Below are 49,749 nucleotides of genomic sequence, written 5' to 3' on the forward strand. Positions count from 1 at the left end.
CGCGGACCCGGGCCTGACCGTCACCCTGCGGTTTCCGCGGTAGGGATTCTCAAAAGGCGCGCGCTGGAGCGCGCACAGGATTTGCGCCGTCCTGCGCTTGCGCGCAGGCCGACGCGGCGGGGGGAGGCGCTGCCTCCCCCGGCGCGCGAGGCGCGCGCCGCCCCCTCCGAGGTATTTTGGGACCGAAGAAGAGGGAGACGTTACTCCGCCGGGGCGTGGACGTCGTCGGGGGCCTTGGGCGTGAAGCGCGAGGCGAAGCGGCCCAGGCTGTCGGTATAGGTGAGGATCACCGGGACCACGACGAGGGTGAGTAGCGAGGACGAGATCAGCCCGCCGATCACCGCATGGGCCATCGACGCGTTTTGCCCCGTGCCGCCGTGGAGGTTGAGCGCGAGCGGCAGCATCCCGAAGATCATCGCGAGCGTCGTCATCACGATGGGCCGGAAGCGGGTCCGCCCGGCGATCACCAGCGCGTCGAAGAGGTTGAGCCCCTCGTCGCGCACATGCTGGTTGGCGTTGTCCACGAGCAGGATCGCGTTCTTCGTCACGAGGCCCATCAGCATGATGAAGCCGATGATCGACATGACGTTGAGCGTCGAGTTGAACAGGAGCAGCCCGCCCAGCACGCCGATGAGCGCGAGCGGCAGGGACGACATGATCGCGAAGGGTTGCAGGAACGAGCCGAACTGCGAGGCGAGCACGAGGTAGATGAAGATGATCGCCAGTGCGAGGGCGGCCGCGGCGGCGAGGCCCAGGTCCTGCATGTCCTCCACTTCGCCGCCGGTGCCCTGATTGTAGCCCAGCGGATAGTCGAGCGCGGCGGCGGCCTCCTGCACCTGGCCCGAGACGTCGCCGGGGCGCACGCCGCTTTCCAGGTTGGCGGTGACGCGCACGGAGCGTTCGCGGTCCTCGCGGTTGATCTCGCCCGGTCCTTCGGACTGGGTGATCGTGGCCACCTGGTCGAGCCGGATGACATCGTTCGACCCGGTGGCGCCGGACTGCGCGATGGGGAGCGCGCCGAGATAGGCGGGGTCGTTGCGGGCCGTTTCGGGCAGGCGCACGACCACGTCGAGGCTTTCGCCGCGCGGCGAGGTCCATTCCGAGACGGTCTGGCCCTCCAGCATGGACGACAGGGTGTCGCCCACCGAGGCGAGCGAGACGCCGAGGTCGAAGGCCGCGTCGCGGTCGACCTCGATGCCCAGCGTCGGCTGCGGATCGTCGAGCGTCGTGCGGATGTCCACCAGCCCCTCGATCCCGCCGAGGTCTTCGGACAGCTCACGCGCGAGCCGTTCCAGAACACGCAGGTCCGGTCCGAAGATCTTGATTTCGATCGGGGGGGCCACGGGGCCCATGCCGCCCGACGCACCGACCGAGAATTCGGCCCCCGGAATGGCGATCAGCGCCTCGCGAACCGGGCTGGTCAGCTCCTGCGGTGTGCGCTCGCGTTCGGCGGAGGGCACGAGGACGCCGATGATCGTGGCGTTGTTGTCGCCCGAGGCCGTGCCGGAGTTCACCGTCGCATAGGTGCGCGCGATTTCGGGGAACTGCTCACGCAGGAGCGCATCGACCTGCGAGATCTTCTGCGCGGTCCGGTCGAGCGACGTGCCCACCGGCGCCTTCAGATCCACCTGGATTTCGCCGGTGTCTGAGGCCGGGATGAACTCGCCCCCGATCAGCGGGAACAGTGCGAAGGCGCCTGCGAAGGCCGCGAAGGCCACCGAGAGTGTCGTCTTGCGGAACTTCAGCGCCTTCTTCAGAAGCTTGCCGTATTGTTCGCCGATCCATTCGAACAGCCGGTCGAACTGTCCCACGGCGCGCCCGATGATCCCGCGCTTGCGGGTGGTGTCGGCGGCCGGGTCGTACCAGACCGACGACATCATCGGGTCGAGCGTGAAGGACACGAAGAGCGAGATCAGGACGGCCACCGACACGGTGATCCCGAACTGGAAGAAGAACCGCCCGATGATGCCCTCCATGAAGGCCACCGGCAAAAAGACCGACACGATGGAGAGCGTGGTGGCCAGCACCGCGAGCCCGATCTCGTTCGTTCCGTCCAGAGCGGCCTGAACGTGGGATTTGCCCATATGCAGGTGTCGCACGATATTCTCGCGCACCACGATGGCATCGTCGATCAGGATACCGACCGACAGCGACAGCGCCATGAGCGTCATCATGTTGAGGGTGAAACCCATCGCATAGATCGCCGTCATCGTCGCGATGATCGAGATCGGCAGGGTCAGGCCCGTGATGACCGTCGAACGCCAGGAATTGAGGAACAGGAACACGATGATGGTGGCGAGGATGGCCCCCTCGATGATCATCGACTGGACCGAGTGGAAGCTTTCGATCACCGGCTCGGAGTTGTCCCGGAGAACCTCGATCTTGATGCCTTCGAACTGCGGGTCCTCGTTCATCTTGTGGACTTCTTCGATGACCCGTTCGGCCACGTCCACGGTGTTCGCCCCTTGTGTCTTGAGCACGTCGATTGACAGTGCGTCCTGCCCGTCGAGCATGGCGAGGCTGTCGCGTTCGGCGAGCCCGGTGGTCACGTCGGCCACGTCGCCCAGCCGGATCGGCTGGCCGCCCCGGCGTGCGACGATGATGTCCTCGAAGGCGCGCAGCGTTTCGATCCGGCCTTCGACCTGCACCGACTGGCTTTGCCCGCCTGAAGTCACCGCCCCTGCGGGCACGTCCTGATTCTCCTGCGCGATGGCGTTGGAGACCTCGGCGATGCCGACGTTCAGCGCGGTCTGGCGGTCGGGGTCGATCTGGATCGCGACCTCGCGCGCACGCCCGCCCACGACGTCGGCATTGCCCACGCCGCGAAGGTTCGAAAACCGCTTGGAAATGTAGTCTTCGGTGATCTGGGTGAGGGTGCCGATGTCGTATTCGTCCGAACTGACCCCGATCGACAGGATCGGCAGGTCGGACGGATCGAAGCGCAGGATCTGCGGGTCGCCCGCGTTGTCGGGCAACAGCGGCGCGATCTGGCTCACCCGGTCGCGCACGTCCTGCACGGCCACGCCGCTGTCGACCTCGAGGTCGAACTGGATGATGACGAGCGACGAGCCGGTGAGCGCCGTCGCCTGGATGTTATCGATGCCCGCCAGCGTGGACACGCTGTCCTCGATCGGCTCGATGATGTCACTTTCCACGGCTTCCGGCGTGGCGCCGGGGTAGGAAGTGACGACCGCCACGACCGGGAAATCCACGTCGGGAAACTGCTCAACAGGCAAGCGGGTGTAGGAGAAGATGCCCACGACCATGAGCGCGACCATCACCATCGTGGCAAAGACCGGCTGGCTGACGCTGATGCGGGTCAGGAACATGTCAGGTTACTCCGAATACGCGAATTTCTGACCGGGGCGAAGCTCCGGCAGGGCGGCGGCCACGACGGTGTCGCCGGTCTCGAGGCCCGAGGCGATCTCGACCTTGGCTCCGTTGTCCCACTCCCGGGCAACTTCGACGCCGCGCCGCACAAGCTCGCCGTCACGGGCGACCAGGACATGGGTGCCCTGCGCGTCCTCGCGGATCGCCTCGACGGGAACCCAGATCGCGCCGGATTTCTCTTCCAGCGTGATCCGGCCCGTGGCGAACATGCCGCCGCGCAATTCGCCGCTGGTGTTCTCCAGCGTGATATAGATCGGCAGCATCCGGGAGCCGGAAATGGCCATCGGGTTCAGCCGCTCGACTTCGCCGGTGAACGCTTCATCCCCGAAGCCTTCGACGCGCAGGTCCACGACCTGTCCGGCGTCGATCTTGTTGGAGATCGACACGGGCGCGGTCGCCTCGACTTCGAGCGAGGTGAGATCGACGATGGTGAAGAGGGGCGAGCCGGTGGCGACGAACGCGCCCGCATCGACCTGACGTTCCGCGATCACACCGTCGAACGGGGCGGTCACGCGGGCCTTCTCGACCGCGGTCTGCGCGTTCTCGACCGCGGTTTCCTGCGAGGCCAGTTGCGCGCGGAGTTGTTCCAGTCCGGAGCGCGCGTTTTCCAGTGCGGTCGGGGCCGCAAGCTCGCGCTCGACAAGGGTCTGGGTGCGTTCGAAATCGCTCTGGGCCTTGTTGAACTGCACTCGCGTCGCCTCGGCGCTGGACTGGGCCTGCGCCAATTGGTTTTCCAGTGAATTCACGTCGAACCGGGCCAGAAGCGCCCCTTCCTTGACCGAGTCGCCTTCACGCACCGTGACCTCCAGCAGCCGCGCCGACACTTCAGCGGACAGATGCACCTGTCGCGACGGCGTGAGAGAGCCGGTGACGCGCAGGGTTTCCGTCAGGGTGCCGGGGGCGATGGTGGTGACTTCGAACGGGGCGAGGCGCACGACCAGCTCGGCGGGCGCTTCGGGCGCCGCTTCGGCCGCCGGTTCCGGCGGGGTGGGCAGAAGCCCGTTTTGCTGGGCGTAATAGCCGCCGCCAGCCGCGCCCGCGACCAGCACCAGCAGAACGACCCACGGCCATTTCCGTCGTTTCGGCGTCTCGCCCGCCGCGATGGCCTCGGCGCGGGCTTTTTCGCGCTTGTTCATCGCCCAGTCGGGCTTGGGGTTGTGCATATTCACGTCTCTCACTCCGAGTCTGCCATCTGGCGTTGGGCGCGTTCGGTCCATTCCTCGAGGAAATCGGCGGATGTCCGAAAGAATCTCGCGAATGCCGTGACCCGCGCACGCGCCTCGGCGTGGCTGTCGGGAAACCCGGTTGCGGCGTCTTCGATGGCCCGCGCGCGGGCGCGATACCGGGCGGCCATGCCGGCAAGCATGTCTTCGGCCGGGTTGGTCACGGCCATATAGCTGTCGGCCCGCGACCCGCGCGTGTTGGCGCGGGTCAGGATGCCCTTGTCGGCAAGCTGCCGGCAATTGGTCGAGGCCGAGGCTTTCGAAACCGAAAGCGCCTCGGAAATCTCGGCGAGCGTGCGCGGCTCGCCTTCGATCAGAAGGTAGCCCAACACCTGTCCCGCGATGCGCGGCAGGCCGTCGTCCTGGGTCATAAAGCCCATCTGTTCGATGAATTGTTCAATCGGGTCACGGTTCATGGGTGGCCATATAGGTCTGTGCGGTTCATCGTTCAATTCAAATTGAACGTATTGAACGTAATAATTCCGCACTGCGGCGAGAATAGGGCGTGATCGGCCGAAAACCGGGGCGTATGCACAAACGTATGTACAGCGTGTGCACAGGATGTGTACGCGCGGTGCATCGTCGCTCACGCGCCTTTGTCATTGCTACTGCGCCGTCTTGGAAGTAGACACGCCCCGTCCCGCGCGAAGGAGAAAGACATGGCATTTTACCGTTCCCGCCGCTCCACCCACGGTCGCAACATGGCCGGCGCCCGCGGCCTTTGGCGCGCCACCGGCATGACCGACGACGATTTCGGCAAGCCCATTATCGCCGTTGTGAACAGCTTCACCCAGTTCGTGCCGGGCCACGTTCACCTCAAGGATCTGGGCCAGCTCGTCGCCGGCGAGATCGAGAAGGCAGGCGGTGTCGCCAAGGAATTCAACACCATCGCCGTCGATGATGGCATCGCGATGGGCCACGACGGGATGCTCTATTCGCTCCCCTCGCGTGAGATCATCGCGGACAGCGTGGAATACATGGTCAACGCCCACTGCGCCGACGCGATGGTGTGCATCTCCAACTGCGACAAGATCACGCCGGGGATGCTGATGGCCGCTATGCGCTTGAATATCCCCGTGATTTTCGTCTCCGGCGGCCCGATGGAGGCCGGCAAGGTCACCGTGGACGACCTTGAAAAGGCCGTGGACCTCGTGGATGCGATGGTCGCCGCCGCCGACGATAAATACACCGATGAACAGGTGCAGGCCTTCGAGGAAAACGCCTGTCCGACCTGTGGGTCGTGCTCGGGCATGTTCACCGCGAACTCGATGAACTGCCTTGCCGAGGCGCTGGGCCTCGCGCTGCCCGGCAACGGCTCCATGCTCGCCACCCACGCCGACCGTGAGCGGCTGTTCCGCGAGGCGGGGCGCCGGATCGTCGAGATCACCAAGCTGCATTACGAGGTCGAAGACCCGGGCTACCTCCCGCGCGAGATCGCGACCTTCGAGGCCTTCGAGAACGCCATGTCGCTCGACATCGCGATGGGCGGCTCGACCAACACGGTGCTGCACCTGTTGGCCATGGCCCACGAGGGCGAGGTGAACTTCACCATGGACGACATCGACCGCCTGAGCCGGAAGGTGCCGGTCCTGTGCAAGGTCGCGCCCGCCAAGGACGACGTTCACATGGAAGACGTCCACCGCGCCGGCGGCATCATGGGCATCCTTGGTGAGATGCTGCGTGGCGACCTGATCCACGGCGATGCGCGGACCGTTCACACCGCGACCATGGCGGAGGCCATCGCCAAGTGGGACGTGATGGTGTCCAACGATCCCGATACCGAAACCTTTTACAAGGCCGCGCCGGGTGGCGTGCGCACCACGCAGGCGTTCTCGACCGAGAACCGTTACAAGGACCTCGACCGCGACCGCGAAAACGGGGTGATCCGCACCGTCGAGAAGCCGTTCTCGAAGGATGGCGGGCTCGCCGTGCTCTTCGGCAACATCGCCGAGAACGGCTGCATCGTGAAGACGGCGGGCGTGGACGACTCGATTCTCAAGTTCACCGGGACCGCGCGAGTCTATGAAAGCCAGGACGCCGCCGTGAACGGTGTGCTCACCGGACAGGTCACCGAAGGCGAGGTGGTCGTCATCCGCTATGAAGGACCGCAGGGCGGACCGGGAATGCAGGAAATGCTGTATCCCACGAGCTACCTCAAATCGAAGGGGCTGGGCAAAGCCTGCGCGCTGCTGACCGATGGGCGGTTCTCCGGTGGCACGAGCGGGCTGTCGATCGGCCATGTCAGCCCCGAGGCCGCCGAGGGCGGGATGATCGGGCTGGTGGAAACCGGCGACACGATCGAGATCGACATCCCGAACCGGACGATCAACCTGGCCGTTGAGGACAACGTGCTCGCCGCGCGTCGCGAGGCGATGGGGCCGTTGCCCTGGACCCCTGCGGAACCGCGAAAGCGGGCCGTGTCCACGGCGCTCAAGGCCTATGCCCTGCTGGCTTCGTCGGCCAACAGGGGCGGCGTTCGTATCCTGCCGGGCGAAGGCTGACGCGACCGAATTGTGCGGGCGTGCGCCCGCGCAGTTCGAGCCCTGAAAACCGGTCCCCGGTTTTCAAGGCGATTGGGGGCCAGCCCCCGTCGCGCGGGGCGCGCGACTCCCCCGAAGTATTTCGGGAACGGTGAAAAGACGGGGCACGGAACGGACGACGCATGGCCGACTTGAAGGAAGAACGCGAGAAGTCACGCCGGATCGGCGCGCTTCGGGGATTGTGGAATTTTCTCAGCCCTTACAAGGCTTTGTTGGTGGCGGCGCTTCTGGCGCTGGTCTTCACCGCCGGTATCTCGCTCATCATGCCGCTGGCAGTGCGCCGGGTAATCGACGGGTTTTCCTCCTCTGCAGATGCGCTGCTCGACCAATATTTCCTGGCCGCGATGGGGATCGCCATCCTTCTCGCGCTGGGCACGGGGCTGCGCTACTACCTCGTCACCCGGCTGGGCGAGCGGGTTGTGGCCGATATCCGTGTCGCGGTGTTCGACCGCGTGATCGGGATGAGTCCGGCCTTCTACGAGAAGATCATGACCGGCGAAGTTCTGAGCCGGATCACCACCGACACGACGCTGATCCTGTCGGTCATCGGTTCCTCCGTTTCCGTCGCGCTGCGCAATGTCCTGATCCTTCTGGGCGGCACCGTCATGTTGCTGTTCACCTCCGCCAAGCTCACCGGCCTCGTGCTGCTCGTGGTGCCCGTCGTGATGATTCCGATCATCGTGCTGGGCCGGCGGATGCGGGTCCTGAGCCGTGAGAACCAGGACTGGATCGCGAAATCCTCCGGAAAGGCGTCGGAGGCGCTTCTGAGCGTTCAGACCGTGCAGGCCTTTACCCATGAAGGGCCGTCGAAGGCCGTGTTCCACGACGTGACGGAGGAGAGTTTCCGCTCGGCGCAGAAACGGATCACGACGCGCTCGGCCATGACGATCATCGTTATCACGCTGATCTTCTCGGGTGTCGTCGGCGTTCTCTGGATCGGCGCGCGGGATGTGCGGGCGGACGAGATGTCCATCGGGGCGCTGGTGCAATTCGTGATCTACGCGATCATGGTGGCGGGCTCCGTCGGCGCACTCAGCGAGATCTGGTCCGAGCTGCAACGCGCAGCCGGGGCGACCGAACGTCTGGCCGAGCTTCTGAACGCCGAGGATGAGGTCAATGACGCCGAAACGCCCCGCGCGCTGCCCACTCCGGTGACGGGCGCAATCCGGTTCGACAACGTGACCTTCCGCTACCCGGCCCGGCCCGAGCATGTCGCCCTCGACAGCGTGTCGCTCGAGGTGAAGCCGGGCGAGACGGTGGCGCTGGTCGGCCCGTCGGGGGCGGGCAAGTCAACGATCATCCAGCTGCTGCAACGATTCTACGACCCGGCCGAGGGCGCGGTGGAGATCGACGGGATCGACCTGCGCGAGCTGGAGCGCCGCGCGTTCCGCCGGCATGTGGCGCTCGTACCGCAGGACGCGGTGATTTTCGCCGATACGGCGCGTGAGAACATCCGGTTCGGCCGCCCCGGTGCCAGCGACGACGAGGTGGAGGCCGCGGCCAGAGCGGCGGCAGCGCATGGGTTCCTGACCAAATTGCCGGACGGTTACGACAGTTATGTCGGCGAGCGTGGTGTGATGCTGTCGGGTGGCCAGAAACAGCGCATCGCCATCGCCCGCGCGATCCTGCGTGACGCGCCGATCCTCCTTTTGGACGAGGCGACGAGCGCGCTGGACGCCGAGAGCGAGCGGCTGGTGCAGCAGGCGGTCGAGGAGATGGCCAAGGGCCGCACGACGCTCATCATCGCGCACCGGCTCGCCACCGTGAAAAAGGCCGACCGGATCGTCGTGTTCGAGGAGGGCCGGATCGTGGCCCAGGGCACGCATGACGAACTGGTGGCCGAAGGCGGGCTTTACGCGCGCCTCGCACGGCTTCAGTTTACCGATGGAATAGCCGCCGAGTAACGTCGGGTTACGCGCAGGTCACGCAGCGACGTAAGCCTTGCGACTTTGGCGCTTTACGCCCATTTTCCTTGGAACGACCGCCGATAACCGGCGACCAGGGGAGGTGTCATGGGACGTTATGAATTCAGCTCGATTGCCGCGCGCGACGAGATCGAGGCGGAAAAGCCGTGGAGCGGGCGCAATGTGCCGGTCACGCTCTACGACCTGATGTCCCAGACGGTGGGCAAGTTCGCCGAGCGCGACGCCATCTCGTTCCAGATCGAATCCGGACCGACCGACAAGAAGGAAACGCTGAGCTGGCAGGAGCTTCACGACAAGTCCGTGCAGGCCGCCAACCTGTTTCGCTCGCTCGGGGTGGGGCAGAAGGACGTCGTGGCCTATGTTCTGCCGAACTCCAACGAGACGGTGATGACGCTACTCGGCGGGGCCTTCGCCGGGATCGTGGCGCCGATCAACCCGCTTCTGGAGCCGGAACAGATCGCCTCGATCCTGCGCGAAACCGGGGCCAAGGTCGTCGTGACGCTCCAGGGGTTTCCCAAGACGGACGTGGCCGAGAAGGTGCATGAGGCGCTTGAGAACGCGCCGGACGTGAAGCATGTGCTCGAGATCGACCTCAACCGTTATCTCACGCCGCCCAAGAGCTGGATCGTGCCGCTGATCCGGCCCAAGGTGAAGCCGAAGCATTCGGCCAAGGTGCAGAACTTCAACAAGGCCATCGCAGGTCAGCCCAAGACGCTGAGCTTCGAGGATGAAAAGGTGGACCGGGTCGCGGCCTATTTCCACACTGGCGGCACGACCGGGATGCCCAAGGTCGCGCAGCACAAATTCTCCGGCATCATCTATAACGGCTGGCTGGGCGCGAACCTGTTGTTCGACGAGACCGATGTGCTGATCTGTCCGCTGCCGCTGTTCCACGTCTTCGCCGTGCATGTGGTGTTCATGGCCGTCATGTCTTCGGGCGCGCATGTGGTTTTCCCGACGCCTGCCGGCTACCGGGGCGACGGCGTGTTCGACAATTTCTGGAAGTTGATCGAGCGCTATGGCGTGACCTTCGTCATCACCGTGCCGACCGCGATTTCTGCGCTGATGCAGCGCAAGGTGGATGCGGATGTTTCGACGCTGAAGGTGGCGTTCTCGGGGTCCTCGCCGCTGCCGCGCGAACTGTTCAACCGGTTCGAAAAGGCGACGGACGTCAAGATCGTCGAGGGCTACGGGCTGACCGAGGCGACCTGCCTTGTCTCGTGCAACCCGACCGACGGGGTGAAAAAGGTGGGATCGGTCGGCATTCCGTTCCCTTACACCGAGGTGAAGATCTACCAGTGCGACGCGGACGGGACGGTCACCAAGGAATGCGGTGTGGACGAAGTGGGGGAGATCTGCGTCTCCAACCCCGGCGTCTATGTCGGCAAGACCTATACGGAAGAGGCCAAGAACAAGGGCCTCGTCGCCGGGAACAAGTACCTGCGCACCGGTGACCTGGGCCGGATCGACGAGGACGGCTATCTCTGGATCACGGGACGGGCGAAAGACATCATCATCCGCGGCGGGCACAACATCGATCCGGCAGAGATCGAGGAGGTTCTGGCGGGCCACGATGCCGTCGGTTTCGTTGGCGCGATCGGTCAACCGGACGCGGTGGCGGGCGAACTGCCCTGCGTCTTTGTCGAACTGGTCGAGGGCGCGTCGATCACCGAGGAAGAGCTTCTGGCCTATGCCAAGGAGCACATCACGGAACGCGCAGCGGTGCCGAAATACATCGAGATCGTGGACGAGCTGCCGAAAACGGCGGTCGGCAAGGTGTTCAAGCCCGACTTGCGCAAGAAGTCCATCATCCGCGTCTACAACGCAGCACTGGCGGAGGCCGGACACGACGCCGAGGTGGTCGAGGTGGTCGAAGACAAGAAGCGCGGGCTGGTCGCCAAGATCGAAGCCAAAGGCGACACGGATCGCGCGGCGGTCGAGAAAACGCTGGGCGAATTCACGCGGCCGTTCGACTGGGTCTGACGATGTGAGGAATGGGGTCCGCACGGTGCGGAATTGATCGGCTTGTGGTCCCCGCTCCCCGTGACGCAGTCGTCACGACACCCCCCAGTGTTGGCGGGACCGAAGGCCGGTCAGTGCAGCTTGTCTGTCAGGTCAATGGACACGACCTGATTGTCGATTCCGTCGATATGCATGACCCGGCCTGCGGCCTCGGCCGTCAGCCCGCATCGGCGCGCCCAACGGGGCCAGTTCGCAGGAATGAGACCCAGCACACGGCTGGCCCCGAGGTCGCGGGCGGCTTTGCTCATCTCGGTGATGAGGTGGGCATGGACCGTTCGGCGGATGCGCTGTGGCGTGTCATGGGCGACGAAGACCCGTGAGCTTTCCCATGTCTGCGGGTCTACCGGCGCCGCCTCGAACAGCAGGTCGTGCGGGATCGAGTCGAGCAGGCCAAGTTGCGCGTCGCGGATCATGTAGGAATAGATGCCGCAGCGCGCCGTGGTGGGTGTGAGCCGGATACCGGCAAGGACCTGGCCAAGCTGGTGGACGGCGACCCAACGGCTCGCAGGCGTGTCGTACTGGTCGTATTCCATCCCCATCGCCTCGGGCAGATTCCACTTGTTCTGCTCGATGAACGACTTTCGCCTAGCGCGAAAAACGTTTGCCATTAACTCGCCATGGTTGTGCATGTTGGCGAAAGAAAGTGTGGTGGTCTGCATAGGTCAGCCTCCTTGTCAGATGATAGATTGCAGCCATTCGCCAGCCCGCAGACCGGCCCTTGCAGACATCCCCGGAAGGCCCGATCAGATCAGGCGGTAATCCTTGGCGCGTTGGAGGGCTTCGGCTGTGGTTCTGGCGAATAGCTTGCCGCGCGCCGCCGCGAGGCGCGCCTTGAGCGCGCTCTCGGAGATGCCGAGCCGTGCGGCTCCGGCGGCGTAGCGGTCCCCTGAGGCGATGACGTGCAGCGCTTCTTTTTCGGCGGGGGTCAATTGGTCGGGAGGCTGGGTCTCGTGGTGCAGACGGAGCACCGTCCCGGTGATCTCGGACATTTCCTCGTCATCGAACTCGCGGTCCCCCCGTGCCACCCCCGCGACGGTGCGCGAGGTCATGGGGCCGCAGGAGATACAGATGCCGTAGACCAGCCCGAAGGTCGACGCCTCGTCCATGATCGCGAAGGGGTCGGGCAGGTCGATGTCGCTCCATCGGGTCGCGCCCGTCGTGGCAATGCCCCAGGCCACCATCGGGTCGCGCAGAGCATAGGCGTTTCGCGAGTAGTGGTCTGTCCAGGCCGGGTTGTAGGTCTGGAACATCATCAGGGGCGCAGCGAAGCGAATGTGGAGGGCGAGGAAATACCCGGCCGGAGCCTGCTCCCCCAATTCGATCAGAAGATCGTCGATGATCTGATTTCGCCCCATGGCCTTTAGTTAGGTGTCGTGGCCGGGGATTCACAACCCATAATTGTTCTGGCTGCCCTGAATCGCCGAACTGATGCGGATTTACTCTCGCTTAGCGCGAAATTTGAACGGTGAATCGCGGAATGCGAACCGGGGGTTTCGGTGTCCGGGCGGACAGTGAACTTCGACTCACCGCGAATCGGGAATCGCGGTTATGCTTGACCCAACGGAAGGACGGACTGGTGGGATAATACGGCGGAATTTCGGGTTCGGCGGGGCGTGCGCCCGCAGTGCAGCGGCGCGGGTCTTCGTTGTACTTTGCCTCCTGATCGCCGTTTCCATCGCCGGGCCTGTCCGGGCGCAGGACGACCGGGGCCTTCCGGGTGGGCCGGTTCTGGGCGACGGGTTTCGCGAGCTGGAGAAGCGGCAGACGATCTGCCCCTCCTGCAAGGACGCTGAAGCGGCTTATCACGCTGAGGTCGACCGCTACCGCAACGAGCGCGCGCAATATGACCGGCTGGCGGGCGAGGTTCGCAGCGCGGCGGACGCGTTCGTGGCGCTGCGCGACCGGATCGACACCCTGCAGGAGACCGCCGCGCAGCTTGACGCCTTTGCCGACGAAATGCGGGCCGAAGACGCCTATACCCGGGACGATTATGTGCCGCGGGTCGAGGCGAGCCGGAACGCCTCGGATGCCTACAGCCAGTACTACGATGCGCGCGAGGATCTGCCCGAGGTGCGCGCCGCGCTGGACGCTGCGCTCGACCGGCTCGAGGTGCAGCGCGGTCGGACGGTGGCGGCGATGCAGGCGGCGATCAGCCTCGAACTCGCGATGTATCGCTGCGAGTTCGCCTGCGAGACCGACGAACTGGACCTCGACGTCCGGGTGGGTCAGCCGGAGCCGCCCGCAAGCCCCACGCTGATCGACCCGTCGCAATTGCCGGAAATCGAGAACTTCGTCGGCGTCGTCGCGGCCTGCGCCGAATGCCTTCCACTGTCGGAAAAGGTAAACCAATTGCGGTCCCACAGGCGCAGCTTCGCCTCCGACGCGCATTCCTATTACGAGAGCATGACCCGCAATCAGCAGTTGCTCGACCGGCTGGCGAAGGAGGCCACGGCGCTTGAGGCAGCGGAACGCCAGCTCTATCAACGGCTCGCGCGGGGCTTTCAGGGCAGCGAGCCGCCTGACGGGGCCGAGCGGATCGACTGGATCATCGACAAGCTGGACCAGAGCGATGCGGCCAATGAGTTGCGCGCCATCGCCGCGCGCCGGGCGCAGGTCGCGCGGGACATGGCCGGGACCGCACAGGTGGTGCAGGATCAGTTCCAGGCTGTGCTGGAAAACATCGCCAACTACCACGCCCATACGGTCCTGCTGGCTGATGCTGAACGGGCGCTGGCGGAGTGTGAAGAGAACTGCCCGCCGCCGCCGCGTGACCCGGCGGACGATCCCTACACCGATCCGAATTACCCGATGCAGGACAACATCGACCCGCTGGTGGCGAAATGCTGGGAGTGTCAGCCTCTGGCCGAGGCGCTCATCAAGTCTCTGGTGGACCGGCGTCGCGTGGCAGGCGACATCCAGACGGTCGTCTGGCTCATCAAGGGGCGGCGCGGAGAGATCGAGCGCAAGTCGTCGCGCTACGACGCGCTCGACGCCGAGGCCCGCGAGATGGGGCAGCTCCTGCGCATCGGGGCGGAGGGCGGCGCGAACGTGAATTACGCCCTCGCGCGGCTGTTCGAGATCGAGACGGAGCAGACCCAGCTCACGCAGGACATCCTCGCGGCGGAAGGGGAAATCCCGCGGCTGGAGTCCGACCTTGAGGAGCTGATGGCGCGGCACACGGCGCTGTCGCGGCTGATCGAGGAACAGCGCGCGGCGCTCGACATCTGCGAATTCAACAAGTGCAAGGGCGAGGACGGTCAGCCGCTTGTCAGCCTGACACCGCCGCTGATCGACCCGGCTTACCCGGTGCCCGAACCCTACACTTATGCTGCGACCGACTGCTTGTCGTGTCAGCCGCTCGTCGATCAGATCAACGGGCTTATGCTGGAGCGATACACTCTCGCGGGCCGGATACAATCCACGGTTGGCCAAATCGCCTCGGACCGCGCGGCCCTTGAGGACCTGAACGGGCAGTTGGCAGAGCTTGCCGACCGGATCGACGAAACGGGGTGGCCCTATCAGAACGCCGAAACACCGGCGGAGAAAGCGCACGCGGCCGTGCCGCTCGACGCGGCCATCGACGCGGAGCGCAGGGTGCAGGCGCAGGCCGACGCGCTGAAACTGGCCATCGCGGCGAAAGAGGCCGAAGTCGAGGCTATGGTGGCGCGCCATGAGGCCATCGCGGGCGAGCTGCGCGACCTCAACCGCAGGCTGGCGGAATGCGAGCGCGCCTGTGCCGATCCCGAGGAGGAGGACATCTTCCTGGCCGGTGAAGACCCGTTCGTGGCGACGGACTGTCCGCCCTGCGTGCAACTGGCCTCGCAGGTCAATGACGCGGTGGGGAGCCTGATCACCGCGCGGCGCGCGTTGGCTGAGGCGAACAAGGCGTTTTCCGATCTCGCCGGTGCCGCGACGGCGCGACGCGATCGGCTGGCCGAGATCGATGCGGCGTTTTCTGAACTCATTCCGCTCTGGACGGCTGCCTATGTCGCCGAGGAGCGACCGCCGGAGTTCCAGGAACTGGACGACCGTTACGAGGCGCTGGACCGCGAACAGCAAAAGCTGGAGGAGGAACGGGCCGGGGAGAGCGAGGCGCGGCGCGCGGCTCTGGCCGACGTGGACGCGGCACAGAAAAGGGTGGACGACCTGCACACGCTGATCGCGAAGCTCAAGGTCGATCTTCTGGATTGCGAGAAACAGTGCCAGCCGCCGGAGGAGGGCACCGAGACCGCGCTGCCGGAGACGCCTTTTGTCGCCACCGATTGCCAGCCATGCCAGGTGCTGGCCAGCCGGGTGAACGACGTCGTGGGCAGTCTCATCTCATTGCGCCGCCAATTGGCCGAGGCCGGGGCGGAGCTTGAGGGCCTGCGCACGAAGACGGGGGAGCTCGAGGCCGCGCGGACCGAGGCGGAAGCAGCCTATGACCGGCTTCAGGACGACTTCCTCAAGCCCGAGAACCGCGACCGGGACGACCTGAGCGACGCGCTTTACGAAGCGGATGACGCGCAACTCGACGCCGAGGACGCGGTGCAGAAGAACGAGCGCGACATCGAAAAGGCGGTGGACGGGATAAAGGCGCTTCAGGCGCAGATCGCGCAGTACGAGGCGGCCGAAGCCGACCTGCGCGCGCAGCTCGCCGAGTGTGAAAAGCAATGTCAGCCACCCGAGGAAGGCACCGAGACCGCGTTGCCCGAGACGCCCTTCGTGACCACCGATTGCGCCGCCTGCGTCACGCTGGCCTCAATGGTGAACGACGTGGTCGGGTCACGCATCGGGGCCGAGCGCAGGCTAGGAGAAGCGCGTGAGGCGCGTGCGGCACTGGACGCGGATGCCGAGGCGCGCGAGGACCGGATCGGGGAGCTTCGCGACCAGTTGCGGGAAAACGAGCGGGCGCGCGAGGGCATCACGGACATAGACGAATACACCCCGTTCTTCGACGAGGCGGAGCGGTTGGGGAGTGAGCTTGTCAGGCTCGAATTCGAGAAAGAGGACGCGCCGGACAAGGTCGCGAAGGCCGACAAGGCGATGGCCGACCTTGAAGCCGAGATTGCGCGGCTCACGCGGCAGGAAGCCGACCTCAAGAAGCAGCTCGCGGAGTGTGAGGACCGCTGCAACCAGCCCGACGAAACGGCACTGGCACCGGACCCGGACCCCAGCCCGTTCGTCACCACTGACTGCCCGCCGTGCGCGCGGCTGGCCTCGATGGTCAACGACGCTGTCGGGTCCCACATCGGGGCGGAGCGGGTAGCGGAAACACTGCGGAGCAAGGTGGGTGACATCCGCGACGAGATCGCCGGGATGCAGGCCGAGGTCGCCGCCGAGGCGGATGACGTCGACCGGTTGTTCCTTGAAGACGACCTCAATCTGCTCGAAGTGGATCTGGAGTTTGCCGAGGACGATCTGGCCAAAGCCGAGGCGAAGGTGGCTGACCTTGCGCGGCAGGTCGCGGCGCTGAAGGCGCAACTGGCCGAATGCGAAAAAGAATGTGCGCCAAGCGGAGAGGGGCCGGATGAAACAGCCGTGGCCCCGGAGCCGGAGCCCGATCCGCGCTTTGCCCGGACCGATTGCGAGCCCTGCGAACAGATCGTGGCGGCGCTGAACGATGTGATCGGTAGCCGGATCGGGACCGAGGACAGGCTGGCGACGGCACGGGCAGAGCATGAGCGGCGCGCGGCGGAATTGGCCGCCGTGGACGCGGAGACTGAGGCCGCGCAGGATGCGTTCGCGGCCGCCGCAGTCGAGAAGGCCCGACTGGAAGCGGCGGGCGAGGATGCGTCCGCCCAGAAAGCCGCATTCGACGAAAACCTCGACCGCGCGGCGGACCTGTCGTTCCGGTCGGACGAGCTGTTTCCGGGGGTGCAGGAGGCGATAGAGCGGGTGCGTGAGATCGAGGCGGAGCTTGCTTCGCTCGAAGCAGAAGAAGCCCGCCTGCGCGCGGCTCTGGAAGAGTGCGAAGAGCAGTGCGGCGGGGCCTCGGCGGCGATGCTGCCGGACATGCTGCTCGAAAAACTGCAACCGGACGATTGCCGCGCGGGCGGGGCCTGTAGCTTCCAGCTGACGGCGGTCAATGCGTCCGGGTCGGCCTATGAGGGTCCGCTCTTCCTGAGCGAGACCGGCCGCGTCGACGCGGGGGGCAACGGCGCTTTGTTCGATGGCTGGCATTGCTCGCCCGCGGCCGGGGCGAACTCCATCTGTCTTCACGAGGGCGAGGTCGCGGCGGGGGAGAGCGTTGGGCTTTCAATCCCGATCCGCCTGCCGGGCTATGTCGCGGCGGGGTCCGAAAACTGCGTTCGGCTCGAATTCGCGACCGATCCGCGCAAGCTGTTGCAACTGATACAAGTCGGGCTGGCTGCGCGTGGGCTGAACCCGGGGGCGGCCGATGGGCTCATGGGCCCGCGCACACGCGCCGCGATCCGGGCCTTCGGCGAGGCGACGGGGCAGGAGATCGACCCGGCAGACCTGTCGGCGGTGTACCGCGCCATGTTCGGGAGCGATCCTGCCGAGGCGCCTGCTGACGCGGCGCAGGCCTGTATCGAGATGGAGGTCGAGAACCCGCCGCGCGCCGCGCCCCTGCCCACGAACCGGACGACGACAAACCGCACGACCACCACCACCACGACCCAGCCGACGCCGGCGCCGCAGTCGGGCCTGCGCATACCGGGGTTCCAGATCACCATTCCGTTCGGCGAGAGCGGCGGGGGCGAGCGCGAGGGTGGGCATTCCAGCCCCGGCGGCTTCGGCCTCCAGCTCAACTTCGGTGAGTAAAGCGGGGCTGCCGGCCCCCGGACTTCGATGGTGACCCTGCCGTTGGGAGTGGAGTGACAGCCGCGTGTCGCTCAGGCGGGGATCCTTGATGCGCAGCGGTTCGTGACGGCAGTCTGAGTCCATTCGTCGACCCATTCACCGTGCCAATGGGTCAGATTTGTCGTTGCAATTTTTCCAATACATCGCCCCGTGCTACCACACCCGCCAAGTCGAGCGCGCAGGGAGGCAGGCTCTTGGATCAATCCACCACGTTCGTAACCTTGGGCACCGGCGGCGGGCCGATGCAGCAGGAGACCCGCGCCCAGCCCGCGCATTTGTTGCAGGTTGGCGGCATGTCGATCCTGATCGACTGTGGCGAGGGGGCGGCGACGCAGATGAAGAAGGCGGGTGTCGACTTCCGGAATCTCGACCACATCGTCCTGACACATCACCACTTCGACCACATCGGCAGCCTGTTCGCGATCCTCGGTCTCAGCATGATGACCCAGCGACGCGATCCCCTGACCATCTACGGGCCGAAAGGCACCGCGCAGATCGTCGAGGGGCTGGCGGCGGCCTGCGATGTGCCCAACGACATCGGGTTCGGGGTGCCGGGCCAGACGCTGCCCCATCCACGCGACTTCGTAACGGTGCAGGAGCTGTCGCCGGGTGATGTCGCCACGATCGGGGAGGTGACGCTCACCTGCTGCGAGAACACGCATTACCGGGGCGAGGCGGATTTCGGCACGCCGGGCCACATCTCTCTCTCGGTGCGGTTCGACACGTCGGACCGGTCGATCCTGTTCACCGGCGACACCGGTCCCTGTACGGCGGTCGAGACGCTGGCGCAGGGGGTGGACTTGCTGGTGGGCGAGATGATGGACGTGGACCTGACCATGTCGCGGGTGAAAGCCAACTACCCCGACATGCCCGCCGAACGCGAGGCCATGATCCGCACGCATCTGTCCGATCATCACCTCACGGCCGAGCAATTGGGTGAGTTGGCATCGCGGGCGTCGGCCAAAAAGGTTGTCGCCGTCCATTTCGCACCGGCCACCGTCACGCCGGACACCGCCGGAACCTACGCCGCGCGCATCGCATCCGTCTTCGAGGGTGAGATCCATATGGGTGAGGATCTGGGCCGATACTGAAACGCAAAGCGGGCTGAACTATCTGTCGGGTCAATGGATTGCATTGACCTTATCAAATTTTCAAATCCATCAGGTGCTGCCTACACTGGCGCGAGCCCGCGAAAGCACCGGGTTTGAAAGACCAACGGGAGGACCACATGGGAAAGACCATTCTGGCTGGCGCACTCGCTGCCGCCACCGCACTTACGCCGCTTGCCGCTTCGGCCGAAACGCTGATCTTCGGCACCGGCAACGTACCGATGAATCCGATCAACCAACGGATCATGGAGCCCTGGGCCGAGGCAGTGAACGCCGACGCCGGCGATGCGCTCGAAATCTCCGTGCGCCATGGCCCGGCACTTGTGAGCCCGCAGAACTACGTCGACCGGGTCACGGACGATGTCGTGCAAATGGCCTGGGGCATGCTCGCGTTCGATCCTGGCCGGTTCCCCCGTGCGCTGGTCTCGACGATGCCGTTCATTGAAGGCTCGGCTGAGGCCGGTGCGATGGCGTTCTGCAAGCTCTACGAAGAGGGCGCGTTCGGCGATGACCTTGCGGACTACAAACCGCTGTTCTTCGTGCCGTTCCCGCAGACCCGCATGCACCTGAAGGATGCGGAGCTGACGTCCTTCTCCGATCTCGAAGGCAAGAAGATCGCGGTCGGCAGCCCGGTGGCCGCTGCCATCGTGTCGGCCAATGGCGGCACCCCCCTGTCGACGATCCTGCCCGACATGTACCAGGCGCTTCAGCGTGGAACGGCGGACGGCATTTTCATGAACTACACGGCCTTTCCGGGGTTCAAGCTGAACGAAGTGACGACCGATCACCTCGACGCGGCGCTCGGCGGGGCGACCGGCATGGTCTTCATGCTGCAGTCCCGTTACGACGCGTTGTCGGATGAGGCGAAAGCGGTGCTCGACGCACATTCCGGCTGCGATGTGAGCCGTGAGATGGGCGCCAAGGTGGACCAGTGGGAAGCCGACTCCAAGGGCTTCGTGATGTCGCAGGACGGGCATACCTTCAACGAGGTCGATCCTGAGGAAGCACAGGCGATGAAAGAGAAGCTCTTCGACGGTGTTGTCGCGGGCTATGCCGAGCGTGTGCCGGGTGGTGCCGAGCTTGCCCAGAAGTGGGAAGCGGCGATGGCCGAGGCACAGGCCGAGATCGACAGCGGCTCCTGATCCTCGGACAGACGAAACGGAAAACCCCGGCCAGTGCGGACTGGCCGGGGTTTTTCTTTGTCCGGTGGGTCTGGCCGACCCGGTCAGTTCATCGTCGACGGTAGCCAGAGCGACAGGGCCGGAAAGGCGATGATCAGGATGATCTTGAACAGGTCCGCGACGATGAAGGGCAGCACACCGCGCATCACGGTGGTCAGGCTGATCTTCGGGTCGATGTTCTTGATGATGAACAGGTTCATGCCGAAGGGTGGCGTGATCATCCCGATCTCTACCACGACGAGCATCAGCACGCCCCAGAACAGCATGTCGTAGCCAAGGTCGAGGATGATCGGTGTGACGACGGGCAGGGTGATGATCATCACGCCGAAACTGTCCATCACGGAGCCGAGCAGAAGATAGACCACCACGAGCAGCGCGAGGATCAGGATCGGGCGCGCGTCGATGCCCGAGATCCAGGCGGCGACGAGGCCCGGCGCGCCGCTGAGGTTCACGAAGAAGGCGAACATCAGCCCGCCGAAGATGAGGGCATAGATCATGGCGACCGTGGTCGTCGTCTCGGAGAACACGCGCAGGAGCGTGGCGCGGTTCAGGCGTCCGCGCAGGACGGCGAGCGCGAAGGCGCTGATCGCGCCGACGGCCGCGCTTTCGGTGACGGTGAAGATACCACTGTAGAGGCCACCGATCACGACGACGAACATGGCGACTACAGGACCCGCGCTGATGAACGCATCGCGGATTTCGGCCAGCGTGGCGCGCTGGGCCTGTGGGGCGGCTTCCTTCGAGAAGGTCACGACCGCGAAGACCGCGCCGAAGTAGAGGAAGATGGCCAGAACGGCGGGCAGCATCGCGGCGACGAACAGCGCGCCGATGGATTCTTCCGTCAGCAGGGCGAAGAGGATGATGACGCCGGAGGGCGGCACGAGTGCACCCAGTGTGCCGCCTGCGGCGACGGTGGCGGTGGAGAGGGTGGGTGCGTAGCCCAGCTTTTTCATCTCCGGAAGCGCCATGCGCCCGAAGGTGGCCGAGGTCACGATGGAATTGCCCGATACAGCGCCGAAGCCTGCACAGGCCGCAATGGTGGCATAGGCCAGACCGCCCCGAAACGATCCCAGCATGACGTGGCCCAGCCGGAAGAGGTCATGCGACACCCCAGCGGCGACCGAAAAGGCGCCCATGATGAGGAACAGGGGCAGGGTGGCCACCTGATCGTTGCGCAGGAAGTCCGCCGAGTCCCCGCCGAATGTGTTGACTGCCGCGTCCGGTCCAAGCACCGCGAGCGCCCCGATCACGCCGATTACCGCCGTGACCGAGCCGAGCGGGAACTGGAGGAACACGCCGAGCCACAGCAGGGCGAAGCCGACCAGGACGGTGGTGCCGGGGTTAAGGAGCACGAAGGTCGTGAAACTCCCCATGTCGGTCAGGATCCAGAAAAGGATACCCAGGGACAAGGCGGCAAGGGCGGCGGCCAGCAGGTAGACGATCAGGCTCGTCCCTTGCCCGGCAGGCGTGCGGAGCGCGGTGCGGATGTCGCTCAGAACGTGGAGCGCCTGCACGATCGCCGAGGCGGCCATGGACAGCGAAATGGCGTAATAGGCGGGGGCCAGCGACAGCTCCAGGAGTGCGGTCGCGCGGCCCTGATCCGCATAACGATCAGCCAGCCCCCAGATGCTGAAGGCCAGCATGATGAAGAAGGTGAGGAGAAGGGCCGATCCCACGACATTGAGCCAGGCGGTCATGCGGGGGCCGGTCAGCGGTGCGAGGAGGTCGATCTTGAGATTGACGCGATTGGCCGCGCCGGCGGGGAAGGTCGCGGCGACGGCGACGGCGAAGACCAGCGACATGATCTCGTTCAGTGCGAAGACCGATGTGCCGTAGAGCCACCGGCCAAGCACGTCCACCACGACAACCCCCGCGCCCAGCAGGATCCCGGTGATCGAGACCACGGCGATAGTGCTGGTGATGGTGCGAATCCAGCGTTCCGCGCCGTTGGCCTGAAGTGTTTCGGTCTGCATTTGTCGTCTCCCCTCTGCCCCCGGCCGGCCAAGGTGGCCGCTCCTCCCGGAAAAAGCGCCGGGCGGACCATTCGGTGCCGCCCGGTGCATGTTCGATAGATCAGGTCCGGTCGTTCGGCGTGATCATGACTTGCCCGGAGGCGGGCCGCCCGGGGCCCATTTCTCGACGTTCTCGAAGAGGAACAGCTGCGAGTTCTCGGGGCTCATCGGTGCCTCCCGCAGGGTCCAGTCCCCGTCGTGCTGGTCCATGTCGGCATCGTATTCAATGTTCACGGCGAGAGGCGAGGAAAAGTACCAAAACCAGTTGGAGCCGAACTTGTGGCGGCCCGGACCCCAGAAGCTCTCGTATCCCTTCTGTACCATCCGCGAGCCCGCGAGCATGAGCTCGGTCGGCCCCTGCATGTGGAAGGCCAGGTGTTCGAGGCCTTGCATGTATTCCGGCGTCTGGATCATGAAGAGAACGTGGTGGTCGTGGTTCGCCTGCGGTCGCAGGAACGGGCCGGTGTTGGTGAACTGGTCCGTGATGACGAAGCCAAGACGGTCAATGTAGAACTTCGACATCGCCTCCATGTCGGGCACGAAATAGACGATATGGCTGAGCGTACGCGGCTTCGCCTCGGCGTCCTGGTTCGCCCCGATCTCGTTCGGCGCGCGACCGGGCTTGGCCCCGGGCGAGTTGATGAGCTCCGCCGGCAGGTTCAGCTCGACCCGGCGCGTCACGCGGAACGCGATCTCGAAGTTCATGTCGTCCTTGCAGGAGATCGTGCCATCAGCGGACTTCCTGACTTCGCGGTCCTTGGACAACTCGGCCTCGATCGCATCGAGCGCGGCCTGATCCTCGACGCCCCAGATGGTCTGGCGAATCTTCGTGCTCGTGGGCAGGGGCGGCGGCAGGTCGGGGTCGTCCACGGGTTTGATCCGCACGGCGGTCTTGTCCAGGGCTTCGAACAATCCGTCCTCGGCCTCGGTCAGTCCGTAGTCCGACAGGAATGCGCGGCAATCCTCGATATTGTCGACGCCAAAAACCAGCTCGTCCGGTCCGATGATGCGCATGACGATGATCCTCCTAATTCGGTTGCGTGAATTTAGGAGGCTTTCACATATTTCGAAAATGGATATTCTTCATATGATCCATTGATGGAACGGATGGAATTGGAGCTTCGACAATGCGGTTCAAGAAACTCGATCTCAACCTGTTGGTGGCGCTGGACCACATGCTGGAACTGCGCTCGGTGACGGGGGCGGCCGACCGCATGTTCATGAGCCAGTCGGCCATGTCCAATGCGCTCACACGGCTCAGAACCTATTTCGGTGACCCGCTTCTCGTGCAGGTCGGGCGGCGCATGGAGCTGACACCGCGCGCCGAGTCGTTGCGCCCGATGATCCGCGACATCCTTGTGCGGATGGAGGCGGCGATCGACACGCGGCCAGAGTTCCTGCCGGAGGAATCCGACCGGACCTTCAACCTGCTTCTGTCCGACTACAGCCTGCGGGTGCTTATGCCGGAGGTGTTCAAGCGGGTGGGGCGGGAGAATGCGAAGGTGCGCTTCAACCTGCGTGCGCAGGAAGAGGCCCCCTACACGCAGATCGCGCGGGGCGAAGTGGACCTGCTGATCGCGCCGGAGCCGTATACCTCGAAAGATCACCCATCGGCGCTTTTGTACGAGGATCGTTACATGGTCGCGGTTTGCAGGCATGGCCGATATGGCGAGGGGCCGATCGACCGCGAGGCCTTTGAAACTGCGGGGCATGTCACGATGGTGCCCCCCCAGCAGGCCCGGACGGCGGACGGAGAACTGCTTGCAGAAGCGGGGCTGTCGCGCCGAATCGAAGTGACGACATTCTCGTTTACCTCATTGCCGCGACTCGTCGCCGGGACGGATCGCATGGCCACCGTCCATGGCCGATTGGCAAAGCTGATGGCGGACCAGGAGGATATTGTCTTTCACCCGATGCCGGTCGAAACGCGGGCCTTGCGCCAGATGATGCAGTGGCATGTGCTTCGGGATGAAGATCCGGGGCTGCGATGGCTGCGCGGGATCATGGCGTCGACAGCCGCCTCCCTTGGACCTATTCATGCTGTGGATGCGTCGGATTAGACCTTTCCATTTCTCAAATGCACCCGTGCTGCCTACGCTTCGCCTCGAACAGGGAGGAGACACCGGATGCAGGTGGAAAAAGCACTCATCGTGGGTGGCGGCATCGGCGGGCTGACCGCCGGTATCGCGTTGCGGGCCAAGGGGATCGGCGTCGAGATCATCGAGCGCGACCCGGAATGGACCGTCTATGGCGTCGGGATCATCCAGCAGATGAACGTGATCCGGGCGATGGACGCGCTCGGCGTGTTGGACGACTACCTCTCTTATGCTCAGGGGTTCGACAAGACGACGCTCTTTGTCGGGCCGCAGGGCCACAAGGAGGCGGAGTTCGAGGCCCCGCGCCTCGCCGGGCCGCAATATCCGTCGAACGCGGGCATCCTGCGCCGCGACCTTCAAAAGGTGCTGGCAGACAAGGTGACGGCGGTCGGCGCGACAGTCCGCCTCGGCGTGACCGTCGAAGAGATGGAGGATGACGGCGACGGGGTGGACGTGACGTTCTCGGACGGGACAACGGGCCGCTATGACATCGTCGTGGGCGCGGACGGCGTGTTTTCGGCCACGCGCCGGATGATCCTGCCCGATGCGCCAACGCCGCGCTACACCGGTCAGTGGGTCTGGCGCTACAACCTGCCTCGGCCCGATACCCTCGATGGTATCCACATTTTCGCGGGACCCTGCAACGCGGGCCTCGTGCCGATGAACGAAGAGCTGATTTACATGTTCGTTCTGAGTGAGGAACCGGAGGATTACCGCCTCCCTCGCGAGGGTGCCGCAGCGACGATGCGCGAACGCGCCGCGCGCATGGCGCCGCCGCAGATCAAGGCCTGGCTCGACCATATCACGGCGGACGATGAGGTGGTCGCCCGGCCGCTTGAGGTCATCCTGCTCGAGGGCGACTGGCACAAGGGGCGCGTGGTGTTGCTGGGCGATGCCGTTCATGCGGCTACGCCGCATCTTGCGCAAGGCGCCGGCATGGCCATCGAGGACGGTCTGGTGCTGGCAGACGAGATCGGAAAAGGCGACACGCCCCAGGACGTCTTCGCGGCCTATCGCAAGCGGCGGCTGCCGCGAGTATCGCATGTCGCCAAGACTTCGATCCTGATCGGCGAGGCCCAGATGGGCAAGGTGCCGCCTGTGGACGTCGGCAAACTGAACGGACAGACGATGGCCATGATGGCCGAGCCGATCTGAGGAGAGCTCAATGACCTACACACTCTACGCAGCCCCCGGTGCCTGCTCGCGCGTTCCGATGATGGCATTGGAGGAGGCGGGCGCGGAGTTCCGGATCGAACTCGTCCGCTTCATGAAGGGTGCGCACAGGTCGCCGGACTACCTTGCCCTGAATCCGGCGGGCAAGGTTCCGCTCCTCGTGACGCCGGACGGCCCGCTGTCGGAAAACGTGGCGATCGCGCTTTACCTCGCGGGGCGGTATCCCGGCCTCTTGCCGGCGATGGACGACGCCTATGCGGCGGCACAGGTTACGGCGAACCTCGCCTTCTGTTCTTCAACGCTCCATCCCATCGTGACGCGCATCCGGATGCCGATGTTCATGGCGGACGGGGATGAGGCCGTGGCCTCGGTCAGGGAAAAGGCGATGGTGGCGATGGCGCCCTTTGCCAAGTTGGTCGATGAGAAGATCGGAGAGGGGCCGTGGTGGTACGGGGCGGACTGGTCGATTCAGGATGCCTATGTCTACTGGGTCTGGTTCCGCATCACCGGGGCCGGGTTCGACGGAACGCCGTATCCGAACTGGGCCGCCCACGCCGCGCGGATGGAAGCGCGCGACAGCGTGGCCCGGGCGCTTGAGAGAGATGCGGCCCTTCAGGCCCAGCTCGAGGAGGAGGGGCTCGCCCCGCCGATGCGCTAGGCGCCGACCTCAGCGCGCGATGGCAATGTTGAGGAGAACCTGCCTGCGCTCGCCGGTCGCCACCTCGATCGCGCGCTCCAGCGCGGCGGGGAGGTCTTTGCCGTCGGTAATCGTGACGGCGAAAGCGCGGCTTGCCTCGGCGGTCCGGGTGAAATCCGGGCTGGGGGTCAGCGCGGTCATCGGCACCTCGTTGGCGCGGGACACGTCGCCGTCGGCATAGAGAGACTGTGTGCCGTGGCGCACTGCGCCCCATTCGCCGTTGTTCAGCACCAGCACGATCACCGGCAGGTCATAGGCCTCGGCGACCTGATGGCAGACGGTGGGATTGGCGAACATGTAACTACCGTCGCCCATCGTCGCGAAGATCAGCCGGTCCCGGTCCGCGAGCTGTGCGCCAAGCGCGGCTGCGAAGCCCCAGCCGAGACCGCCGGAATGGGGCTCCTGAAAGTAACTCTTGTGGGCGTCCAGATCGAGATGGGTCAGGGGGCAGCCAAGCTCGTGATAAACCGTCGCCGTGCGTCCCCGGATCGCGGCACTCAGGCAGTGTGACACCCAGGCCTTCGTCATCGGGCATCCGTCGCCTTGCTGGGCGACCTTGGTGTTTTCCGCGCGCGTCGCCCGTGCGGCGGTGGTGATGCGGTCCCGGCGGGTGGCGAGCCGGGTTTCGTCGCGGGGCAGGGCCGCGACCGCCTCGATCAACGCGAGCAGCGTCGGCCCGGTCTCGCCCGCCAACGAGACATGGGACGCGAAGTTGCGCACCGGCGTTCGGCTGAAAAGCGGGTCCGGGCCGAGCTGGATCACCTTCACGTCCGGGCGCAGGGTCACCGTGTCCGGCCACCAGGGCGCGAGCGAGTCCAGCACCAGCACCACGTCGGCTTCTTCGAGGAACGCATTGGGAGACCAGCCGATATGCATCGGGTGGCCGGTCGCAAGGGCGATCTGGTTGGGCCAGTATTGCGACACCGGCAAGGCGCGGTCGGTCACGAATCCTGCGAAAGCATCGAATGCCTCCTGCGTGCCCACTCCGCGCTGGGCGATGATGAGCGGCTTGTCCGCCTCGGCCAGCAGCCGCGCGGCGCGGTCGAGAGCGGCGGGGTCGGGCGCGGCGACGGTCGGGGACAGCGCGGAAGGTTGGTCGAGACCGGTGGCCGGGGTGGGCTCACACAGAACCTCGCGCGGGAGGCTCAGGTAGACCGGACCCTTCGGCGTCGAGTTCGCGATGGCCCAGCATCGGTCGAACAGGTCCGAGACCTGCTCGGGGAAGCGCAGTTCATAGTCCCACTTGGTGCATTCGCGGATCAGGGAACTCTGGTCGAACATTTCCTGTCCCCAGTTGATCGGGGTCGACCGCGCGCCGAACCGCCCGCTTTCGACGACGGGCGTGCGTCCGGACATGAGGATCATGGGCACCTGATCGCACCAGGCGTTGATCGCTCCGGTGACCGCATTGCCGAGCCCCACATTGGTGTGCAGCATGACCGCCTGCGGCCGCCCGGTCATCTGGTAGTAGCCGTGCGCCATGCCCACCGCGACGCTTTCATGCGGGCAGGTGATCGGCTCCGGGAGGTCGATGCCGCTCCGCTGAGCCTGCACCAGACCCTCGATGATCGGCGGGAAATCCGTGCCGGAATTGGCGAAGACATGATCGACCCCGAGCGCCTTGAGCTTTCCGAAGATCGCGCCCCCTGCGGTGATGGTGCTGCGGTCAGGTGCGGAATCGTCCATGCTGTGCTCTCCGGGCGTTGGGGCTGCCAGGCACGAGTTTCGCACAGCGGCGCCGTCAGGTCACGTCGCAGCGGATCGAAACGAATTGGCCATTTTAGGGCAGCGACAAACGCGGATTTTGAAGGAGGATGGTGCCGCAGGGGAGGATTGAACTCCCGACCTCACCCTTACCAAGGGTGCGCTCTACCACTGAGCTACTGCGGCGAACCGTGGCGGGTGATTAGACCCAATTCGCCAATGGTGCAAGCGCAATCTGGACGGTTTTTCCCCGCTGCGTTAAGGAGGTCCGCATGAGCAGGAAACCCGATCTTTCACCCAAGGAAAAGGCCGCGCAGGAGCGTGACGACCGGCTCAAGGCCGCGCTCAAGGCGAACATGGCCCGCCGCAAGGCACAGGCCCGCGCGCGCGACGCCGGGACGAAAGACGACACGGACGCATGAAGGGGCAGACATGGACAGCATCGTAGTCACGGGGGGCGGGGCGCTCTCGGGCGAAATACCCATCGCGGGGGCGAAGAACGCCTGCCTCGCACTCATGCCGGCGACACTGTTGTCGGAGGATCCGCTGACGCTGACCAACGCGCCGCGGCTGTCGGACATCAAGACGATGACGACGCTCCTGCAATCTCTGGGGGCCGAGGCGACAGGGCTTCAGGACGGTCAGGTGCTTGCCATGTCGTCGCATGATCTGACCTCGACGCGGGCGGACTATGACATCGTGCGCAAGATGCGCGCCTCGAACCTCGTGCTCGGGCCCCTGATCGCGCGCTTCGGTCATGCCGAGGTGTCGCTGCCCGGCGGCTGCGCCATCGGGGCGCGACCGATGGACCTGCATATTCACGGGCTCGAAAAGCTGGGCGCCGAGATCGAGTTGCGCGATGGCTATCTGCACGCCAAGGCACCGGGCGGCCTCAAAGGGGCCGAGATCGCGCTAGAATTCGCAAGCGTCGGCGCGACCGAGAACATCGTCATGGCCGCGACGCTGGCCAAGGGCACGACAGTACTCACCAACGCCGCCCGAGAGCCGGAGATCGTCGACCTCGTGAAATGCCTGCGTGCGATGGGGGCGCAGATCGACGGCGAGGGGACCAGCCGGATCGAGATCCAGGGTGTCGACCGCCTGCACGGTGCCACGCATCAGGTGGTCGCCGACCGGATCGAGCTGGGCACCTACATGCTGGCCCCGGCCATCGCGGGGGGCGAAGTGGAGTGCCTTGGCGGCAAGATGTCACTCGTCGAGGCCTTCGTGGAACGCCTCGAAGCGGCGGGCATCGGCGTCGAGGAAACCGAGCGCGGGCTCAAGGTCTCGCGCGGCGAAGGGCGTGTCTCGGCGGTAGACGTGACGACCGAGCCGTTCCCCGGCTTCCCGACCGATTTGCAGGCCCAGATCATGGCGATGCTCTGCACCGCCGAGGGGACCTCGACGCTCAACGAGACGATTTTCGAGAACCGCTTCATGCACGCGCCGGAGTTGACCCGGATGGGCGCCAACATCGACGTTCAGGGCGGCACGGCGACGGTCACAGGGGTCGAGAAACTGCGCGGCGCGCCGGTCATGGCGACGGACCTGCGCGCGTCGGTCTCGTTGATCCTTGCGGGCCTTGCGGCCGAGGGCGAAACGGTGGTCAGCCGGGTCTATCACCTCGACCGGGGTTATGAGCATGTGGTGCGCAAATTGCAGGGCGTGGGTGCCCGGATCGAACGGGTGAAGGCATGACCGAAGACGCAAAATTCGAGGACGGGGGCGATACGCCGCTCCGCCTTCTCGCCGTCGATGCCGATGACCTCGGCGTCATCGCAGCGCTGACTCAGGACGCGGTGTTTCCGGGCGACGAGATGGCGTGGTATCCCAAGGACCGTGAGTTTGCGCTGCTGCTCAATCGGTTCCGCTGGGAAGACAGCGAAGTCGCCCAGAAGCGGGGGCGTCCCGTGGAGCGGGTGCAGTCGGTGCTGCTCTTCGGCGATGTTCAGAAAGTGCAATCGCAGGGCGTGGAACGGCGTGACGGCGATACCATCATGTCGCTTTTGTCCATTACCTTCGAACCGGGGGAGGACGGCACGGGCCGCGTGATCCTGACGCTCGCCGGGGACGGTGCCATCGCGCTCGACGTCGAGACGATCAACGCGCGGCTCCAGGATGTGACGCGCCCCTACCTCGCGCCGTCACGCAAAACCCCCGATCATCCGGAGTAAATCGATGCCGGACCTCCTCGACACAACCGATCCGGACTTCGAAGCCCGGTTCACCGCGCTGCTGGGCGCCAAGCGCGAGGACAGCCCGGACGTGGATGAGACCGTCGCGGGGATCATCGCGGACGTGCGGTCGCGCGGCGATGCGGCGGTGCTGGGGCTGACCGCGAAATTCGACCGGCTCGAGTTGACGGCCCAGACCATGCGGATGTCGGCAGGCGAGATCGCGGCGGAGAGCGCCAAGGTCTCGGACGCCGAACGGGCTGCGCTTGAGACAGCTGCGGCGCGCATCCGGGCCTATCATCGGCGGCAGGTGCCAACCGACGAGTCCTGGACCGACGAAACCGGCGCGACGCTCGGCTGGCGGTGGAGCGCGGTGTCGGCGGCGGGGCTCTATGTGCCCGGCGGGCTGGCGTCCTATCCGTCGAGCGTTCTGATGAACGCGATCCCTGCCAAGGTCGCCGGGGTCGGGCGGCTCGTCGTGACCGTGCCGACGCCGGACGGGGTCATCAACCCGCTTGTCATGTGCGCCTGCGAGATCGCGGGTGTGGACGAGGTTTATCGTATCGGCGGGGCGCAGGCGATTGCCGCGCTCGCCTATGGGACCGAGACGCTCGCGCCGGTGGACAAGATCACGGGGCCGGGCAACGCCTTTGTGGCTGCCGCAAAGCGGCGCGTCTTCGGGCGGGTGGGGATCGACATGATCGCGGGGCCCTCAGAGATCCTCGTGATCGCCGACCGTGACAATGACCCGGATTTCCTCGCCCTCGACCTGATGAGCCAGGCGGAGCATGACGAAAGCGCCCAGTCGATCCTGATCACGGACGACGCGGCCTTCGGTCAGGCCGTGGCGGAGGCGGTGGAGGCGCGGCTCGAAACGCTCGAGCGCCGCGCCATTGCGGGGGCGAGCTGGCGTGACTTCGGTGCGGTCATCACCGTGCGCGACCTCGACGAGGCGGCGCAGCTGTCCGACCGGATCGCGCCCGAGCACCTCGAACTCTGCGTAGCCGATCCCGAGGCGCTGTCGGACAAAGTCACCCACGCCGGCGCGATCTTCCTCGGCCAGTACACACCGGAGGCCATCGGGGATTACGTCGGAGGGCCGAACCATGTGCTGCCCACGGCACGCTCGGCGCGGTTCTCTTCGGGTTTGTCGGTTCTCGACTTCATGAAGCGCACCACGCTGGCACGCATGACACCCGCCGCCCTCAAGGCGATCGGACCGGCGGCTGAAACGCTGGCCAAGGCCGAAAGCCTCGAAGCGCACGGGCTGTCGGTGCGCGCCCGGCTTGACCGCCTGAACGAGAATTAACGTCTCAACTGCTTCGTCGTTGTGCCCTCAACACGGTTTGGGTATCCCTGTGCGAAAGACGGGGTGGGACGGATGAACCGTATCAGCAAGATTGATATCGACGAAAAGGGGCTGGCGGCGCCGACGCCGGCGATCGAGCAGGAACGCAAGGTCGCGGTCTTCGACCTGCTCGAAGACAACAGCTTCACCCCGCTGCCGCGGGACGGGCAGGCGGTGCCGGAAGGGCCTTACGAATTGGGCCTGTCGATCCGGGAAAAGCGCCTCGTCGTCGCCATAGCGACCGAGGGCGGTGAGCAGGCGGGGGAAATCCACCTCTCGCTGGGGCCGTTCCGGCAGGTGGTGAAAGACTATTTCCAGATTTGCGAAAGCTATTTCGATGCGGTGAAGAAGTTGCCACCCGGCCAGATCGAGGCCATCGACATGGCCCGGCGCGGCATCCACAACGAGGGCGCGCGCGTTCTCATGGAACGGCTGGAGGGCAAGGCGGACCTCGATATCGACACGGCGCGGCGCCTGTTCACCCTGATCTGCGTGTTGCACTGGGGCTGACGCGTGGTCTCCTCCTTCCCTCAATCGGTGCTGTTCTGCTGCGACCACAACGCGGTCCGCTCGCCGATGGCGGAGGGAATGATGAAGAAATACTACGGCGATCAGGTCTATGTTCAGTCCGCAGGTGTGAAGAGCGAGCTGGACGTGGACGGTTTCTCGGTCGCGGTCTGTGAGGAGATCGGGGTGGCGCTGTCCAACCACCGTGCCCGCAGCTTCGACGAGATGCAGGAATGGGGCGACGACCTGTCATCTTATGACCTGATCGTCGCGCTATCGCCAGCAAGCCAGCGCAAGGTGCTTGACCTTACACGTTACCATCATCTGGAGGTGGAATACTGGCCGGTGATGGACCCGACGGGCCTGGGCACCAAGCGCGACGAAAAGCTCGCGGCGTACCGTCAGGCCCGCGATCAGATACGGGAGCGCATGATCTCGCGCTTCGGCGCACCGCGATAGGGGAGAAGATGGAACCGCAGCAAGCAAAGGCCTTGATAGATACCGCGTGGCGGGCCATCAGCCAGTGCGACTGGGACACGCTGGAGACGCTGTCCCATCCCGATGCCGCCATGCGCTATGGCGCGTCGCAGCGGGTCGCCGGACCCGGTGGCGTCCGGGCCTTTTTTGAGCACTACGGCCAGAACTACCGGCTCGACATGCGTGACTACCATCCGCTCGTGAGCGGCGACCGGGCCGCCGTCGAGACGCGGCTCAGGCTGACCTACCACACCACCAAGGCGGGCTTTCCGGAGGCACGGGGCCAGTTTGCCGTCGTTCCCTTCGCGTCGTTCATCACATTCCGCGACAACCTCTTCTATCGCACGCACTTGGTGTATTCGCTCGACGACTGGATGCGGGTGTTCGATGCCGCACCGGAGGCACAGGGCCGATGACCGAAGAAGACATCGTCGCTGTCGCCGATATCATGTTCACGGCAGCAAATCACCGTGACTGGGACAATGCGCTGCGATACGTCAGCCACGAAACGGTGATCAACATCGGTCCGCTCGGGGAGTTGCGAGGCAAGACCGGGGCCGATGGCGTGATCGCCTATTTCGAGAGGCACTACGACTTCAAGTTCCTCAGCTGGCAGCACACCGTGGAGGGGTGCGAGAGCGCGACGCTCGCGACCGCCAGGTTGACCTACCTCGAAACCGTCCACGGGCTGCCGGAGGCGACAGGACAGGTGGCGGAAATTCCGGTGGCCGTCTTCGGCACATGGCGCGATGGCTATCTGGAGCGGGTGCGGTTCATCATCTCCTTCGTAGATTTCATGAGCGCCGTCTGATGCCCTTGCGGTTTGCGCCGCTGACGGGGTCCGACCTCGCAACCCGTCTGGACGATGTCGCGCGCTTGCGGATCGAGGTGTTCCGCGACTGGCCTTACCTTTATGACGGCGATCTGGCTTATGAGCGGTCTTACCTGCAAGGCTACCGCGACAGCGCCGGGGCGATTGTCGTGGGCGCATTCGATGGGGACAGGCTGGTGGGCGCTGCCACGGGTTCGCCGCTTGCCGACCATGCCGAAGAATTCAGCGACGCCTTCGCCGGGTCGGGCGTGGAGACCGACGATGTGTTCTACTGCGCCGAGTCGGTTCTGCGCGTGCGCTATCGCGGGCAGGGGGCAGGCCATGCCTTTTTCGACCTGCGCGAGGCGCATGCCCGGGCCCTCGGCGCGCGTTATGCAGCCTTCTGCGCAGTGGTGCGGCCGGAGGATCATCCGGACCGGCCTGCCGGCTACCAGCCGCTCGACCCGTTCTGGCGAAAGCGTGGATATGACAAGGTTCCGGGCGCGGTGGCGCGTTTCACTTGGAAAGATGTCGGAAAAGGAGAAGAGGATGCAAAACCGCTTCAGGTCTGGCTGCGTGAATTGTGAGCCTTCGGGAGGGGTTCGGTGAAGATCGCTGCCGCGTGCTACCCGGTTGACGGGCCGGACTCCTGGGCCGGGTGGGAGGACAAGGCCGAGGCATGGGTTGCGGATGCCGGGGCCGATATCGCCGTCTTTCCCGAATATGGCGCGATGGAACTGGCCGCGATCACTGGCGCGCGCGGACTTTCGGCCGAAATGCGCGCCGTGTCGGAGGCCTTGCCGCGGGCGTGGGATCATTGGGCGAGGTTGGCCACACGTTACGACATTCACATCCTCGCCCCGTCCGGCCCCGTGTTCGACGGCGACGCCCCCGTCAACCGCGCCATGTTCTTAGCCCCCTCCGGCAAGCGACAGGCGCATGACAAGCGTGTCCGGACGCCGTGGGAGCGCGACCCGATGGGCTGTGCCCCGGGCGGTGCGCCTGTCTTGATGGACACGACGCTGGGCCGGGTTGGCGTGCAGATCTGTTATGATTGTGAATTCCCGCTTGCGACTCGGGCTATGGCCGAGGCCGGGCTGGACGTGCTCCTCGTTCCCTCACAAACCGAGGCGATGGCCGGCTTCTCCCGCGTCCGCACAGGTGCGCGCGCACGCGCGCTTGAGGCCCAGTGCGTGGTGGCGCACGCCCCGACGCAAGGGCAGGCCGCGTGGTCGGAGGTGGTAGACGAAAACACAGGTGCCGCAGGCATTTACGTTCCATCCGACCACGGCTTGCCCGAAACCGGGATTCTCGCACAAGGCGCGATGAACACGCCCGGCTGGACCCGGGTCGAGCTGGACGTTGCCCGCCTGCAAACCGTGCGCACGGCGGGCGGTGTGCGCACACGCACCGACTGGCCGGAACAATTCGGCGCGGACGCCGTTTCCATCCCGCCCATCCCCCTCGTATCCCTTCGTTGAATCGCCCTTGATAATTCGGGCGTTTGGGACCATTTAAGGGCACCCGCAGCAAGCGGGTGAATAACTATGGAGTGAACATGGCCAAGGAAGAACTGCTCGAATTTCCCGGCGTCGTGAAGGAACTCCTGCCGAATGCGACGTTTCGGGTCGAGCTGGAAAACGGCCATGAGATCATCGCGCACACGGCAGGCAAGTTGCGCAAGAACCGCATCCGCGTTCTGACCGGCGACCGAGTCCAGGTCGAGATGACCCCCTATGATCTGACGAAGGGTCGGATCAATTACCGCTTCCGGTAAGCCGAGGCTCATCCTCGGGTCCGGGTCGCCACGGCGCGCCGAACTGATCGGCACGCTGGGGATCGAGGCGGACGAGGTGCGGCCCCCCGATATCGACGAGACACCCCTGAAAGGCGAGGATCCACGCGCCTATTGCCGCCGCGTGACGCGTGGCAAGGCCCAGGCGATGGACGTCAGTGCGGGCGAGGTGGCGCTTTGTGCTGACACCACCGTCGCGCTGGGTCGCAGGATCATGGGCAAGCCTACGGATGCAGGGGAAGCGGCGCAATTTCTGCATCTGCTGTCGGGCCGGCGTCACAAGGTCATCACCTGTGTGGCGGTGCGCACCCCCGAACGAGTGTGGGAGCGTGAAGTGGTCACCACGGTGAAGTTGAAGCGGCTCTCGGATGTGGAGGTGAACGCCTACCTCGCCAGCGGAGACTGGCAGGGCAAGGCCGGCGCCTACGCGATTCAGGGACCGGCCGGTGCCTTCGTGCCGTGGATTCAAGGCAGCTACACGGCGGTCATGGGCCTTCCCGTGGCCGAGACCGCGGCGCTTCTGACCGCCGCCGGTTATCCGGTCTATGGAGGATGGGCATGAAAGGGTCGGTGATCGCGCTGGACGAAATCGACGGGCGTCGTGCGGCGGCCCTCGTCGTCGATGGCACGCTCGAAGACCTGCTCGTCGATCCGGCGGACCACCCCGGCCCACTCCCCGGTGCGATCTATCGCGGCATCTGCGAACGCCCGATGAAGGGGCAGGGGGGCATGTTCCTCGACCTCGGGGGCACGCGTGGGTTTCTGCGCCAGGCCAAAGGTCTCGCCCCCGGTCAACCGCTCCTCGTGCAGGTCAGCGGCTGGGCGGAGGCGGGCAAGGCACCTGCGGTCTCCACCAAAGTGCTCTTCAAATCCCGCTATGCCATCGTCACGCCCGAGGCCCCGGGCCTCAACCTCTCCCGGCAGGTGCGCGACGAGGAGGAGCGTGTGCGCCTGCTCGAGATCGCTGACGCGGTGATGGAGGGCTCGCCTTATGGCCTGATCGTGCGGTCCTCGGCCGAAGGCGCCGATGACGGCGCGGTGGCCGAAGATATCGCAGAGATGCGCACATTGGCCGAAGCCGTGCTGGGCGACGCCCAGGGGCGCGAGCCTGAATTGCTCGTCGACGGTCCTGATGCGCATGTCTCGGCCTGGCGCGACTGGCCCGTGCCGGATGTGCTGGACGAGGCTCCGGGCAGTTTCGAGACGAACGGGATCGCCGACCTGCTCGACCGCGCGCTCGCGTCGCGACAGGCGTTGGCGGGCGGTGCCTATGCCTTCGTCGAACCGACCCGTGCGCTTGTCGCGGTGGACGTGAACACGGGGAGCGACACGTCGCTCGCTGCCGGGCTCAAGGCCAACATCGCGCTGGCCCGCGACCTGCCGCGCCTTCTGCGCCTGCGGGGGCTCGGTGGTCAGGTCACGCTCGACCTCGCGCCGATGCCGAAGAAGGACCGCGCGGCCTTTGAGCAGGTCCTGCGTGCCGCCTTCCGTCGTGACGGCATCGAAACCACCCTTGCAGGTTGGACCCCGCTTGGGCATTTTGAGCTCCAACGCAAGAGAGACCGGCTTCCCGTGGAGCTTTGATGACCTGCCCGATCTGCGCAAAGGACAGCGATCCGAAATACCGCCCCTTCTGCTCGCGCCGCTGCGCCGATGTGGACCTGGGCAAGTGGCTGAACGGCTCCTATCGTGTCGCGTCAGAGGACCCGGACGACATCGAGGATCTCATCGAGGAGATGGAGCGCGAGCTCTCTAAAGAGTCCCCGAAACCGCACTGAAAAAGTCCCCGATTCCCTCTGGACACCTGCCGCGCCCCCGACTAGAAAACGCCGACCCGAACGCAACGCGTTCACCCGTGCCCGGGTAGCTCAGGGGTAGAGCAGTGGATTGAAAATCCTCGTGTCGGTGGTTCGATTCCGCCCCCGGGCACCATTTAAAGCAATAAAATCAACATTATAGACCGCAGTCTAACACTTGATCAGTTTGTTTGACTGTTTCTGGGTGTCAGTTGGGTGCCATCGATCAGAGCAGTATCGGTTTGAGCATGTCGGACTTCCAAAGCAGTTTCCCGGGATCGGTTGTTGCCTTCGCTCCACTCAGAAACTTTCTAAACATGCTGATAGTCACGCACGATCGAGGACAATTACTCGGCTGCGATCTCGCGTCTCTGACGCTTTCTCCGGTACCACTGTAACGGCGATGTCGCGTTGACATGGGCTTCAGGAGCGGCCCCGGCTTAAACTCATTTAGCTGGTTGCTTGTTCCAAAAACTCTACGCGGCTTACAACCAGTGCCTTTTGCGAAAGCAACGGGAATGGGTATGTGCAAAGCACTCGATCTGGACCAATAATTGGATGTGACGTCGAGGTTCTGATGTCCATGCGGATGGCTCGAAGGTCTTCTACCAATCGGTCCAGTTTTGCCTGCGAAACCTCTAAGATGGGGCTGAGAGCAGACCGGTCCCAGAAACCTCCGCAATTCGCAGAGTTAAGGAAGTAGTTGAGCGCGCGGACCTTCGGCATTGCCGAATTGAGCCCGTAGGATCCAGTGACTTTGACGGTGTCACCCCTATTTGCATAGTGGCCGTAGATGTCGATTAGCGTGAAAAAGCGCGAGCGGCTAACCATAACATCTTGGATTGCCCACCAAAGAAAAAACACGTCGCGGGTTTCCGCGAGTTGGCAGATGATTTCGATTTCCTTTATTCTATGCAAGTACTTTTCAAGGCCGCAGATTTTGATCTTACCCTTGGATCGAGAATCCGAAGGGGCAGAGGAAAAGTTGACTTCAATCTTCTCGCCACGGTCCTTTACTGAGACTTGCGCGCTTCGCCCCTTCGCAGTCGGTTCTGCCATCTTAGAAACTGAAAAAAACTCACCCAGTGGAAGGAAATATTCCTCATCAAAAAGCTGTAGCTCTTCGTCTATCATTCCTTCCGCTAACTGATCCTCTATTGCTTTCCGGGCGATCTCTTTGAATAGTTTGGAGCGTTCTCGTTGACGAGTACGAAATGTGGATTTGAAGAGCTGAGGGCGTGGAACGACGTCTTCAAACTGCCCGCCAAAGTACTGGTTGGAAATGGCCATAGCAATCACTTGAGCAAGGCGAGGTGGCACCGAATTACCAATTTGCTCCAGAACTACGCCTTGATTTCCCTCAAGATGATACTCATCCGGGAAGGTCTGCAAGCGTTTGAGTTCTGGAACGGAGAAGTGCCGGTTCTTCCAATGGAATGGTCCAGTGAACTTACCTGGCTGTGCCTTTAATGTCCGGCACGGATAAGAAGGGTCGACCTTGTAAAGCAAGTCATGGAATTTTGAACGCCACGCGAAAACTGGTTTCGGGTGCCCCATCTCTGCCGTGAAGAACGAGTAGTTCAGACCCGGTGGCACCAGCGGCAGGAGGTGCCCATACATTCCCCCTGGACCACTCGAGGGATGCTCTGCTGGGTTTTGCAAATCCTCGATTGCGGCCGCAACGCTTGTTAGAGGTTGGTCGCTGTCGGAGTCAGGGCCATGAGTGGGCTTCGGGAAATCAAATTGCTTTTCGAGTGCGCCGATCAAAAAAAGACGCTCGCGGTGTTGTGGCACGCCGTAGTCAGCCGCATCAACGACTTCAAAGTTCAGCCGATACCCTAACGCCGAGAAAGACTCCAAAATGCTACGCCAAGGTGCACCGCCATTGGCTCCCGGCAGTCCATAAACATTCTCAAAGACGAAAACCTTTGGCCTTACGATTTCGACAATTTCACAATAGCGCTTGAAGAGTTGTCCCCGGACATCCGAGGTGCCGATCACACCCCCAGCGCGACGCCCCGCCGCCGAAAACGTCTGGCAAGGAGGTCCCCCGATGATGCATTCGACCCCTTTGTCGGAGAACGCCTCTGCGTCAAAGTCCTCAACGTCTTGACAAAATACCTGCGTTCCGTCGCCGAAGAAGCGTTCCGCGCCAGTGTTTGCTTCCAGTGTGGCAGCGTATTTTGCACTGATTTCAACACAGCCGACGATGTCATAGCCACCAGCATTGTGGAACCCAATGTCCATGCCCCCGGCGCCGCTGAAAAGGCTGAGTGTTTTGATTCTTCTGCTCAACGCGACATCCCTCATGTTTTGATAGACCATCGCACGAGCAGGGTGTGGCTTCAAGCGAAACCCCAACATGTAGTGCAGGATCGTCGATGTGTGGCTAAGTGTTGCCTAGCCAGTCGTAGTCTTTGTCGAAGTATTGCCTGCGCTGGTTAACATACTGCGCACTTGGCTTCTTCGCTGGGTCGGTGGGCACTTTGAGCGTGTCGAAGGTCACATCCAAGAACGCTTTGAGGTATGGGTCGCCTCCGGCTTCGGCTATCACATCAGGGTGGACACGGATCTCAAACGTCGCCGGATCGAACCATATCTTGAAAGCGTCATAAGCCCGATGGTGGTTCTCACACAAGCATACCCCATTGTCAGTAGTGTAGGGAGACCCGGGGGCCGAGGCAGGATAGATATGCGCACCGACAGTCAAACCGGCGGCAAGGCCACACATAGCACAGCGATGCCCGTAAGCATCTCGAACTTTGGCACCGAACGTTTGGTCACGGATCAAGATTGACGCGGCTCGGCGAGCGCGTTCTGCTGCTGCATCAGTGTTTTCGTCGCGCAGACCCGAGGCGTCCGATATTTCATTTAGGCGGGTGGCCGGCAGCTCGTATCCCGCTGCCGTTGCCGCCAAAAAGCTTGGCAAGAACTCAGCACGAAATGCCGTGATCCTTTCTCCAGAGCCGTTTGTGAAAACCGCAGCACCTTCTTGTCGTGCCTTTGGGATCATTGATTTTTCAATCCGCACGGAGAACCGGGTTGTTCGCCCAACCCTCGACTGCGCATCGGCCGCTACCAACAGGATAGGTTCTTCGCTGTCCTCGATTCCAAGAAGAACTGGAATGCCGTCGTCGTCTGAAACCGGACGGTTTGACCCTGGGTTTTGGAAACGCATTTCGTTGGGGTTGCGATGGAAGTCGCCGACTGGCGCAATATGAATTGCAAATCGGGCACCTGCGTCTATCGCATTATTCCCAACGATTGAGGGCCAGCCATATCGTTCTTCCAAAAGGACCAATTCCACTGCGTGCGACGCTTCTAACGCTCGCCGCACCATATCTACCTTACTCATAGGCCCTGCGTCCTCGTCTGCATTCAGAGCTTGAGGTTACTGAATGGCCGAAGATTCTGGAAGTTGTCACTCGCGCACGGTCATGCGACTCCACATCCCCCACATTGTGGCTAGATATCAGTGCTTTGCGCGAAGGCAGACTTCAAAGTGAGAGAAGAAGGGAGCGTTGCAAAATCGTATCAAAACCGCCTCGTGGCGCGATCTTGATACTCTCATATCATCTAAGAGCGACTTTGGCTCCGGCGTAGGGAACGAATCTACGACCAGTTGATTCACCGAAAGCATTGGCCCGCTGCAAATATTCGTTTAAATTGCAGCGAACATCTGTGTTCCGCCTTTCACTTTGGTCGTTGTACTTGATCCAAACAGAAGGGCCGCCTTAAGCGGCCCTACAGTACGTTGTCGTTTATGTGTTAGTTGGCTAAGGCTGTGCGTGCCGCCTTCTCGGCAGCGGACCCTCTCACCCACTGCCACGGCGTGCGCGGCTTGCGTGCCTTCGCCAGTTCAGGGTTTGCCTTGGCATCACTGACGGCAGCGCGTAGGCGTTCGCGAGCTTCACGCGGGTAGCCAGTGAGGGGTGCGAACAGGTCCAATTCGGTTCTTCGCAAGTTGGAGCTTGTGAGACCAGGAACGATGAGTGAGGTCTTGCGGTCTGCGGTCCTGAACCCGCCGCCGCAGATCATCAATCGGCGATCCAAGGATCCGACGACGGCGGGTGATTTCTGACGGGATCACCCTCTAAACTGTTTGCCGGCCATCTAGGACTTCGTGCGGACGGTGCTTAGTCCCTATGGCGAAGAAGTTGCCGCTGATCGGCGCGTGGCTAGCCTTTCCTGATTTCGCATATGGCTTTCGGAACTATCTACAGGAGGGGGCGAGCGGCGCCCAAAAGCCTCTGAGAACCTCGTAGAGGGCCGCCAGAGGGCATTAAGCTCTTTGCCTTGCGCACACAGCCAAGACCAAGAAGTGGCGTTCTGCGGGCCGCTCCGTGAGATGTTCGGATAAGAAAGCGGCGAAGACTGGATGTGGTGGACGGGGCGCTCAGAAGACCGGGGTTGGGGCGCACCCCCCCCCAGACCAGATTTCGAGTGGCGAAGTGGCACTTATGAGGCGCTAAGGATGAAGCCGAGGCTCGGTGCTAAGGGGGCGAGTTCGCCCAAGCCTCCTCGAAACGATGAGGTCAGGAATGTCTTTACGAATTGAGCATCCCCAGTCAATCATGAGCATTCATGGTCGCGTGCTGCTACAGGCTTCCCTTAGCTTTGAGAAAAAAATTCGCGGAAAGGTATTGTGATGGCGAGATATAATACACCCGACTATGATGCGTCTCCTGTCTACGACGCCGTCGAGCGATGGCGTGATAGGTGCCTTCTAACTGACGGATCAGTTTTTTCTACCGAAAAGCACCTTTGGACCGAAAAGAACCTCGACGAGCTTGATGAGCGTTTCGTGCAGAATTTGGATGCGGGCGATGGTGACTTTTTTCAGAAATTAGAAGTTCAGCTTTCGGGCGGCTCGCCGGACTGCAAACAGCTCATGGCTGAACTTGACTGGCTCCTGCTTCTATTCGCGTCACGGATTTCGACGCCGAGGAAACGGCAAGATGTCCGTCGCATTTGGTCTTGGTCGGGCGATACACTTCCTGAAAATCACCCAATGTTTTCAGATGCCGTGCTGAGCGGCATCGGACACACTGGAACGGCATTTAACACACAGCGCTGGCGTGAGTTTGTTTTCGCGATCAACGCAATGCGCGAGTTCAAATCAAAAGTTGTCGAGGAGCAGAAGCAGCTTGCCGGATCTCCTTGGGGCTTCGCTGAGTGGTTCGCCAAAGCACCAGGCGCCGACAACAGACAACTTCGCCACATCCTGACACACCTAATCTTCCCAGATCACTTCGAACGAACCAGCACAGTTCGGGATAAACACGCTATTCTTGCTTCTTTTGATCGGGTGCCCCTGAATGATGTGAAGAAATGGGACCTCGTAAAGATTGACAAGAATCTCAAAGACCTTCGAGAGAGGCTTGAAGCTGAAGGGGGTGGTCCGATCGACTTTTATGCCGAAGGGATTGTCGAACGCTGGAAGTCGTCGCCAAATGATGACAGCCCGCGCACCCCGACCGCAAAGGTCGACGACAAAAAGTATGGAGGCTGCAACGGACAGAGATTTCGCTCATTGAACACGATTCTCTATGGCCCGCCCGGAACGGGAAAGACCTACGAAACCGCGAAACGCGCTGTGCTCATATGTGACGGTCATGCCCCGTCCAAGCGCGGGGACATAATGAAAAGATACGAGCAACTCAGCGGCGAGCGGATTTTTTTTGTAACCTTCCACCAAAGCTACAGTTACGAGGAATTTGTCGAAGGTCTACGCCCCGTTACGGAACGCGATCATGCTGGTGGGGTGTCTGCAGGTTTCCGGCTCGAGGCAGTTCCCGGAGTGCTAAAGCTCATTGCTGAAAAGGCGGCTCAGCATGCCGGAGAACCCAAGCCGCAATATGTCTTGATCATTGACGAAATCAACCGAGCCAATATTTCCAAAGTGCTGGGTGAACTGATCACCCTGCTCGAAGAAGACAAGCGCTCTGATGCTGTAAACTCAATCACGGTGTCTTTGCCCTATTCTCAAGAATCTTTTTCTCTTCCGGGAAATCTGCACATAGTTGGCACTATGAATACCGCTGACCGATCCATCGCGTTGCTCGACACTGCCCTAAGGCGCCGTTTCCGGTTCGAAGAGTTACCTCCACAGCCTGATCTCCTTAGCAGCTTCGTCGTCGATGGCATTGGCTTGGATGCCGTGCTGGAGGCGATCAACAAGCGACTGGAGTGGTATCTCGGCGCAGATCATTTGATCGGTCACGGTTACTTCTATGGGATCGAGGATTTGGAAGAGCTCGATGATGTAATGGCAAACAAAGTAATTCCGCTTTTGCGAGAATACTTCCATGAGGACCTCGGCCACGTTCGTTCCATACTTGGAGGAGGCAACGCATTCCTCCGCAAAGAAAAGATCTCGGCGCCCCCCGATACGGATTCGGAATATGCAGACGAACGCTTCAGATATGTGGACAACTATCTTGAACTTCGAGAGCATGGTGAGCGCCGAGGATACGGACGTGAGGCTTATGAAGAACTTATCGGCTCCTTGAAGCCCCGCATGGATTAGGGGCAGATGGCCGGCTCTGGCAAGCAAGACCCTGTCTTGACGAGACTTGAATGGGGCGTATTCCCATTGGGCGAGAACGGGCTTGGGGATCGTGAAGCCGAAGGCTTCCTAAAAAGCGCAGAGCGTTCAGCGAGGGAGCTTAGGCTTCCGCAGGGTGCAGTTCTCAACGGCATCGTTGGAGGTCTAAAGGCGGGCCAGGTATGCGGAGTCATGAGCTATCGTGGTCGATCCCTTGAGATACTGCCGAAAATCAACGGCACATCTCAAGAAATCCGGCTTGCGTTAATTCGGATGCTTTCGGTCGCGAATGATCTTCGCGTTTCAGATGGCGAAATGGCGCAGCTTCAGACACAACGAAATGATCTGCTCGAGCTGTTGATCATGCTGTTCGTGCGTAGGCTCACAAAGGCAATGAAGGGAGGAATGCAGCGGAAATACATCCGTTTCGACGAAGAGGTCGCATTTGTTCGAGGCAAACTAGACATTGGGAAGCAGTTGTCGAAGCGTCCTGTGGCCCCCCGGAAACTGTTTTGTAGGTTCGATGAGCTTTCGGAGAACACGCCTTTGAATCGCCTGCTAAAGGCAACGGCACTGCATCTGCTGTCGGTCAGCCGGCGCGTTGAAACGCAAAGGCAGCTTCAAATGATACTTGACTCATTCCGTAGGGTGAACAACTCGCAAGACCCGCTTGCTGAGGTCGTCTACAACGATCGGAGTGTGGCCGCTTTTTCGACTATCATTCCTTTGGCGCGACTTTTGCTAAAGAGTGAGTTTCAGAATACGACATCAGGGAATACATTTGGCGTGTCCCTTCTATTCCCCATGAACAAATTGTTTGAAAGGTATATGGCTTGCCGAGCTCGTCAGACATTCGGCGGAAGAATTGTTCACTGCCAGCACTCGCGAAATTATGCACTGAGCGACAACCTCTTTCGAATGATCCCGGATATTCTCTTTGATGATCAGACCGCGCCAATCATTGTCGATACGAAGTGGAAGCAGCTAAGGTCGGATGACCCGAGGAAACTGGGAGTTTCACAATCTGATGTTTATCAGATGCTTGCCTATGGCCACGGTTACGCAAGCGAAAACGTAAGGCCGAGGCTTGTCTTACTCTATCCTCATGACACCGCACTTAACGCACCAGAAGGTGTCTTGCGGCGTTGGTATGTGACGGGATCTGAGCTGCCGTTGACTATCGCTACCGTGGACATTTCCAGACGCCGTTCTCTTCAAGAGTGGCATACGTTATTGTCCGAGGTGGTGTCCTAAGAAAGTATGCATGCGTCCTATTAGACTTGCGGAAGTTTGACTAAGACGAATAAGTCGGGCCAGCACTAATCGGGCTCCGCTTGCGGTTGTAAAAAGAGTTCAGTTGCAAGTCATACGGACAACTCAGCATTATTCTGCATATTGAATATCCTAGACGAGCACAGTAGGGAGTGTCTAACAATAAAGGTGAACAGAAGAACTGTAGTCCTGAAGGGCGCAAAGCCAGTCATGCACTAGCATTCAATACGGAACGCCTCATTGAGGCTGGCCACTTGGATTGCATTCAGTTTTTAGTTTCTTGCTTCGCAATACCATCTTGGAGACTCACATGGCATCATACAGCGGCGCCAGAATTGCAGTAATCGTTGGGGCCGTGGCCCTGATAGCCTTGGGCTTTCAACAGAACAAACACAAGCAAGAGCGTGACGCTCAACCGGCCCTTCGGATGCAAAAACTAGAAGCAAAGAGCGCCGCAGTGCAAGCAGCGCAGCGCAAGGCAGACGAAGAAGCGAGGGTGGCATGGTTCGCCACAGTTACCGCAGCGGACCTTGAGAAGAGTGGCGCGGCCTGCGTTTCTGAGGCTACCAAACTTGGGGATGAAGACGATAGCCTTTTTGGGTGGGCATTTAGCGGCCTGCCTCCCTCTGAGTTTGATGGCGTCAAGAGCGCCGTCGCGATGGGCTTGCGAGCTACTGCTTATGGCTCGGAAACCTCCGGAATGGCCATCATCCGCGAGCAAATCCCACGTTTGATTCAGTATCAGAAAGATGAGTATCAGCTTACATCGTTCGATTTGATCACTTACGAACAATACGACACCTACAATGGTATTAAGCATCGCTTGGTGAGATACACCTGCCGACTACTAGGTCCGAATGAGATCGATCTATATAGACGTGGCGAAATTGCACTATGACTATCTCGCACCAAAACTCTCAACGAGTCGTTGAGAGTTAATTTGCGGTCGATATTTAGGCTCTTGATCCTTCCTGGGGCTTGGCTGCATCAAGCGGGTTCAACGACCCTCGAAGCATCAGCGATTTCAAAGGTGGGAACTGGACATCTGGGACTTCGTGCAACCGATGTGGGTCACAAAACATGACGTTGTCTCATGGTGCAGACTTGGGTCCAGCCTTTCTCAATTCTCGGCGCTATCCGAAGCGGGGGCATGCGATGCCCTTGATGCCCCGTAGCGCCACGGAGCGGGCCGCTGGATGGCCTTGAAGTCGTTCTTGCCCCCCCCCTGAACCAAGATCACGGAGTGGCGCTCTACGGGCCGCTCCGTGAGTTTTTCAGGCGATGTTTCGGGGCAGGGTGAAGGTGAGAGTCCCGGTCGCAGCTGTGACTATCTCCCGGACCAGATCTCAATTAGCGACACAGCCCTTAAATGCCGGGTGGCTGGGCGGTGTCAGGGATATGAGGGCTGGCCACCTTGACGCGGCAAAGGGACGAGAAAAGGCTGGACCCCGTCCATTCGGCATGACTTAGCAGAAGTCACGCCTGCCACATCTTACAAAGACCAGAGCCGCGAGACCGCCTACAACAAGTGCAACGTCACGAAACGAAAGGTCGAAGCTGCTCGACAAGATCACAGAGATGGCGGCGATGGAGGCGATCATTGCGGCAGACAAACCGGCGTCAGAACGACCCGCTCTTGAAGTTATTCTCTCGGACTGGTTCCCGTCCAAGGACCGGATCTGGACGAGCGTGCGCGCCTCTTCGAGATCGTCGTTCCAAGCCGGGTCATTGAGTGCCCGACGGACTTGGTCAGGCGCATCTGGTTGTCGGGTCTCGTTAGAAGGTGTGGAAGAGTCTTCGGCTGGAATGATGTTGTCATTGCTCATGTGGTTACCTGGCAGCTGTTAATGATGTGTTGATTATTAACCTCGCAGGGCAGCGTGGACTCCTCCGACCATTCCTGAGGAATGATTGCGGCACGAATTGCCGCCGGGAACGGAAGATGGCGATTTCGCCCGGTTCTGTTGCGGGTAGCGGGCCGGACCTAAAGGAAATTAACTAAAACAATGGCTTATGTGGAATCTAGTGTGTGTCGATTCTAGGTTATTGTTGAGTGGAAGCGGCCAATTGTTGCGACGGGAGGTCGCTGTTTCTTCAAGTTTGGTGATTGCCCTACCGCATGTGGCGGGAAGGTGGCGCTTGACGTAAGGATAACCTGACCATCTGATATTCTGCCTGTCTGAGACGCCCGCTGGATGACGAGTCGCTGCATCGAGTCTGGTCTCATGGAGATGCATCTACGAACGACCTCATGTGGCTCAGGCAAAGATGACGAGCGCGGCCATTGCGCCGGGGGCAACCAATGCCGGATGTAGCTGTTAAGCGATCGTGCGTAGTTGCACCGGCGGCGGGCATCCAAGGTTCCAGTCACAGGCTGGGATTATTGCCGAGATGCCCCTCAAGATCATGGCCTACCGATCTAGGACTTCGTGCAACCGCCTGAAAACACGGCGCATCGCCGTGGAACGACGCACTCAGGTAGGTAAATGTGCTGCCTTTCCTAATCTTGTGATCCACTTGGATGAGGTGGGTGGACGAGGAAGGCACGCGAAATCGTTCCGACCGACACATGCCGTTCTCCGTGGTAGCTCACTTATCTGAATACAGAAGCTGAACAGCAGCATGCAGCGAGAGCGCGGCACAGTGGGGATCCAAGACGAAAAATGTTTGGCGTTTTCTGTGAGAACTTCCGTGGCGACTGGCACGTCGAAGTCGGCATCATCTATGGCGTGCACGTGATCTAAGCCATGACCGACATCTTGTTTGGCCCAGAGCCCAAGGTTGATGGACACAGCACGATGATGCGCGATCGCCTTGGTTAAGTGTTCGACCAGCTCAGCTGGCGTAGGGCGCTCGAGGAAGCAGTAGATGGACTCAATAGTGAGTTGCCAATCGGCGGGCTGTTTCACGACCTGCAAGCCCACGCGGACTACGGCGTCTATGCGGGTGTCACGACCGATCCTGACGCGCGCCGTGGCCGGACCGCCGAAATGATCGAACAAGTGTCAGGGTTCCTGCGCCTCATTCCCGTGGACGAATGGGGGCGCGAGGTTACCCGGTCGTTGAAGGAACGTTGTTAGTGCCGTGGCAAATGGCGGCATGTTGAGCCGGGTGCGGGGCAGCAGCTTCGATTTTCCGTGCATCGAACGATCGCAGGTCGAGTGGATGTGAGCGCTGAACCGATCGCCAGCGTCGCGATCCATCAAAGGGCGTCCTCAAGCACCTCGATGCCCCGTAGAGCCACGGAGCGGGCCTCTGGATGGCCTTCTCGTGCTCGCAGCTGCCCGCGCAGCCACTGCGCGGAGTCGACGCTCTAAGGCCCGTTTCTCGAGGTTCTGGAGTGTGGCGTCGGCGCAGAGTTGAATGTTGAAGGTAAATGAGCTGAACCAACGGCCGCGCGAACTTTGGCCAACGCACTCCGGACCCAAACCTCGATATGTAAAGGAGGGGGTGATGCGGGAGTGTATTGCAAGCGCGCCGGGCACAGAAGGCAAAGCATTCTCCGACGCGGCATCAACACCGGAGAGGTCTTCGCAACCCATCTGCTTTGATCGCTCACCAATAAATGCCGAGCAAACGTCTTGAATACGGTCCGGCTGCACCCATTTCTTGCGAGCCTGCGGGGAGAACTATGGCGACCGGACACCGTAATGCGGTCCGAACGCTGGGGCAGGATCAACGACATGCCAAGACGAATGGCTCCGGCTCAATGTGTGCGCGCTCAGACGGCCCGCAGAGCGTAGGGTCGTTCGAAGTAGGGGTGTTTGGTCGCCGAAGAGCGCTACATGCGCCCAGCGGCCCGCTCAAAGGCTCTACGGGGCCATTGGGATCAGGAGTTCGATAGCAACGCAAAGGCGCGCCGTCCCGCGCCTCAATGAGAGACGTGGACCATGCCCCCGACGCAGATCCGCTCATTTCCGATCCGCTCTACTGACATTGCTACCACGGCATCCGGTATCGTTCCGGATGAGCTGTGTCTTGACTACGAAATATCCAAGCAGACGAACACCAAGGGTGAGCCTACAGAGCGCTTCGAATTGCGACCAACGCTGGATCTGGGTGACTACAGATTCCGCGCGGAGGTTGACTGGGTCGAGTTCGAAGCCCGAACGGTGGAGACTACCCAGTCGCGTCATGTTCACGCACTACTGCAGAAGGCTCTGGTCGCAATGGGCTTTTCGCCGAAGATCTGGGTCGGTGGTCAGGTGCGGTCGAGAAAGTCTGGCGCACCGAAGGGGAGCACGACGGGCCGGATCTTCTGGGTGCGGCTACAGGATCCGACGCCGAAACTCGTCCGTGCGGTAATCGCGGCGTTGATGTCGACCGGGAAGATTGAGGTCGACACAGAGACCCCACGCGTGACTGGGATTGAAGTGGCCGTGGATGTCTATCCGAACAAAGCCGGAGAGATCACTGACCGTGAGCTGACGATCATGCGTCTGAAGATGTCCGAGTATCTGTGCAAGCACTTCGCGCCGAGTGATTTGTTCAATGAGCACTATGCTGATCGCCCGCGGTGGGTGGGCAGCGACAAGAAGGCGAAACACCTGATCTATGGGCCGAAGCAGCGAGACGGAGATGCGCGGTTTAGATCGCTGATGTCGAAGCATGATTTGAATGGCTTCCTGCGATCAGCATCCAGCGCGAACAACCACCGTTCAGCTCCGGTCGAAGCGACAGTTTATGTCGGGCAGAACCATGGTCCGGTGATGTGGAGGCTGCAGGACAAGACGCATGATGAGCGGTGCGGCGAGACGGCGAAGTTGTTGCCGATTGAGAAGAGACGAAGCCGGATTGAATTGACGATGCTGAAGACCGACGGCGAATGGGAAAGAGATGACTATGATGTTCCGGGCGCAATCGGACTTGAGAGCCTGTGGGACGCAAGTGGGTTCAAGTTCGAGAAGCTGAAAACGATGGGCTTCAACTTCCAGATCCCGACAGTGGCCTGTTCGAAGGAAGACCCATTGTCGCCGGATGAGATGGAGATCGAGATCTTCGCAACGTCGGGTGTCTGTGGTCTGCGCCAGTATCAGCACGCAAAGCAGATTGAGGAGAAGGGCAATGCTAAGAGACCGCATGGCAAGGCGAACTTCGACCTGAATGGGAAGGGCCACATGACGGTCGTCAAATGATTTGGAACACG

General features: G+C 62.5%; 40 protein-coding genes and 2 tRNA genes (1 of these 42 running past the window's edge). 30 read left to right on the top strand and 12 right to left on the bottom strand.

Annotated features, from left to right (window positions below; genetic code table 11):
- A protein-coding gene (locus B2585_RS03840; RefSeq protein WP_292020183.1) for a sensor histidine kinase crosses the window boundary here: on the top strand, window positions 1–43 show its 3' end. The gene continues 1,295 nt to the left of window position 1, outside the view; the window shows 43 of its 1,338 coding nt (coding positions 1,296–1,338); its start codon lies off the left edge, out of view; it ends in the stop codon at window positions 41–43.
- A 157-nt stretch (window positions 44–200) separates the two neighbouring features.
- Here B2585_RS03840 and B2585_RS03845 read toward each other — a convergent pair whose 3' ends face one another.
- From B2585_RS03845 to B2585_RS03855, 3 genes are read right to left on the bottom strand one after another with little or no spacing between them, the layout of a single operon-like run.
- Entirely contained in the window at window positions 201–3,329 is a 3,129-nt protein-coding gene (locus B2585_RS03845) for an efflux RND transporter permease subunit (RefSeq protein ID WP_292020185.1), read from the bottom strand.
- A 6-nt stretch (window positions 3,330–3,335) separates the two neighbouring features.
- Window positions 3,336–4,553, bottom strand: a complete 1,218-nt coding sequence (locus tag B2585_RS03850; RefSeq protein ID WP_292020265.1) for an efflux RND transporter periplasmic adaptor subunit — start codon at window positions 4,551–4,553, stop codon at window positions 3,336–3,338.
- A gap of 11 nt (window positions 4,554–4,564) precedes the next feature.
- A complete protein-coding gene (locus tag B2585_RS03855) occupies window positions 4,565–5,029 on the bottom strand; it encodes a GbsR/MarR family transcriptional regulator (RefSeq protein WP_292020187.1) in 465 nt (154 codons plus the stop codon).
- Window positions 5,030–5,272: 243 nt separating this feature from the next.
- Here B2585_RS03855 and ilvD point away from each other — a divergent pair, with 243 nt between their 5' ends.
- The 3 genes from ilvD to B2585_RS03870 all read left to right on the top strand — a co-directional run bounded on the left by ilvD (window position 5,273) and on the right by B2585_RS03870 (window position 11,061).
- Window positions 5,273–7,114 (top strand): dihydroxy-acid dehydratase, encoded by a 1,842-nt coding sequence (gene ilvD / locus B2585_RS03860; RefSeq protein ID WP_292020189.1) that lies wholly within the window; start codon window positions 5,273–5,275, stop codon window positions 7,112–7,114.
- A gap of 161 nt (window positions 7,115–7,275) precedes the next feature.
- Window positions 7,276–9,057 (top strand): ABC transporter transmembrane domain-containing protein, encoded by a 1,782-nt coding sequence (locus B2585_RS03865; RefSeq protein ID WP_292020191.1) that lies wholly within the window; start codon window positions 7,276–7,278, stop codon window positions 9,055–9,057.
- A 108-nt stretch (window positions 9,058–9,165) separates the two neighbouring features.
- Complete coding sequence (locus B2585_RS03870) at window positions 9,166–11,061, top strand: acyl-CoA synthetase (RefSeq protein ID WP_292020193.1); 1,896 nt, start codon at window positions 9,166–9,168, stop codon at window positions 11,059–11,061.
- Between the two features lie 110 nt (window positions 11,062–11,171).
- Here B2585_RS03870 and B2585_RS03875 read toward each other — a convergent pair whose 3' ends face one another.
- Both B2585_RS03875 and B2585_RS03880 read right to left on the bottom strand, forming a co-directional pair.
- The gene (locus B2585_RS03875; protein ID WP_292020195.1) at window positions 11,172–11,759 is read right to left on the bottom strand and encodes an acyl-homoserine-lactone synthase; all 588 of its coding nucleotides are present in this window, start codon (window positions 11,757–11,759) and stop codon (window positions 11,172–11,174) included.
- Window positions 11,760–11,843: 84 nt separating this feature from the next.
- Window positions 11,844–12,455 carry an autoinducer binding domain-containing protein gene (locus B2585_RS03880; protein ID WP_292020197.1) on the bottom strand — a complete coding sequence of 204 codons (612 nt, stop codon included), beginning with the start codon at window positions 12,453–12,455 and terminating at the stop codon, window positions 11,844–11,846.
- 193 nt (window positions 12,456–12,648) lie between these two features.
- Between B2585_RS03880 and B2585_RS03885 the strand changes: the two genes are divergently transcribed.
- The 3 genes from B2585_RS03885 (at window position 12,649) to B2585_RS03895 (ending at window position 20,155) form a co-directional block, all read left to right on the top strand.
- Window positions 12,649–17,865, top strand: a complete 5,217-nt coding sequence (locus B2585_RS03885) for a hypothetical protein (RefSeq protein ID WP_292020199.1) — start codon at window positions 12,649–12,651, stop codon at window positions 17,863–17,865.
- Window positions 17,866–18,098: 233 nt separating this feature from the next.
- Window positions 18,099–18,995: an MBL fold metallo-hydrolase gene (locus tag B2585_RS03890; RefSeq protein ID WP_292020201.1), complete on the top strand. Its 897-nt coding sequence runs from the start codon at window positions 18,099–18,101 to the stop codon at window positions 18,993–18,995.
- 137 nt (window positions 18,996–19,132) lie between these two features.
- A complete protein-coding gene (locus B2585_RS03895; protein ID WP_292020202.1) occupies window positions 19,133–20,155 on the top strand; it encodes a TRAP transporter substrate-binding protein in 1,023 nt (340 codons plus the stop codon).
- Between the two features lie 83 nt (window positions 20,156–20,238).
- On the opposite strand, the gene B2585_RS03900 is transcribed toward B2585_RS03895, so the two are convergent.
- Together B2585_RS03900 and B2585_RS03905 are read right to left on the bottom strand one after the other, a co-directional pair.
- A complete protein-coding gene (locus B2585_RS03900; RefSeq protein WP_292020206.1) occupies window positions 20,239–22,167 on the bottom strand; it encodes a TRAP transporter large permease subunit in 1,929 nt (642 codons plus the stop codon).
- Window positions 22,168–22,290: 123 nt separating this feature from the next.
- Window positions 22,291–23,220 carry a VOC family protein gene (locus B2585_RS03905; protein ID WP_292020208.1) on the bottom strand — a complete coding sequence of 310 codons (930 nt, stop codon included), beginning with the start codon at window positions 23,218–23,220 and terminating at the stop codon, window positions 22,291–22,293.
- A gap of 113 nt (window positions 23,221–23,333) precedes the next feature.
- Here B2585_RS03905 and B2585_RS03910 point away from each other — a divergent pair, with 113 nt between their 5' ends.
- The 3 genes from B2585_RS03910 to B2585_RS03920 all read left to right on the top strand — a co-directional run bounded on the left by B2585_RS03910 (window position 23,334) and on the right by B2585_RS03920 (window position 26,133).
- Window positions 23,334–24,266, top strand: coding sequence for a LysR family transcriptional regulator (locus B2585_RS03910; protein ID WP_292020210.1), 933 nt, complete (start codon window positions 23,334–23,336; stop codon window positions 24,264–24,266).
- A gap of 66 nt (window positions 24,267–24,332) precedes the next feature.
- Window positions 24,333–25,457, top strand: a complete 1,125-nt coding sequence (locus B2585_RS03915; RefSeq protein ID WP_292020212.1) for an FAD-dependent oxidoreductase — start codon at window positions 24,333–24,335, stop codon at window positions 25,455–25,457.
- Between the two features lie 10 nt (window positions 25,458–25,467).
- Window positions 25,468–26,133: a glutathione S-transferase family protein gene (locus tag B2585_RS03920; RefSeq protein WP_292020214.1), complete on the top strand. Its 666-nt coding sequence runs from the start codon at window positions 25,468–25,470 to the stop codon at window positions 26,131–26,133.
- Window positions 26,134–26,142: 9 nt separating this feature from the next.
- Here the strand turns inward: B2585_RS03920 and B2585_RS03925 are convergent, their stop codons facing one another.
- On the bottom strand, window positions 26,143–27,858 hold the full coding sequence (locus B2585_RS03925) for a thiamine pyrophosphate-requiring protein (RefSeq protein ID WP_292020216.1): 1,716 nt from the start codon (window positions 27,856–27,858) through the stop codon (window positions 26,143–26,145).
- A 129-nt stretch (window positions 27,859–27,987) separates the two neighbouring features.
- A tRNA-Thr gene (locus tag B2585_RS03930) sits at window positions 27,988–28,062 on the bottom strand.
- An 86-nt stretch (window positions 28,063–28,148) separates the two neighbouring features.
- On the opposite strand from B2585_RS03930, the gene B2585_RS03935 reads away from it, so the two are divergent.
- The 15 genes from B2585_RS03935 (at window position 28,149) to B2585_RS04005 (ending at window position 36,920) form a co-directional block, all read left to right on the top strand.
- On the top strand, window positions 28,149–28,298 hold the full coding sequence (locus tag B2585_RS03935; RefSeq protein ID WP_292020218.1) for a hypothetical protein: 150 nt from the start codon (window positions 28,149–28,151) through the stop codon (window positions 28,296–28,298).
- A gap of 10 nt (window positions 28,299–28,308) precedes the next feature.
- Window positions 28,309–29,574 carry a UDP-N-acetylglucosamine 1-carboxyvinyltransferase gene (gene murA / locus B2585_RS03940; RefSeq protein WP_292020220.1) on the top strand — a complete coding sequence of 422 codons (1,266 nt, stop codon included), beginning with the start codon at window positions 28,309–28,311 and terminating at the stop codon, window positions 29,572–29,574.
- Window positions 29,571–30,050 (top strand): DUF2948 family protein, encoded by a 480-nt coding sequence (locus B2585_RS03945; protein WP_292020222.1) that lies wholly within the window; start codon window positions 29,571–29,573, stop codon window positions 30,048–30,050. The genes murA and B2585_RS03945 overlap by 4 nt, the downstream gene beginning before the upstream one ends.
- Before the next feature lie 4 nt (window positions 30,051–30,054).
- Window positions 30,055–31,359, top strand: coding sequence for a histidinol dehydrogenase (hisD, locus tag B2585_RS03950; protein ID WP_292020224.1), 1,305 nt, complete (start codon window positions 30,055–30,057; stop codon window positions 31,357–31,359).
- A 72-nt stretch (window positions 31,360–31,431) separates the two neighbouring features.
- Window positions 31,432–31,908, top strand: coding sequence for a UPF0262 family protein (locus tag B2585_RS03955; RefSeq protein ID WP_292020226.1), 477 nt, complete (start codon window positions 31,432–31,434; stop codon window positions 31,906–31,908).
- A gap of 27 nt (window positions 31,909–31,935) precedes the next feature.
- Entirely contained in the window at window positions 31,936–32,364 is a 429-nt protein-coding gene (locus B2585_RS03960; protein ID WP_292020266.1) for a low molecular weight phosphatase family protein, read from the top strand.
- 8 nt (window positions 32,365–32,372) lie between these two features.
- Entirely contained in the window at window positions 32,373–32,798 is a 426-nt protein-coding gene (locus B2585_RS03965) for a nuclear transport factor 2 family protein (protein WP_292020228.1), read from the top strand.
- Window positions 32,795–33,193 (top strand): nuclear transport factor 2 family protein, encoded by a 399-nt coding sequence (locus B2585_RS03970; RefSeq protein ID WP_292020230.1) that lies wholly within the window; start codon window positions 32,795–32,797, stop codon window positions 33,191–33,193. Before B2585_RS03965 ends, B2585_RS03970 begins: the two co-directional genes overlap by 4 nt.
- The gene (locus B2585_RS03975) at window positions 33,193–33,780 is read left to right on the top strand and encodes a GNAT family N-acetyltransferase (RefSeq protein WP_292020232.1); all 588 of its coding nucleotides are present in this window, start codon (window positions 33,193–33,195) and stop codon (window positions 33,778–33,780) included. Before B2585_RS03970 ends, B2585_RS03975 begins: the two co-directional genes overlap by 1 nt.
- A gap of 18 nt (window positions 33,781–33,798) precedes the next feature.
- Complete coding sequence (locus B2585_RS03980) at window positions 33,799–34,674, top strand: carbon-nitrogen hydrolase family protein (RefSeq protein WP_292020233.1); 876 nt, start codon at window positions 33,799–33,801, stop codon at window positions 34,672–34,674.
- Window positions 34,675–34,751: 77 nt separating this feature from the next.
- Complete coding sequence (infA, locus tag B2585_RS03985) at window positions 34,752–34,970, top strand: translation initiation factor IF-1 (protein WP_292020236.1); 219 nt, start codon at window positions 34,752–34,754, stop codon at window positions 34,968–34,970.
- Window positions 34,954–35,550: a Maf family protein gene (locus B2585_RS03990; RefSeq protein WP_292020269.1), complete on the top strand. Its 597-nt coding sequence runs from the start codon at window positions 34,954–34,956 to the stop codon at window positions 35,548–35,550. Before infA ends, B2585_RS03990 begins: the two co-directional genes overlap by 17 nt.
- Complete coding sequence (locus B2585_RS03995; protein ID WP_292020239.1) at window positions 35,547–36,572, top strand: ribonuclease E/G; 1,026 nt, start codon at window positions 35,547–35,549, stop codon at window positions 36,570–36,572. Before B2585_RS03990 ends, B2585_RS03995 begins: the two co-directional genes overlap by 4 nt.
- Entirely contained in the window at window positions 36,572–36,766 is a 195-nt protein-coding gene (locus B2585_RS04000) for a DNA gyrase inhibitor YacG (RefSeq protein ID WP_292020241.1), read from the top strand. The genes B2585_RS03995 and B2585_RS04000 overlap by 1 nt, the downstream gene beginning before the upstream one ends.
- Window positions 36,767–36,845: 79 nt before the next feature.
- Window positions 36,846–36,920 (top strand) — tRNA-Phe (locus tag B2585_RS04005).
- Between the two features lie 314 nt (window positions 36,921–37,234).
- Here B2585_RS04005 and B2585_RS04010 read toward each other — a convergent pair.
- Together B2585_RS04010 and B2585_RS04015 are read right to left on the bottom strand one after the other, a co-directional pair.
- Window positions 37,235–39,109 carry a DNA cytosine methyltransferase gene (locus tag B2585_RS04010; RefSeq protein ID WP_292020244.1) on the bottom strand — a complete coding sequence of 625 codons (1,875 nt, stop codon included), beginning with the start codon at window positions 39,107–39,109 and terminating at the stop codon, window positions 37,235–37,237.
- A gap of 64 nt (window positions 39,110–39,173) precedes the next feature.
- Complete coding sequence (locus tag B2585_RS04015; protein WP_292020246.1) at window positions 39,174–40,139, bottom strand: HNH endonuclease; 966 nt, start codon at window positions 40,137–40,139, stop codon at window positions 39,174–39,176.
- Between the two features lie 1,293 nt (window positions 40,140–41,432).
- Between B2585_RS04015 and B2585_RS04020 the strand changes: the two genes are divergently transcribed.
- The 3 genes from B2585_RS04020 to B2585_RS04030 all read left to right on the top strand — a co-directional run bounded on the left by B2585_RS04020 (window position 41,433) and on the right by B2585_RS04030 (window position 45,501).
- On the top strand, window positions 41,433–43,313 hold the full coding sequence (locus B2585_RS04020) for an McrB family protein (RefSeq protein WP_292020248.1): 1,881 nt from the start codon (window positions 41,433–41,435) through the stop codon (window positions 43,311–43,313).
- 6 nt (window positions 43,314–43,319) lie between these two features.
- Entirely contained in the window at window positions 43,320–44,585 is a 1,266-nt protein-coding gene (locus tag B2585_RS04025; RefSeq protein ID WP_292020250.1) for an McrC family protein, read from the top strand.
- Window positions 44,586–44,913: 328 nt separating this feature from the next.
- Window positions 44,914–45,501: a hypothetical protein gene (locus B2585_RS04030; protein WP_292020253.1), complete on the top strand. Its 588-nt coding sequence runs from the start codon at window positions 44,914–44,916 to the stop codon at window positions 45,499–45,501.
- A 568-nt stretch (window positions 45,502–46,069) separates the two neighbouring features.
- On the opposite strand, the gene B2585_RS04035 is transcribed toward B2585_RS04030, so the two are convergent.
- Window positions 46,070–46,429, bottom strand: a complete 360-nt coding sequence (locus tag B2585_RS04035) for a hypothetical protein (RefSeq protein ID WP_292020254.1) — start codon at window positions 46,427–46,429, stop codon at window positions 46,070–46,072.
- Between the two features lie 996 nt (window positions 46,430–47,425).
- On the opposite strand from B2585_RS04035, the gene B2585_RS04040 reads away from it, so the two are divergent.
- On the top strand, window positions 47,426–47,683 hold the full coding sequence (locus B2585_RS04040) for a hypothetical protein (RefSeq protein WP_292020256.1): 258 nt from the start codon (window positions 47,426–47,428) through the stop codon (window positions 47,681–47,683).
- An 810-nt stretch (window positions 47,684–48,493) separates the two neighbouring features.
- Complete coding sequence (locus B2585_RS04045; RefSeq protein WP_292020258.1) at window positions 48,494–49,738, top strand: hypothetical protein; 1,245 nt, start codon at window positions 48,494–48,496, stop codon at window positions 49,736–49,738.
- Window positions 49,739–49,749 lie beyond the last annotated feature (11 nt).

Source organism: Maritimibacter sp. UBA3975, assembly GCF_002384975.1.
Taxonomy (GTDB): domain Bacteria; phylum Pseudomonadota; class Alphaproteobacteria; order Rhodobacterales; family Rhodobacteraceae; genus Maritimibacter.

Coding starts and splice junctions, on each gene's coding strand:
- B2585_RS03955 (WP_292020226.1), top strand. CDS start 31,432: ATGAACCGTATCAGCAAGATTGATATCGACGAAAAGGGGCTGGCGGCG.
- B2585_RS04000 (WP_292020241.1), top strand. CDS start 36,572: ATGACCTGCCCGATCTGCGCAAAGGACAGCGATCCGAAATACCGCCCC.
- B2585_RS03845 (WP_292020185.1), bottom strand. CDS start 3,329: ATGTTCCTGACCCGCATCAGCGTCAGCCAGCCGGTCTTTGCCACGATG.
- B2585_RS03945 (WP_292020222.1), top strand. CDS start 29,571: ATGACCGAAGACGCAAAATTCGAGGACGGGGGCGATACGCCGCTCCGC.
- B2585_RS03880 (WP_292020197.1), bottom strand. CDS start 12,455: ATGGGGCGAAATCAGATCATCGACGATCTTCTGATCGAATTGGGGGAG.
- B2585_RS03905 (WP_292020208.1), bottom strand. CDS start 23,220: ATGCGCATCATCGGACCGGACGAGCTGGTTTTTGGCGTCGACAATATC.
- B2585_RS03970 (WP_292020230.1), top strand. CDS start 32,795: ATGACCGAAGAAGACATCGTCGCTGTCGCCGATATCATGTTCACGGCA.
- ilvD (WP_292020189.1), top strand. CDS start 5,273: ATGGCATTTTACCGTTCCCGCCGCTCCACCCACGGTCGCAACATGGCC.
- B2585_RS03920 (WP_292020214.1), top strand. CDS start 25,468: ATGACCTACACACTCTACGCAGCCCCCGGTGCCTGCTCGCGCGTTCCG.
- B2585_RS03885 (WP_292020199.1), top strand. CDS start 12,649: ATGCTTGACCCAACGGAAGGACGGACTGGTGGGATAATACGGCGGAAT.
- B2585_RS03870 (WP_292020193.1), top strand. CDS start 9,166: ATGGGACGTTATGAATTCAGCTCGATTGCCGCGCGCGACGAGATCGAG.
- B2585_RS03875 (WP_292020195.1), bottom strand. CDS start 11,759: ATGCAGACCACCACACTTTCTTTCGCCAACATGCACAACCATGGCGAG.
- B2585_RS04045 (WP_292020258.1), top strand. CDS start 48,494: ATGCCCCCGACGCAGATCCGCTCATTTCCGATCCGCTCTACTGACATT.
- infA (WP_292020236.1), top strand. CDS start 34,752: ATGGCCAAGGAAGAACTGCTCGAATTTCCCGGCGTCGTGAAGGAACTC.
- B2585_RS03850 (WP_292020265.1), bottom strand. CDS start 4,553: ATGCACAACCCCAAGCCCGACTGGGCGATGAACAAGCGCGAAAAAGCC.
- B2585_RS03910 (WP_292020210.1), top strand. CDS start 23,334: ATGCGGTTCAAGAAACTCGATCTCAACCTGTTGGTGGCGCTGGACCAC.
- B2585_RS03975 (WP_292020232.1), top strand. CDS start 33,193: ATGCCCTTGCGGTTTGCGCCGCTGACGGGGTCCGACCTCGCAACCCGT.
- B2585_RS03855 (WP_292020187.1), bottom strand. CDS start 5,029: ATGAACCGTGACCCGATTGAACAATTCATCGAACAGATGGGCTTTATG.
- B2585_RS03865 (WP_292020191.1), top strand. CDS start 7,276: ATGGCCGACTTGAAGGAAGAACGCGAGAAGTCACGCCGGATCGGCGCG.
- murA (WP_292020220.1), top strand. CDS start 28,309: ATGGACAGCATCGTAGTCACGGGGGGCGGGGCGCTCTCGGGCGAAATA.
- B2585_RS03895 (WP_292020202.1), top strand. CDS start 19,133: ATGGGAAAGACCATTCTGGCTGGCGCACTCGCTGCCGCCACCGCACTT.
- B2585_RS04035 (WP_292020254.1), bottom strand. CDS start 46,429: ATGAGCAATGACAACATCATTCCAGCCGAAGACTCTTCCACACCTTCT.
- B2585_RS04025 (WP_292020250.1), top strand. CDS start 43,320: ATGGCCGGCTCTGGCAAGCAAGACCCTGTCTTGACGAGACTTGAATGG.
- B2585_RS04010 (WP_292020244.1), bottom strand. CDS start 39,109: ATGGTCTATCAAAACATGAGGGATGTCGCGTTGAGCAGAAGAATCAAA.
- B2585_RS04015 (WP_292020246.1), bottom strand. CDS start 40,139: ATGAGTAAGGTAGATATGGTGCGGCGAGCGTTAGAAGCGTCGCACGCA.
- hisD (WP_292020224.1), top strand. CDS start 30,055: ATGCCGGACCTCCTCGACACAACCGATCCGGACTTCGAAGCCCGGTTC.
- B2585_RS04030 (WP_292020253.1), top strand. CDS start 44,914: ATGGCATCATACAGCGGCGCCAGAATTGCAGTAATCGTTGGGGCCGTG.
- B2585_RS03995 (WP_292020239.1), top strand. CDS start 35,547: ATGAAAGGGTCGGTGATCGCGCTGGACGAAATCGACGGGCGTCGTGCG.
- B2585_RS03925 (WP_292020216.1), bottom strand. CDS start 27,858: ATGGACGATTCCGCACCTGACCGCAGCACCATCACCGCAGGGGGCGCG.
- B2585_RS04020 (WP_292020248.1), top strand. CDS start 41,433: ATGGCGAGATATAATACACCCGACTATGATGCGTCTCCTGTCTACGAC.
- B2585_RS03965 (WP_292020228.1), top strand. CDS start 32,373: ATGGAACCGCAGCAAGCAAAGGCCTTGATAGATACCGCGTGGCGGGCC.
- B2585_RS03900 (WP_292020206.1), bottom strand. CDS start 22,167: ATGCAGACCGAAACACTTCAGGCCAACGGCGCGGAACGCTGGATTCGC.
- B2585_RS03935 (WP_292020218.1), top strand. CDS start 28,149: ATGAGCAGGAAACCCGATCTTTCACCCAAGGAAAAGGCCGCGCAGGAG.
- B2585_RS03915 (WP_292020212.1), top strand. CDS start 24,333: ATGCAGGTGGAAAAAGCACTCATCGTGGGTGGCGGCATCGGCGGGCTG.